This is a genomic window from Consotaella aegiceratis (genome assembly GCF_036541425.1).
Taxonomy (GTDB): domain Bacteria; phylum Pseudomonadota; class Alphaproteobacteria; order Rhizobiales; family Rhizobiaceae; genus Consotaella; species Consotaella aegiceratis.
Genome location: NZ_JAZHFT010000029.1, coordinates 1 through 52,811 on the forward strand (window position 1 = coordinate 1; position 52,811 = coordinate 52,811).

Sequence of the window (52,811 nt, forward strand, 5' to 3'; positions counted from 1 at the left end):
TGATCGCCCAATTCACGGCGCAACTCTCCATAAAGCCTTTTCATTCGGTATTTACTTGCAAATACGAGGTGATATTTGCAGTCCCACGTCGAGTGGGATAGATGGTTATCGTCCACTATGACCTCCGTTCTTGCCCACTTCGTGGCTCAAGCACGGAGGTTTCTTTTATACGGTGTCGAACCCATCTGCTCCTCCACCAGAGGTGGAGGTTTTTTTTCGATGAAAAAAAGCCCCGCCAGCCTTTCGGCCAGCGGGGCGCGCCTGTCTGGGATTAACATCACTCATCCCTGGGGCGGTCGGACCCAAATCGTCGTCGATAATCCCTCAATTCGTCACGTTCATCGTCGCGGCGGTCTTTGGCCTCTTGCTCCAGGATCGATCGAACCACGCCAACGTCGGTCCTCACCTCTTTGACGTCTTCTCTGACCTCGACGATGGCCCCCATGATCATGTCTTCAGAATATCGGCGCGCGGCCGGTTGGAAAGATGCGACCGCATTGGCCTGCTTTTCGGCTTCAGCCTTCCGCCCTCCCCGTTCATGTCCGATCTTCAGGAAGACCGCGACGGCCGCTCCGCATGCCGTGCCGATGCCGATCCAGATCGCATTCCAGTCGATGTCCCCCATCACATGACATTCTCCCGACGGGGACCGCCGTTGTCGTTGTAGCCGGCTTCGATGGATGCCCTGTAGGCAGAGACGATCTCGGCCAGCGCGCAGAGCGCATAGATGAGATCGCCCGGAACCCCGCTATGGGCCAGATGGTATCCGATCGACAGCAGCGTCCAGAGCGGAATGGTGCCGAGCGCTGCGGCAATGCGCAGATGTGGCGACTTGCGCCATGCGCCGTTGATGATCAGCAAGGCGAGACGAGCGAAGCCGACGATCAGGCAGGCCACCGCCCACGCCATCTCAGGCGCCCAGGTTTTGATGACCGCGAAGGACGAGAGCGCGAAGGTATCGCCCTCTCCTGCAAGCGTGATTCCCCAGGCGAGCGTAAACCCGGTCAGGAGCCAGTCGGTCAGTCGATCGCAGATGCTATGCCAGATCCGGCTGACCAGGCGAAGGAACCAGAGATGGACGTCGTGCCGTGCCCAAGACATCACCGCGCGGCCCGCACCAATGCCGCGAGGCCCGCATCCAGCGCCGCGCCACCGGCCGCGCCTGCAACGGTCTGTGTGATCGTCGGCGTCGTCTGCACAATGGCTTCCGCCTTCGGCCTCACCTTTTCCGCGATCGCATCGGCCGACAGGTCGAAGTGCTTCACCGCGTCGGGCGAGGCCCGTTTCACATAATCGACGGCCGTCTCCAGCGCGGCGCCGGAAACGGTGGTTGCAATAGCCGGACCGCCCATCTTCGACACCGCCACGAGGGCAGCGTTCTGGATCGCGGTCTGGAGCGCGTCGCGGTGCTTCTGGTCGACGTCGAGGCCGAGCTTGCCGAGCCACTTCCACAATGCGGCGACCGCCACCGGCACGACGACCGTGATCGCGATCGTCAACAGCAACTCGATGATCGGCTGCAGGATGGTCATGAGGGTGTCCATGGATCAGGCCTCCGTGAGCTGGCGCGCTGCCGTGATGCAGTGATCCGCGAGCTTGAGATATTCAGGCAGTGTGAGCGCCGGGATGAAGTCGGCCGGGTCGGCAGAAACCGCCGGCGCGCTCTGCGGCACGACCACGGGCACGGCGACCGGTTCGGTGACCACCACCGGCGCAACGGCCTCCTCGTCGTCCAGTCCAACGAGTGCCGCATGGAAGGCCTTGCGCGTGGCGGGGCCGACGATGTCGTCGGCGATCAGACCACTCTCGGCCTGAAACGTCTTCACCGCCCCGGCCTCGAGCTTCCGACCGAGGAGGACGAGCGCCGTCCTGGCGTAGAGCGCGATCCGATCGTCGAGGCCGTTCGTGCCGCCGTTGATCTTCCGGGTGATCATCTCAAGACCGTCGACCATGTCGGCATAGCGGTTGAGATTGCGCGTCGACCAGTACCAGATCGGCCCCAGCCCCTCCCACGGATCGGTGTTCATCAGGTCGGGGTTGGCGACGAAGTCCGGCGCCGGCAGCCCCTGGTCCCGGCACCAGTCGCGGAAAGCGGTCGTGTTCGCCTTGCCAGTGATCTGGATTCCGGTGCGACCCATGTAGAGCTTGCCGTCGCCGTCGGCCGCCGCGGTGTTGCCGAGATCGGTTCGGGTGTCGTAGCGCTTCTGCGCGGGCGTCGGTCCCCACACCTCCTTGTCGTAGACGAAGCGGCCGCTCTCATGGCCGGTCTGCGAGATGTAGTGGCAGAGCCGCTGCGGCTGATCGAGGCCGAGCGCATATCCCCTCGCCTCCAGTCCAGCGATAATGCTCGCGATATTCGCCTTGCGGGCAGCCGTCATCGTGCCGCCGGCGATCTTCGCCAGCGTGTCCGCTGTGATCTGCATCACAATGCTCCTGGGATTGCGGCCTGACGGCCCAAGAAAAAAGGGCGCCTAAGCGCCCATCAAAAGGCGCCCTTCAGGACGCCCGCGAAGCATATAAATTGCCGCTCTTGTGGGGAGCTAGGCGGCGTTCCTAGTTGCTGGATTTGGCGATCTGCAACCACGCGCTCTGCGAGGCGCTATAGATCCACATCGAGACATCGCCACTGTTCGCCTGATACTCGACCCCGCCCTCAGGCCTTAGGTTGCCGGTCGTGCGCACCAGTTGCGCTCCCTCGTGCACCAGCGTGATGACGCGACGATCCCACCAGCCGTTGATCGTCTGGAGTGCGTTGGTGCCGGTAATGATGAAACGATCCTGGAGCGCGGGCACTTTGAACGTCGCGAAGGATGCGATGGTCGCACTCTTGTCGGTCATCGCAGCGTCGGCACCGTACAGCGTGCGGCCATCCGGATTGTTGATGTCGCCCGCCAGGTTCCCATAACAGCACAAGCCCGCAACATTCAGCCGCGAACCCTTGAGCCAGTTGATACCGTAGGCCGTGCAAGCCTTGATGATCCCCGAGATCTTGATGTCGCTCAGATTGGCGATGTTGAGCCGAACGCCGGAACCGGCTGCGCCGCTCAGGATGCCCCGAATCTCAATGGCGCGGCACGTGCCGGTCATGTAGCCGTCGCTGGGCTCGGTGAATTCAACGATGTTGTCCGTGGTTGACGGGACGACTTCCTCGTCAATGACCCGCCGACCTGGGCCGCCGTCCTTGAAGCCGTCGAGAATAATATTGGTGAGGACGGCCTCAGGCGCCGACGGGATGAAGCGAAAGTCCGCGACTTTCGCCAATCCGACATAGCTCGACACGTCGGACCAAAACCCATCCATATCTCGGATGAGAATACCAACCTCCATGTTCTTTCGTGTGGCATCATTGGCCGTCACTTCAGACCCAGGATGGCGCATGTTGGCGGCGGGACGCCGGGTTCCGTCGTTGAAGACATAGCCGTCATGGCAGATGAACCAGGAGCCTTTAACCGCCTTATTCTTCGGCCACAGAGTATTGCCGTACACCTCGCAATTGCCGGTATCCCAACGGGTGCATCCATATGTCGTGTAGTGGCGAAAAAAGTCGTCGGTGCGGATCTTGAACTTCGCGTTGATGACACGCGTCGCGATCATGAACTGGGAGCCGGAATAATCATCCTCATTGTTGGGCATGACCGAAGCGTAAGCGCGACGAATCTTCCATTCCGGTGCGATGAGTGCTGACTGCTCAGGATCAGACGGCGCAAGGTCGAAGAAGACGCCGGTCGAGGACGTCCATTCCAGGAAGGCATCACACTCCCACGTCGACATCTGATGTCGCACGGCGATCGCTGCGCCGCGTGCCGTCAAGGTACCGCTCCCGTCGAACTCCAGGGGCACGGATGTCCGCGGCGTCCAAAGCTTGAAGCCGACCAGCGCCTGCATATCGAAAGCGGCCTGCAGAAACGGAGAATTTTTGCCCCCGGCTGTCGAGTTGTTGGCGACCGCAACGCCGAACCACTCCGTATTCAGGACGCCGTCGTGCTCACGTGCCCACATCTTCGTGGCATCATCAGAAGACTGGACACTGAGCGCTTGCTGGGTATCGGCAGCAGCAAGTGTTGCGTTGTAGGTGACGAGATCCCACTCACTGCCATCAAACCAAGCATGGGTGTAGATCGAAGTGTCGAGTGTCGCCATTTCGGCGCGGTCATCAGGGAAAGCGTACTCTGGCATCTGTGTTTCTCCAAATTGAAATGGCTCGTTTATAAGTCTTGCGAAAAGTCGGCATTTTTTGCGCTTCGCATCGGAAGCTTTTGCAGCGGCCGTGCAAAGCCGCCCCAAATGACGGCTGCCACGTTTCAATCTCAACCGGCGCGAGGGCTTCCGTTGGACTGCGCCATGGCATAGGAATTCCGCCACTCATCGGCGGCTTATGGCCCTTCAGCCGCCGATGACAGGTGGCAAGGAGGATGCCAATTCGCCTACCGCCAAGGTGGCCACGGAGCGCTCGGCCCTTCAAGCACAGCTCCGTGGTCGCTCTGATTGAGCGATCTGGTCGCATGAGTGGCGGAGCGTCTCCCCAAAAGCCACCTCAGAGGGCAGGTTCGGATGCTGGAAACCGCGCCGTGACTGCTGAATCGGACCTATTCCATCCAACGGTGGCGAACCAGATCGAGACTGGGGTGGCATCTGGGTTCCATCGACAAGCCGGCCCGCGGAAGTATCCAAATTCGATTATGATGTCTTCATCGAAAGGGACGCGGCTCGCGGACAAGAAAGAAGCTGTCTCGGAGTGCGGCGCGGTTCTGGGTTGGGGTCAGCCGATCAGGCGGCGTCCGGCCACTCGAAGGGGCAAGCTACCTGAACTTCGGTGATGAAGTCGCTCACATTCGGCTGCGAACGCTCGCCGGCCTGCACCGCTGCAAGCTGCGCCGTGGCATACTGCCAGACGGCCGAGCGCCATTCGAACAGCGCCCGTGCCTCGGTCGCGTACTGCTCATTTGGGTCGTCGCGATAGCTGACGGCCGTCTGGATCGAATCGTACTGACGCTCCCGCGCCTTGGCGTCGAGCATGGCTTGGACCGCCTCGGCATAGCCGGCCGCGACCGCGTCGGCGGAAGGCTCGCAATCGACGACCTGGCCGTCCCGCCAACAACACTGGCCGGCGAGCAACGCCCTCCAGTCGGCCTCGGAGATTTCGACGGCTTCGGCGGGGATGGTTTCGTGGATCGACGGGTCGTAGAAGGCCGACGGCAGGCCGTCGGCATCGAAGACTGCTTTCATGGCGTCAGTTCCCGATTGCGATAAAGTTGACTCTTGTGATCACGGCGCCCGGGTTTGGCCGGACGCCGTAGGACCCCTGCGATGTCGAATAGGCCGGCGCCGACACATGGAATGCCTGCCCGGCCACCGGCGATCCGCCATTGGCCACCAGCAGGACTATGCATTTGGTCGGAAAGGTCGTCGGATAGGCAAAAACCCCGTTGCCGCTGCTGTCCAGTGTCGCCGTCGTCGTGCCCCACTGCAAGATCAGGCCCGATGGGAGCTTTTGATAGCCGCTGTAGGCGGCGCCGAGTGCCGTCGTCGCCTGCTGGTCGATCCAGACCTTGCCGAGGTCCGTCGCGTCGACCTGCGCCTTGAGACCATTGCCCGACGTCCATCCCAGATAGATTTTGTTCGCCAGTTGATCCGCGCCGCCGCCCTGCTGGACTGGTGTATAGCCGAGGGGAGCAGCGGCGCCGAGCGTGGCGCGCGCCGTCGCTGCGTTGGTATCGTCCAAAAGCGTCTTGGCGTAGGGCGAGACGAGCGAGTTGAGCGTGTTCGCGAGATCGGCCAGCAGGGCGTTGGTGGTGATCGCGCTTGCCGCCTCGGCCCGGCCGAGGTCGATGGCATAAGCACCGGTGCCCGTGGTCCCTGGCCAGGCATAGGCCAGCGTCAAGCTGGTATTGCTTTCGACCGATACGATCGGCACGGCAATGCCGGATCGGGTGAACAGCCCGCCGTTGACAAGGCTCAGAGCCCAGCTGGTCCCGGTGCCGGTGACAATAGCCGACCCCGCCGTCACCGTCGCGGTGCCGGTCGTGTAAGGTGCCTGGATGGCCATGGCGTTCCTGCCTATCTAGTCTGCGCGATTGTGGAAGATGATATATTTGACGTAGAGATCGTAATTCTCGATCGGGTTGTAGATCTTGAACTTGGACTTGTCGGCGGTCGGCCAGATCGATGGGCCGCCGGCATCCTGAGTGATCTCGGGATAGTAGAGTGTGGTTGCCCCGTCGTTGGCTATCTCGGCATCGGACGGAAGGGCATCGCGGAACCACGCCAAGGCAAAATAGAGACCCGGTGTCGACAGAGTGATGCTGACCGTATCGTCGGCATCGACCAGGACTTCGCCCGAAAGCCAGGGCTTCAGCGTGGTGATGCCTTCCGAGATGATCAAATTGTCTGCTGCGGCCGTCGCGGCGTCATAGCCCGGCAAACTGATCCGGAAGACGCCTGGCCCTATGTAGACCCGCCGTGCCATGGCCTACCCCAGCACGAAATAATATCCGTCACCGCTCTCGGGCAACGGAGGATTGAACGGATCGCGTACATCCCCGCTGTCATAGGAGATCGACGAGCCGTCATAGGCGAATGAGATCGGAGGCAGGTAGTCCCTTTTTGACTGCCCCTTCACTTTCATCGACACGAAGACATGCATGTTGGGCAGCGATATCGAACCGGGCATTGGTGCGGACCACCGATATCGAAAGTAGGCTTCGTAGTAGGTGCCACCAGCCCCGTCATCGTACTGCTCTTCATGGGCATAATCGACGACGACACTGAACGTCCCGGCCGCGATCACTCGGGTGATCTTGTCCTGCGCCGTCAACAGCAGGCTGCCGGAGCTGGCCGTTTCGACATCGTATCCGGGTTTGGCGATCGCAGCACCGAATACCCCGTCGACCTGCCCCAAGGCGATGCGCCGCGTCATGACGAGTAGACCCAATAGAACACGTGACGGCGATACCGCTTGCTTGACCCGGCCGACGTCCTCCGGCGGCCGATAACGAACTGGTTGGCGTTGACGGACTTGACGAAGCGCCCGTTGTTCGCCGTCACGAAGTCGGTCTGCGATACGTAGTCCGAAGGGATCACGAGAAGCAGCCGGACCTTCGGAATCTGATCGAAAGTCATGGGCAAAGCGACGGTCTGATCGGCGGAGCTGCTGGTCGTGTTGTCATCATCGTCCGGCGACGATGGATCGAGCAAAAAGCCGGAGGCTACCACCCGGCCGCTGAACAGCCAGTCGCTGTCGAACACCTTGTGCGCGTCGGCCAGCGATGGACCTGCGGCATAGCCGGCCTCGGAAACGATGAGCCGGCCCGCGCTGATGTAGGATCGAAGCGCCATCAGTCGTAGATCGAGATCGTGCCGTTGACGCCGTCGATCACCAGCTTGCCGTTGCCGGAAACGAGCTGGTTGAACCGGGCGATGTTGAGCTTGGCCACGCTGTCCTCGTAGACGAACGGGGTGGCGCCATTGGAAAAGATGATCTGGTCCGCCACCTGCACGATGCGGCTCGTGCCGTCGGACAGCACGTCGAGATAAAGCCCCGCGTTGGTATAGCCGCCGCCGGCGGTCGCCCGCACCTGGATCGACAGTCGCGCGCTGACCCCGCTCGGGGCGGCGACCGCTTCGAAACGGATCAATCCCTCGGCGGTAGCCTCGTCGACCTGCGCCTGGACGCCGATAAGTGCGCTGGCATTGGCCTCGATGTCGGTGCCTTGCTGAGTGACCGTGGTCTGCAAGCTGTTGAGCGCCGTCGCCTGGTTGTTCGCTGTCGTTTGCAGGCCGCCGATCGACGACTGAGCCGACTGGATATTCGAGGCGTTGGTTGCGATGCCGCTGGCATTCTGCTGTGTCGCGCTGGTCAGCTGCGAGACGGACTGCGAAACCCCGCTGATGTTGCTTTGGGCGTTCGACAGTCCCGTTTCGACCACTGTCGTTCGCGAAGCCAGGGCCGCCGTCTCGCTGGCTCGCGTCGTCTCTTCGGTTGCGACCCTGGCCGTCACCTTCCAAACCAGGTCGTTTTGGCCCGCCGCGTCGATCAGCGCTTGCGCCGTGCTCACGGCGCTGTCGCCCGCGATCTTTTCCAGCACCGATTCCACGCCGGAGAGCGACGAGGACGTGACCACCACGCCCACCGTGGTCTGCTGTGCTTCGGTCCTGTACTGGTCGAGGGCCGTGGCCTGACCCGACACCTGACCCTCGACATCGCCGAGGCTCGACTGAACGGCCGTGATCGCCTGCCCTTGCGTGTCGACCAGCCCTTCCACCGTTGCCGTGCGGCTTTCGAGTAGCTGCTGGGCGGCCGACTGGGCGACGACGTCGTCTTCGAGGCCGCCGATCCGCGTCACCGCGCCCTCGATCTGGGAGGCGGCCAGATCGTCGGCCGTCTGCCGCGTCTGCTGTTCCGCGATCAGCGCCGCGCCGGTCTCGTCCAGGCCGCCCGACAGGTCGAAAGCCACACCGTTCAGCCGGTTGACCTCGCTCAGGCTGTGGCCTGCGCTGAGCGCGACCGAACTGGACAAACTCTCGATCAGAGCCCGGAAGGCATCGAAGTCCTCCTGGCCTTGAGCGAGAACCTCCTGCACGTCCTCCTCCAGATCCACGAGCCGAACCGTCAGATCCTCGTCGCCCGTGGTGACCGTGACCGGACCCGCCCATGTCGTGCCGCGCGGAGGATTGGCGACCACCGTTCCCTCGATCTCATACTGCGTTCGCGGCAGCACGCCTTCGGCGAGGATCGCATCCGTCTGAGGAGCGGCATGGTCGAGCTGGATCACCTTCGTGATCTTTTGGCTGTCGTCGGCGGCGTTCCAGTAGCGCAGAACGACGGAGTCGACCGTCACGTCGTCGATCAGGGTCCAGTAGGCATAGAGGGCCGGATAGGTCCGCCCGTCCTCGCTGGTGACCGTGGTCGGCAGCACGCCGAACCCGGGCAGGGTCGAGGTGTAGACCGGCGCCGCCTGCCCCACCCGCACCGTGCGCTCCGGAATGGTCACGCTCGAATCGTAGACGCCGTTGCCGATCTCCTGCAGCGACAGGTTCACGTTGCGGGCGCCCTGCCCGTTCATCGGCGCCAGCGAGCGCCCGACGACGCGATAGGTGCGGTTGCCGTAGCGCGCCGAGGTCCAGGTGATCCAGTCGCCGACCTCCAGCCTGACCCAGCGCGGCCGTACGGTGATCGTGGCGCTCGCCTGATAGCGGTTCTCGCGGATCGCGATGTCGGCCAGACGGATCGCCTGCCCCTCGTTGTCGACCGCCTCGAAGTCGAGAGGTACGGCGTGCCGCTCGCGATCGGCCGCCTGTGCCGTCTCGTTGATCTGCGGCTCATAGGACGTGCTCGACCAAAGATCGTCCGGCTTGTTGAAGGAGCCGAACACCGCGTTGACGAGTTCGGTGCGCGAGCGCTTGGCCTGGAAGGTTCGCGACGCATCGACGATCAGGTCGTCATCCGTCAGGGTGGCGACCACCGGCTGGTTGGCGCCGACGATCGGATAGTCGCCGTCGACCTTCTCGACCAGCATGGCGGCGGCCGCGTTCAGCACCGGCTCCAGATTGTCCGTATGCGTCACGCCGTCGCCGGCAGAAAAGATGAAACCGGAGCGATAGCGCGCCGCATCGTCCACGGCCTCGTCGCAAACGTTCATGGCGGACATCCAGGCCGCCGGCGGCAGATCGCTCGCCGGCATCCCCTTGCCCATGATCAGCTCGTCACCGATGAAGAACCCGCGCTCGTAGTTGTAGGACTGGACGATCGGGTTCTCGGAATATTCCCACGTCGTCGGATCGTCCCAGCGGTGCGAGCCGGCCCCGCCGACCGTGTCGTCCTTGCGCAGGTCGTAGAGCGGCGCGCCCTGGAACTCGAACAGGAACTGCGGAAACGACGACATGTCCTCGTCGTCCCATTCGGCAGTCACCACCACGTAGGAGATGCCGATGCCGACATGGTTCTCGGTCCAGCGCCCTGATGGGTTGGCCTCCTCGATCAGGTTCGGGTCCGCCGCCGTCTGCGTTCCGTCGTAGATCTTGAAGCGAATGTGCCCCTGTGCGCTGTCGTTGTCGGAATCGGTCCCGATCACTGCATAGCCGCGATCGGCATCCTCGTCGGAGAGGTCGAGGCTGTACCAGTAGCCGTTGATGGCGATACGCGTGACGGCCGTGATGCGGCTGTCCGACAGCTCGAACACCTTCTGGATCTTCTTGTTCGACCCGCCATAGGTGTTGGTGTAGATGTCGTGCCCGGCCACGGCCACCAGGCCGACGGCGATCTGCCGCTCGACATCGGCGCCGTATTGCACCTCGAGCTTGGTGCCGCTCGTCGTCTCAGTCTCCGGCGTCTTCTTCAGCGCCTGCGCGGCGACGCTGAGACCGATGCCGATGGCTGCGGCGCCGATCTGGCCGATCGTCGCGGCCAGCCCGGCGCCGGCGCCCAGCGCGCCGGCAACCGCCGCTATGGCAGGAGCAAGAAACGGCATGGTCTATCGGACCTTGAAAGCTCGCGTGACCGCCGTGATCGGCTCGTAGGACACGCCGCAATCCGACTTCACCGCGACGCCGAAGGACGTGAACACGCAGCCGGCCAACTGCCCGCCCCGTTCGATCACGCCGATGTCGCCGCGCTGGGCGAGTGTCGGCGGCGTGTCTTCGAGGACCGAAGCGAACAGGTCCTCGACCGTCTCGAAGCCCGCACGACGCAGTTTGCGGGCCGCGCCGAGTTCGGTCGTGTAGCTGCGAAAGTCGGCGAACGGATCCGCGCCGGTGACCGCCTCGATGCAGTCGAACGCCAGATATCCGCAGTCGCTCTTGCCCCAGGCGAACGGCATCGCCGCGTGACGCTCGATCGCGCGCACAAGCGCCTGCTCCCAGCCGGTCACACGCATGGATTGCTCCTGATCAAGTCCGGTGATCAACTGTCGAGCCGTGCACACTGCAGGAGGACAGAATGACGAATGGCCTGAAGCACATCGGCGACGTGCAAGGTCCCATGGATCTTTTCGAGGCTCGCGTGATGATTATCGCGCTCTTCGGCGCACTCGATGCTACATCCGAGGCCTTAGCTGCAAAGAGCGGCGGCTATGACGAAGACTGGATCAGCGCGCTGGAAGCGGAGATCATGACGAGTGCGAAAGGTACCATTACGCCCGCTACTGAAGAAGCCGAGGCTGAAGCTACTCGGAAGACGCTGGAGGCATTGAAGTGCCATTTTGCCCGGCTGCGCAACCGGGTCGATCGAGCTTAATTCCCCGATCGGAACACCATGCTTCGCCGGCCTGCCTCTCGGCAAAGAAGTGCATGGCGCCACTCTTCTCATCGATGACGAGCGTGCGCCCGCCGCTGATGATGTATCCTGCCTGATCGCTCATTACGGCTTCTCCCGCCCCCAATAGTAATCCTGCTTGCCGGCCACCTCGGCGTGCTCGAAGAACAGATCGCCGGCGTGGATCAGCTGCTGGTCGGCGTTGGAGCGCGTGCGATAGCCCTCCCGCTGATTGTCGAGCGCCCGGCTTTCGCAACGGACGACCAGCTTGGCGTCCGGCCCGTCCTGATGCTCGATCACGTCGACGGTGCCGCGATAGACCGGCTCGCGGAACAGGATCTGACGCGTCTCGGGATCGATGTAGAGGTCGGAGATGGTGACCGGCCGCTGGTGGTAATCCTCCGCTTCGATCGTCGCCAGCACCTCGGGGGTCAGTCCGTCCTCGGGTGCGGCCGCCAGGCTGATCTCCAGCCCCTCGGCATCCATGCCCCACGAGCCGGGAATGGCCGCCACCTCGAGGATGCCGCCCGGCAGATAGGTCACCCCCTCGTAGGTCAGCGGCTGCGTCCCGTTCCAGAAAGGATAGGTGCCGGTGCCGAACTGAAAGAGGATCGTGCCGCGAATGGCGATCCCGCCGGCATCGAGCTTGGCGAGCACGGTCTCGGGCAGCGTTCTCATGTTGAGTTATCCTCTGACTCGACTCCCGGTTGTCGGGGTGCGAGGGTGAGCGATCGGAGGAGGGAATCGTCATGGCGAGACAAGTAAAATTGCCGCTCGGGAAGCCAGCCGACGGCGAGGATTTTGCTGAAATCCACGGTGGAGGCGGCTTTTTGGAAGGCGGCGGCGATCTCGACATCACCTGCGGGCAGTGCGGAGAAACGATCATTCCCGGCTATAGCAATGACGGGTCATTCGTGAGCGACGGCTACCTGGTCTGCCAGCACTGTGGCGCCTGGAATCGTCTCCGAACCCAAGACATCAACCCGTAGTGCGCCCTTGCCAACTGCGGTGATGCGGATGGCCCCCGACTTGCCAGCCTGAACCAGATCGATCCGATCCGGGCCGATTCGGGAGACGCGCACAGGGTCGCACAAGACGATTCCGCCGATGCGGTCGCCATCACTCTTCTGCTGCTTGTCCATCACGTCTTTCCTTTCCGCATTCAGCACCATCCAATCGTAAGGCGAAAGGCACTCGACTCTGTGCAAGTCTTGAACCTCGTGGTTGAGCGTCCTCATGACGCGCTCTCGACAAGCTGAAACGTGATCACCTTGAGACCACCGGTCACCGACACGTTGAACGATCCCGAAACCGGCCGCATCAGCAACTCGGCCCGATCGAAGCGCGCCACGGCGCCGGCCAGGTCGAGCCCGATCGGCGCCGGCGGTTCGAACGCCACCGTCCGACTAGTGCCGCTGCCGGCGGCGTCCGACACGCGGCCGAGGTGACGCACGCCATTCACGGCGGTGAATGACACATAATCCCCTTCGTCGAGGACGAGGCCTGCATCAACTCCACTGATCGCGGCCTCGTTGCCGTTGGTGATGCTGGAGACCGTGCCGGGCGTCAGCTCGGGGCCTCGGTTTCCGATCTGACCTATCGGAGATGAATAGCTAGGTTCGCGGAACAGAACCGTACGCAGGCCGCCGCGTAGAGAATCCCACCAAGCGCTCACGGCCCGACAATCCTCAGGATAGAGCGGCTGCGTCTCCATGCTCGCCATCCATACCGGATCTGCGAACTCGACAATGTTGGTTAGGCGATTGCCAGATCGCGCTTGCGAAACGCTCAGGACAAGATCGAGTTGGCTTTCGACATCAAACTCGATGCTCGGCAGTGGACGGGGAAAAGTGATCGCCATCAACGCACCTTCCCGCGCCGCTTGGCTTCGCGGTAGTACCCACCGAAGTTCTGCTGAACGGCTGAGAGGGTATCCTTCTGGTTCTGCGCCAGGAGCGTCCGCATGTCCTCGACAGTCGCCGCATCGGCATTGCCATTGACCACTATGGACGTGCCACCGAGGGTGATGTTGGGGGACTCCTGGTTGGCTGGCGCCTGCATCCGCGGCGACACTGGCGCGACGTATCCGCCGCCCGCATATCCCTTGGCTGCCCCGTGCAGAGCGTCCAGATTGCGCACGCCTATGGCGCGGGTTGCCGCAGCCGAGAAGACGTACTCCTGGCCATGGACGATGCCCGCAGCAGCATTTGTGGCCCCGTTTCCGGTGTAACCGCCGCTGGCGTATAGCCCCCCCGTGTTCCCGCCTCCGAATAGCCCAAGCAACGATCCGAGGAGACCACCGCCACCTCCACTAGCTCCGACAGTGTTCACCTGGAAGAGCGCATCGAGGACATTGTTCAGGAGCTTGTCGACGATCTTGTCGAGGACGCCGAGCGCCGCATTGCCGAAAGACTTCCAGAAACCCTCGCCATTCTGAAGACCCTGGCGGAGATCCTGCACAAAGCCCCCGACAAGATCGCGGGCAAAACTGAAAGCCTCCTTGGCCGCCTTCGTCGCGGCCTCCGTTGCCGACATCTGCAGCGCCAGGCCGGCCAGTTCATCCCGCTGCGCCGCCGTCAACGTGATGTTGTCGTTAGCCGCCTTGTTCAGCATCTCCTGTTCGTAGCGCAGCGCGTTCGCGGCCCGGTCGGTCATCCCAAGCGTTTCGGCTTCAAGTTGCTGAGACGCGATGAACTGCTGCGCACCCTGAACGATGTCGGCGTAGGATTCGGCGGCTTTCTCGGCTGCCGTCTTCGTCTTCTTCCCCGCCTTGTCGCCGGCATCGCCCAAGAGGCCCAGCGAGCCGGTGGCTTCGTCGGCAGCCTTCTTGATCTTGGCGAGGCTATCTTCTGCCGTCCCTGCATCGCCGGTTATGCTGGCACCGGCTGCACCGGTGTAGTCACGATAAAATGCCTCGTTGAAGGTCGCGGTGGCGTCAGCACGAGAGGCCTTTTCCTCGTCGGTCAACTTCGCCTTCATGCCCGACATGTCGAGGCCAGAGATCCACGTCTTTCCATTGACGGAAAGCCAAGGCTTTTCGAACTCAGAGATCAGGTTGTTCCATGCTTCCTTGCCCAGTGCACTGAAGAGAGTCGGGAGATTTTCCCACTGCCGCTTTACGACATCGTAGCCGCCAACAAAGGCGCCAATAATCCGATTAGCGGCATCCTCAGCTTCGCCAATGACATCGACCCCGAATACCCGCTCGATATCGTCTCTGAAGACATAAAGGGCGGTGATGATCGTCGTGATGGCCACCAGGAGAGCACCGAGTGGATTGGCTGCGATTGCAACAGTGATAGCCGATATGGCAGCGACACCAGCGGCACCGATAGCGGTTAGCCCGGTCGCCATAGCTGCAAGGATGGCCGGAGCGAAGGCTGCGAGAAGGCCCGCCCCCACTACCTCAACCAAGCCGACGATGACGTGCATATTGTCTGCGACGGCCTTCAGCGCAGTCACGAAAGCACCAGACATGGTGCTGCCGACCCCTGTAATCTCAGCCTGAAGAGCCGACCAAACGCGCCCCGCCTGAAATCCCGGCGAGTTCGCCATCTTGGAGAAGGCATCTTCCGTGGCGCCGGCCTTGTCCGCCATCTGCTCCAGGATCGCCGTGAAGTCTTCGCCCGCCTGCCCCGACAGGGCGAGGATTGGAACCAGCGCCTCGACGCCACCGAACAACTGCGCGAGCGCATCGGTGTTGCCGTGCGTCCTGGTCACGAGGTCGGACAGAAATCCTTCGAAGCCCTTCGCTTGAAGCCCGACGATGCTGAAATCGATACCCAGTTGCTTCGCGAGCTTCGAAGCCTCCGACGTTGGCTTCGCCACAGCGGCGAGGATCGCGCGAACGCCTGTCACGCTTTCGGCTGTCGAGATGCCTCCCTTGGTCAGAGCCGCTACAGATGCGACCAGCTCATCGAATTGGACGCCCGTCTGCGCGGCCAGAGGCGCGACGCGACCAAGGGCGCCGGACAGTTCGCCGATCGTAGTCTTGCCAGCCCGCATGCCCACGAACAGCGCATCCGAGACCGACGCGGCGCCGTCGACCTGGTCGCCATAGGCATTAAGCACCGAGGTCAGACCGTCTGCCGCCGTCGCAACGTCCGTCACGCCGCCAACCGCGAGCTTATTCGCCGCTGTCAGGATATCGGTCGCTTCGGCCGCGCTGGACGCACCCGCCGAAATGATCTGGTAGTATGCCTTGACCTGCTGCGCCGGAGAGCCGCCGAATGCCGTCGACTGCTCAAGAGCCGCATCGGCAAGCCCGCGCATGTCGAACTTCGTCGTATCGACCAGCGTCGAGACCTCGGCAAGTGCATCCTGAAACGCAAAAACAGGCCCGACAGTGAACGCCGCAGCGATCGAAGCCACCGCCGCTGCGCCGAGCGCGACCATCTTGCCACGCAACACGTCATAGACGCGGCTGAGACGCTCTGCTGAGCGAGCCGCATTGTCGTTGGCCGCCGCAGCTTTCTTGCCAGCGGCATTCGCCTTGGAACCGAAGCTGTCGGCTGCACCCTCAGCCTTCTTCGCCGCTTCCTTGATCCGGTCCAAATCTTTGGACGCCCCGACCACCTCGCTGCTGTCGACGCCGAGTGCAAGCATGGCAAGATCAGCAGCCATTATCTTTGCCTTTCGTCCAGGTGCGCGCTAGCGTCTCCGCCCCAAAGAGGAGGTGAATATGCGGGCTTTCGCGATTTCGATGCTGTTGTTTCTGTCGGCGTGTGTGCCGGCGCCATCTGGTCCTGCGAATCAGCCCGTGCTTGATAATTCGACCCGATCGATCGAAGACGGGTTGTCTGTGTCGGTATTTCCCGATGGAAGTGGATCGGTACGAACTGGCCCTTCGGTCCTTTCCGCAGGGTGGGATATCAACTGTACAAGGGATGCCATGGATGATCGGCGGAAATGCCAAATATCCGGCGGCATCGGCGGCCCGTTTGTATATTACGGTCCTTCAATAAAACCAGTGTCAGTCTGCATCCTAGGGCATGATTTCCCTGGTAGAACCGGAAAGATCCGCGTAGACGCCAACTCCGCGATATCGACAGATCGTGACGGATGCGTAACTGCGTCGCGCGTACTTGAACAAATGAAGTCCGGCGAAAAATTTACCGCGAGATATTATGGTTGGCCGAATGATTATCCCAAGGACGTGGCGACCGACCTCCGGGGCTTTAATAAAGCTCTTGAGGTAGTAGCGCGCATCCAGAGCGGGACTTTCCAATAGAAAGGCCATCCGGAGGCGGTGGCTACCTATCGTCCTGACGCCTTCTCACGCTCTTGCCGACGGCTCGCGGTGCCTCTCGCGTGGCAGCCTTGTCGATTTCGGCCATGATCGCCTTCACACCATCAGGCGCATCCAGGAAGATGCCGTCCAGGTCCTCGATCAGGCCGACCGCCCAAGGTGGCAGCCATGTCCTGGTCAGCCTGGCAAAGGCGTCGATGTCCGGCCACCCGATCGGATCAAGCCCGTTGATGCCAGATGCCTTGCGCGCCCTGATGCGGCTGTAGGCGGACCAGACGAAAGCAAGCGGATCGGGAAATGGCGGGGTTTCGAGCGCATTGGCATAGACCGCTGCGCGATCCGCCTGTCCCTTTTTCTCGGCCTTCTCAGTGCGCTTCTCAAGACGATCACGAAGGCTCTTCCCGCTCTCATCACGGATCGAAAGCGGAAACGCTCGCTCGGCGTATGCCCTCAGGCCTTCTCCGAGCGCGTCGTAAAAGACCGCTCGTCGCCAAGGAATTCCAGGGCCTGGATCAGAAGGGCAGATTTCCGCCGATCCATCAGCAACGCTCGGGCGTTCTCCGGCGAGTACGGATAGGGCTCGCCACCCATGGTGATGGGAGACCAACCGAGCAACCGATCCGTCACGACGCGCACGTTGCGTTCCAGCGCCTCGTCGGGACTTTCCTCTGGCGCCTTCCACTTGCGGCCGTTGACCTGGGCCTGCTCCTGCTGGCGCTCGCGCTGCAAACGTTCCCGGGCCAAGCGGTTGGATTGCTCGATAGCTTTGGGATGGCCCGGGCCGGCGAACCGCCACTTCCAACCGGTCTGGTTGCCGTTCGAATAGACCTCCATCTCGTCTTCGTCTGACGCATCGAGGTCGGCAAGGTCGAAGGCCGGCGAAGCGGCTTGTTCTTTCGTCGTCATAGTTCACCTGTCGGGGATGATTGTCGGGAAAGCGTCGGGGCGGGCCGCCAGCGTCCCGACAACGCCAGCGGCCCTTCGCGCAGCGCGATAGAGGTCAGGGAATGACTGCCGGCAGCACTTCGTAGATCGCGGTATTGACGCCGATCGCGAAGGTGCGGCGCGTCACGTTGGAAACGTTGCCCTGGTTGACGGCTTTCGACATGACCATGCCGCCGAAATACTCGATCGAGCTGGAATAGGTGTCATCGGGCGCGTCGGCGTGGATGGTCTTGAACGCATAGTTGAACTTGGTGCCTTCAGCCGCCGCCATGTCCTGCTGACCCGGATCGAGAGGATCGCGGCCGACGACGACGGTCTTGGTGCCGGCGTTGCGCGGCCCCTTCAGCTTGCGGACGCGCGCGTTCTTGACCGCAGTGAAGGTCACCTCTTCCGAGGTATCGCCGTGTTCGCCGAAGTCCTCGACTTCCTCGACCTCCGTCCAGTCGTTGTCGGCGATGGCCTCGAACGCGGTGATGGCGTCTTCTGCCGTCATGTCGAGATAGTCGTCGGAGTTGATGACCGGCCCGATGAAGAAGCGGGATTCGGCCGTCGTGTTGATCGCCATGGTGGGGGCTCCTTGTCAGGCGCGTGGATGAGTCAGATGAAGCATTCGTAGGAGATGCTGACGGGGATGCTCTTGCGCGGGTTCTCATCCACCGGTGCTGCGATGTCGGGGGCGCGCGTGACCTTTACGGTGAGCCCTCCGCTGCGCATCGGCAGACCAGCGGGGAAGTGAGACGCGACCTGCCCGGCGAGTTCTGTGGCGTCGATCTGCCTCGTCTCGATCGGCACGATGACGTCGATCTGCAGGATGCCGACCCGCTGATGGGGATCGGTGCCCTTGTTGAACAGGCGCCGGTTGGTGTTTGGCAGATGATTGACTCGTAGCCACCGGTTCGACGCCGGCTGCGCGAAATCTTCGCCGGGCCACTCGATCGTTAGAGCGGGTGTCAGCGTAAGGGTGCTGACCCGGTAGAATAGCGCGCCCTCGATCGTGGCCGGGATCGTCGGCATGTGCTATCCCTTGCTGATGCCTGAACCGCTGAGCGATGATGAAGTCTACGAGCTGCTGCACGCCGCGCTTCTGCTGTTCCACGGCAAGCGCGCCGCCACGCCGCTCGGGCAGGACGTGATTTCCACGATCATTCGGCAGATTGGATTGCTTCAGCAGGCCACGATCATCGTGCGCGAGGGCGTCAGCGAGATTCCACGCGAGACTGAATAGTCCGGGCCGCTTCGTCGACGATGGCCTGCCACCGCTGCACTGCGAGCCGCACAAAGCCGTTGCCAGCCTGATTGTACGTCCTGCCGAGGCTGTCCTGTCCCTTGAACCCGTATTCCATCCGACGTGCATAGGCGGCCTGGAAGCCGAGATAGATCGTCTCGCCGAGGGTCGCCCCCGCGATGGTCAAGGTGATCTGCTTATCGTTCTCGGAGAAGTCTTCCGCGCCCGGCTTCAGCGTCGGGATTTCGGAGGTGGAGGCCAACAAAGATCGCCGCAGGTTGCCCGTGACGATGGGCATGTGGCCGCCCTCGCTCTTCGGCTTCCTCACCTCGTTGGACAGAGATTGCGTCGCCTCTCGAAACACGGCCGTCATGCGCCTTTCGGACTTGGCCGCCCATGCCGAAACAGCGGCCTCGAAATTGCCCGCCATCAGTCCAGCCCCTCGCTGAAGTCGATGTCGATCTCTTCGTCGCACCGGCAGCCGACGATGTGGTTAGCCCCAGCGCCGAGAGACATGTCCAGCGGGTGCATCATGCGGGTGCCGTCCGGCATGACGAACGGCTGCGTCATGCCCTTCACCGTCACGTTGTTCATGGCGATGTGCTGCGGGCGAGAATCTTCCCCATGCAGTCCAGAGTGACGCCACCTGCGGGTCACGGCTTGTTCAGTGTACCCGGTTTTTTCCAGCCCCTGCTTGAAAGACTCATGCTTGGCTCTGTGGACGGCTTGCCCGACCTCGGTCCTGGCGAGCATTTCGCCGCGAAGCTGTGTCAGCCGATCGGCATAGCGCCCCGCCATTCGGTCGATCATGTCTTGCGGGACCGGCTTCCCTTCCTTGATGTACTTCGCGATAGTCCGGTCAAAACGCTTGTCCCGGCGCTTCATGGCGAGCACCTTGCGCATCTTGGCCGGATCACCGGATGCCAGTCGCTGGCGCATCGATAGGACATATTCGGTCTGGTTGTTCGTGAGCCCGACCGTGCCACCTTCCAATCGCCCCGTGACACGGTTCACCCGCCCGACCAGGTCACGGCCAATGTCTTTTGGCCCGCGGCCTTGCAAATATCCCGCCTCGATGATCGTTCTCGCCGACTGCCGCATGTCCGGCAGGACATCAGCCGCGACCTTCTGAAGGCCGAACTCGCTTATCTGCGCCTGGGCTCGCGGATTGGTCAGATCGAACCGGATTACCGTCTTTGCGCCCTGTCGGCTGAACAAATCACTGACGGCTTCGGCCGTTATCCCGCCGCCGCCTTCGTAGGCCTGCTCAATGGCCCGTGAAAATGGCCTGAGAGCCGATGGCTCCAGGTTCAGCGCGCGGATAGCCGCATCGATGTCGCGCGCCTCAAGGGCCTCCACAAGCGCCTTAAGGTCTGCCCCGGCGCGTAGATCGGCAATGCTCTCAAAGAAGGCCTTCTGGGCTTGCGGCTCCATCTCAGCAACAAGAGATTCCAGCCGTTTGCGCAAGGAAGGTCGATGGGCCATCAGGAAACCAGGTCGATCTCGTAGAGGACGGCAACGCCAGCCGGCGCCAACGGCCGCACGGCCAGGATCGCCGCGAACGGCGTGTCGGCGGTGACGTCGGCCGCAGCGAAGCCAACCGCCACCGTGTCGGACTTCAGCGGCTTGACGCCGGCGGCCGAAACCGTGAGCGTATGCCGCGTCTGTCCGATCAAGCTCCCGGTCGCATCGCGGACCTCTTCAAAGCCCTCAACGACTGCCAGCTCGTGATAGGTCGTTGTGGTCGTGCCGCCGCCCGGCTCCCACGGATTGCCGCCGCCCGACGACACCATGCGGCGCAGCGTGGCGATGTGACCGTCGGACTGCGAGACATCCGCGATCTCAAGCAGCGCCGCGTCCACTTCGGCCGCGATCGAGGACCAGTCCTCTGCCATGGCTCACACCACCAGGATTGAGGGAATGTTGCGGAGCAGAAGCAGAGGCGCCAGCATCCCCTCGATCGTCGTCGAGACGACCACAGGCGGCGCGCCGGCATCCGACCCGACGACTTCCCACTTGATGCCCTTGACCTCAGTCAGCACCTTCCGCTCGCCAGGTGTGAAGGTCTTCGTCAGGATGCCTGGCGTCGTCATCTGCAACATGGCGGCCTCGTAAGAGGCATTCACAACGCGCGAGGGGATGACATCGCCGGCAAGCGTCGAACCGTCGATCGTGGCGCCAGTACGCGGCCAGGCACGTTCCTGCTCGATGCCGCCGGTGGGCTCTCCGGGGAACCTGTCTCCATAGAGCCCATCGACGTAATCGCTGCCGAGTTGGCGAGCCACGGCAAGGGTGGCGCCGTCCGGGATCGTATAGCCGACCGTCGCGGCGTAATCCGTCAGGCCCTGGTCTGTGCCGTAGCCCGCCATGGGTCAGTCCTCAGCCTTGTTCGCATCGACGAAGGCGGCTTTCTCGGCATCGGTCTTGGCGTCGAAGCCCTCGACGTCGGTCTGGCGTAGCCCCTTGGTGAGCTGCGTCTCGCCCTCGAAGATTGCGTACCAGCCAGGCGACGTCTGCTTGACCTCGTAGACCGGCACGGCCTTCGGCGCTTCGTTCGTAGCGGAGCCGTCATTCGCCTTCAAAGCGTCGATCTTGCCCGACAAATCGGAAATCGACTGCTGCAGGGCTTCGATCGCCGCCCCCTGCTCCTGCAGGACCGTGGAGAAATGCCCGAGCACCTCCACCGTCTGCGGATTATCGTCGGAGGTCGCCTCAGCCTCCGTATCCGCGTCAGAGACCGGATCCCCGGAGAGGGCAAGGAACGACAGCCGCCTTGCCCTCTCCGCCTGCGATTCCGTCATGTCGACGGTCTTGGTCTCGCCCGGCCTCAGGAACACCATCCCCTTGACGGTCTGGATACCCTGGAGCCCCTTGGCGTTGTTCGTGACCTTCATGACTCGACCCCTCCTTATGCCGGCACGTCGGCGATCTCGTCACCGTAAGCGACCGCACCGGGAAGTCGAATTTCCGTCCCGCCGGTGCGCGCAATCACACCTTGCTCGAAGGCCATGATTGACTTTTGCCGCGGCTGAAGAACGCGACGTGGCATCGGAAGATGGAAGCGCAGGACTTCCGGGTCACGCCGATAAGCGACCATTCGCCCGCCACCATCATTGGAAGCGCTTGCCAGTTCTCGCAGCGGCTGAATGTCGAGTGGCTGTCCCGTCTCCGCAGTGTAGACGTTGTTCTTGCGGAGATAGTCCAGAAGGTTCAGTACGCCGTCGCCGGCGCCGAGACGGCGATTGTTAAGCAGCCGGAAGGCTTCCGGCGGCAGGCGAAGGCTGTCCGCCCATTCAATCTCTTCCGAATTGTCGCGGATGCTGCCAAGCAGATCATTGATGTCGCGGAGGATCTGGTCGTTGGTCTTGTCCGCCCAGAACGTCGAAGAGCCGGTGCCGTCCGCAACAACGTCGACGCGGGTCACACTGGCGTTGTTGACGAAGCCCGTCCAGTTCTTCTCGGTCGATCCGGTCATCGCGATCGAATTGAGCAGCCGTTCGATGCTCTGCGACGACGCCATCGCCTTGGTGTCGCTGATCGGGATGCCATAGAGGGCGGCCTGATTGACCTCCTCCATGTTCCAATCCCAACCAGCGCCGATCATGGCATAGTCGTGCGCCTCCTGGCCGCGCGTCGCTGCGCTGAACGGGATATCGTTGGCGGCGCCGGAGATGAACTTCGCCTCGCCGGCGATGTCGACCGTGAAGAACATGGTGCCGATGGCCCATTCGTTCCCCTCGGTCACGACCGGTACATGCGTGCCGTAATTGAAGGTTGGATAGCGCTTCTGGTAGATGCGCGTCTCGATGTTGCGCCCTTGCGAGATGACGAAGGGGAACGCGGCCTGGGCATCCGCGAAAGGCCGCGGGGTCATGATGTTCATGGGTGCTGATCCTTTCTCGGATTAGGCCTGATGACGCAGACCGAGACTGATCTCGACCACGCCTCCATCGGCGCCAGCCTCCTCGAAGAAGGCGTCGGGGATGACCGGATTGGCGCTTGAATTGTCGGTATTAGTGTATCGGCCCGTCCCGGTGACGTAGTAGACGGGATCGCCCGCCGCGACTGTTGCGTCTGCCGTGACGAAGATCGTGCCCATCGTCATGAAAGCGCCAGTAAAGTACTGCGGATAGGCATCCGGGTTGCTATCATTGGCGGGAACCGCAGGATGAAGCACCGCAATGCCGAGGAAATCACCGGTCGATAGGATTGCCGCTCCGTGATCGCCGGAGCCGCGCTGCGCCGGAGCGCCGAACTTGATGCCGGCAGCCGTCTCCACAGTGCGGGACACTTCGTTGCACTTCTCCTCGCTGGAGATCTGGCCGGGAAGGCCCTTGGCCGGTGCCGCGCTGTAGGTGGTCTGATAGGGGGCCATGGTAACGTCTCCTTACGCGGCCGCCGGACGATGCGCCGACTGCATGTCCGAGATCATCTTGGCGTAGGCGTCCGTCGCGGCCTTGTCGGCCGTGTCGCTGGTCTGGAGCCTGCCGGCGACGGTCTGGGCGAAGCTGTCGGAGGGCTTCGCATCCTTGGCGAGCGCCTTGAACATGCCGGCGATCTCGACCTCCGCGGCGTCCTTGATGAAGTCCTCGCCGAACTTGGCGACCACGACTGCCTTCTTAATATCGGCGTCGGCGACGCCATCCACCTTCACGCTGTCGATGATGGCACGGGCCGTGGTGACGAGTGCGACGCGATCCGCCACCATCTTGTCTAGGTCAGAGGGCTTTGGAGCGCTGTCCTGCGCTTTCTTTAGGTCGGCCTTGAGCGTGCCGATTTCCTCGTCGCGCTTGGCGATCTCCGCATCCTTGGCCTTCAGCTCATCGGCATGCTTGGCGCCGGCCGCGGCGAGATCGGCGTCCTTGTCGGCCAGCGCTTTGGCATAGACCTTCTCAGCATCGGCCAAAGCTTTACGGACGGCCTCACGTTCGGTGGTCAGCTTGTCGATGGCCTGAGCGCCCTGGTCGGTCGTCTGGACCGAGAGGTTGTCGACCATCACAGTGCGCAGATTGTCCGGCATCTCCGGTCCTTTCGTGTCTGCTACGGTGATCGGGGCGGCGCCCCAAGTGATGCGGCCCTCGCCGCTCGCCTCCGCACTGTCACCAATGCGGACCTGTGAACCGGCCCTGCCCCGCTGCACGATGGCAACGTGGTTAAGCCGGATATCCTTCTGAATGGCGTCGAAGGGCTCGCCATCGGGTGTCGTGCCGGGCGTCCAGTCGAGAGCGCAGACATAGCCGGCGGAAAGTTCCCGCTTGCCGCCCTCGATGTCCTTGATGGCTGCGGCGTCGCTGACCATCATTGGGACGCGTATGAATTTACCTTCGCCCTTAATCTCGTCGCCGGTGTGCCCGACCGCGTGCTGGCGCCAGTTGTTGGCGTTGACCATCTCGGCGGGATGGTCGTTCGTTACCGGGCGATGGGCTGCCGACTTCATGGTGTCATCGCTGAACACCTCGGAACCCGGTCGATAGACGCGCACCGTCGTCATGTCCGGCCGCTCGACCTCGCTGCCGAGATAGACCTGGACGCCGGTCCTCGCGATCCTCGCATCGGCCACAAGGGAGCCGTCCTCGCGCCGCCGCGTTCCCGCGATCGCCACGATATCTGTGAATTGCATGGGATTATCCCTCACTTCGCTCGACTACAGCGTGTGCACGTGCATCAACTCAATCCGTCATGACTAGGAGATGAGTAGATGGCGAATGTGAAAGGACCACGGGATCACTCACCCGAGATCGAAAAGCTGGCTGCGCAGAAGTTGCGGGATCCCAAAGCCGGGAAAGATACCAAGCGGCTTGCTGGCGCCGTGCTGGCGCATGGCGATGGCAAGCCGAAGCCGAAGCCGAAAGGCAAAAAGTAGAAGCACCAAGCGGTGTTGTGCTCTGCTGCGGCTGTGTCAGGTCTCCTTGATGCCCGCGGACCAGTCTTCATTGACCTCAGCGAATACTTCAGATCCGAGCACGATTTCGCCTTGGTAGGGCTGGACCTTCGAAAGGTCGCCCTTGAACCCATAGCTGATCGTGATGTGCGGCTGGTACTCGGGATGATCCCATGACGCGCCAGCCCTCTCGATCTCCTCGTGCCGCCATTCCAGCTCGCGCGCTGAGATCAACAGGACCGTCGCGTCGCCGAACTGCTCCATCATGCGTGGGCCGCCAGCGGCGATCTTGATCTCGGATGACCAGCTCTCGCCGACCTTCATCCAGTCGACGGGCGCCCGGCTGAACGCGATGGTCACATGCAGATCATCGGCTGGGAGCGTCGTTTCGAACCCCTGCGATTTCGCCCACCGAAGGATGCTGGCAGCGTTCAGCACCTTCCGGCTCACATACAGCGTCCGGGGCGCCGCATCGTTCGCAGTGGCCTGCATGCGGCTGACGGAGGCGCTCTGCTGTTGAGCAACCACCGCCGCCTCAACATCGGCCGGATCCGGCTCTTCCTCGATCGTCCCGCCATAGGTGTCGATCGCGTTGTCGAGGCCAGGCATCACGCCCATCTCGACGATGGTGTTGACCAGCGCCTCGCTGAACGGCTCCAGGGCGATGATAGACGGCTGGCCAGCCCCGCCCCCGATGATCGAACGCGCCGCAGCAGCAACCTTGGAGAAGACGTCGGCCCTCTCCTTTTCGTTGAGAGACCAAAGCGGCGCCCACTCGTAATAGATCTCCGGAGGGCGATCCCCGAGCGCCGAACGGATGGTCACTTCGTCCAGCCGGTGCATCTGCGGCGTCAGTTCCGTCCGCTGCCGAGCACCGATGTTGTCGTAATAGCTGATCAGTGCGGATTCGCCGTTCGAACCGAGGCCTGAAGGTGCCTCGCCGAGAAGGCGAATGGCTGTGATGTCGGCCGCGCCGCAGGCTATCTGAAGATACTGCTGCATCAGCTCGGGAAGCTGGGCGAAGCTGATCTGTTTCTGCTCCCATCGCTCGCCCTGGGCTTGGTCTCCGGTCCCGCCCGTCCCTTCCAACAAAGTCAGCGAAAACAGGTTCTTGAGCGAAGCCGCATAGCTGAACCGCTTGATCAGCAGCTCTTCACCACCGGACCTTGCCAGCGTGGCCGAGAGCCCCGGCATGTAGATGATGTCCTGCTTGGCTTCCGGGATCAGTGAGGCCGTGTGCGCCTGGACCGAAGTCGCGTTCTTGATCGCGTCGTAGACCGCCTGCAGGACGCTATCTCCCCAGCCCTGCTGCGACTCTCGCGTCTGATCGTCGAGGATTTCCATCCCGACGAACCGGACGATGCGGGACGGATGAACTCGAACCGATCCGCCCTGCCGGCTGCGGACCTCGTACCACTCTGGCTCACTATATAGCGGGCTGATCACGTCAAGAATGGGCTGGCCGACCGTCACCTCGTCTCGACCAAGAACATGCAGATACTCGAGCCCATCCTTCCCGACGGTCTCCGGTTTAAGTTCCTGGCCGTGATCGGCGCCGCGGATACCGATGAAGATTGCCGCACCGCCCTTGAGCCGCGCCTTGCGCAGGGCGCGGTTGACCTTTCGCACCACGTCGAGGCGCTTCTCGGTCTCCTCGATCGCCTCGATCTGCGGTTTCTCAGCCTGCCAGTCGCGCCATTCCCGCGTCATGTCGTTCGGGATGATGTCGACGATTTTCCGCGACAGCCAGTCCGAGCGATACATCGCCTCCAGTTCTTGGGGCGTGACGAGCTGAAGACCGAAGCCGAGGGCAGCCGACTTATCCCGTTCGGAGCCGAGACCCATCCGGGTGGCCATGCCCACGGCAAAGCTCTTGAGGCCGTCAACGATCATCAGTCCAGAACCTCAAGCATGCCGTAGACAAAGCCGAGCTTGGGCTCAGCGAACGTCAGCATCAGCGCATCCGCATGGTCGGGCGATGCAATGCCTCGCCTTGCCAACGCCTCTTTCTTCTCAATCACGATCTTGCCGCGGTCGTTCTTGCCCCACTTCACCAGGGAGAGCTGAAAGCAGAGCGTGTCTGATTCCTTATCGCCGCTCGGGAGTGCCATCAGTTCGGTGACGGGATGCTCCTTGCCGTCTTCCTTGTTCCCCAGGAACAACACGTGCTCGTGCGTGCGCTGGAGCGCCGTTCGGCACCGCCACCAGATTTCGGCCTTCTGGTTGGCGAACATCTCGTCCGACGTTCGTCCGTCCGGCCAGAGCTTTTCCGATGGCGGGTTGCCCGTGTTGATGGCGTTCACCTGCAAGCCGTCGTCCGGGTTGTGCATCAGCGTTGACGAGACGCCGGCGCCAACGCCAGGAGCGTCGAAGTTCAGCCGGGAGGCACCGCAGTCCTTCGAGATATCGAGCGCCCAAAAGGCAGTGTCGGTCGTGTCAGGTTGACCGCGCGACTGCGGCGGCAGGACGATTGCTCCTCGCCTTGGGACCGCAACCGACTTCGCCTTGCCGGCGCCCACGTCGAGGCCGATCACAGCCTCATTCGAAGCTCTTAGCCGAGGCTCCAGCGCGCGAAGGCGTTTCGCACTCTCCACCCATAGCGCAGGGATGCAGATGCCCTCGACCGAGGCGCTGTAGTCGATGTCGTACTCGCTCGCCCATGTTGTCGGATCGGAGAAGCTGGCCTGCTTCGACGCGGCCCATTCATCCGTCTTCCGCGGATCATCTCGCCAGTGTAACCGGGCGATCTGGTGGGGCTTCAGGATCGAATGACGCTTCCGGGCGAACAGGTTGCCCATGCCATTGACCGAGGAAACCCAGATCACGCAGTCAGTGTTGCCCGACAGCGCCTTCTCGACCGTCTCGGCATTCGGCACGAAGGCAGCCTCGTCCACCACATAGAGCGAGGACCGGCCACCACGGCCCATGTCCTCGCCACCCTCGCCAGAGATGACCGCCCCCGTCTCCGGGTTGACGATCCGCATGTAGTTGTCGTGCTGCGCCCAGTTGAAACCCTCAGGCAGCATTTCCGTCGGCAGACGCCGGAGCATGATCCGCAGCTTCGCGAAGATGGCGTCCGGATTATCCCTCTTGTCGACGTAGTCGACCTTGCGAGACCCGAATGTCGCCTTGAAGCCGGGCTCAAACAGCCATTGGTGAAGCGCGAAGCCCGCAGTCAGATAGGTTGCGCCGGTGTCGCGGCTCTTCTCGATCAATCCCTCTTCCAAGGCTGCTAGCCGATCGCGCATCCACAGGATGACGTCGCGCTGCTTCGGCCAGAGCTTGAACGGGACATAGGGGCTCTTGCGTGTGCCGTCCGGGTTCTTCTGGCCCACCAGGCGAGGATCGTACGTGTAGACCCACCGATCGAACCAGTAGACGATATCGGCCGCACAGCGTTCTTTCTCGCGCTTCCAGCCGCCTTCCTGTGCCTTAGCCTTCCGCCTCGCGATCTCCTGCTGGACGATCTGCCTCATCTCCGCTGGAGACATCGGCAGCGCCACCGAGCGCGGCGTTGAGGGCTGCAAGCTGCTCATCGGTCAGATGCGAAACGTCCATGGTTTGGATCGGGCCGCCGTCGGCTCCGGAGTGCTGATGGACAGACGTTTCCTTCCATCCTGCCCTCGTCTTCATCCAGAAGATGGCCGCCGTCACCGATCCCGCACCGTTTCCGATGGCCTTCTTGTAAAGGCTTTCGGCAACGCGGCTGTTGGCCTTCACATGGCCGGTTTCGAGTTCGTCGCGGCAGTGCTTACGGAGCGTCTTGGGATCAATGCCGACCACGCGGGCGATGTCGGTCTCGGGCACGCCGTAGCCCGCCATCGCTTCCACCAGCTTGCGCTGATCTGCCGACGGTTCGAAGGGTCGGCGACCGCCCTTCCCCTTTGAGCCTTCCTTAGGTGTCTTGGAGCGCGCGGGTCGGTGCTGCCCCGCCGCCGTCCGGGTGGTCCCCGTCCGTCGCCTGCTTCGCGCGCTTTGGGTAGGGTTTTGCGAGTCGCCGGATGTCGTCACGAATGTCTCCGTCCAGCGGCATCAGATACTTATGCCGAACCAGGTCGGCGATTTTTCGGGCGTACGGATCGACGTTCTGCTGAAGCCAATCGAGGCTCGATGAACCGTATTTCGAGACCAGCGACCGCGCGTGAGACGGCTTGCCCTTCACGATGTAGCTGTGGCTTTCCATCGGACCTTCGTAGATCCAGCCACCAGCCTGATAGATGCCGCCATGATGCCCTTGCTCGTGGGCGGCATAGGAGACGATCAGCCTCAGGCCCGGTGCCGCCTTCCGCAGCAGGCGAATGGCGATCGCGACGATGCGGCTGACCGGCGCCTTATGCTCTCGCAACGCAACTCGCGTCAGCTCGCACACCTCGCTTTGCGACAAGCCATAGGGCGAGCCGATCAGCGGCGTCGATCCACGACTGAAAATCACCACGCCCTTGAAGACACCGGCCTCCCAGACACCCACCGCCATTTTCCGTCCCGCCGGGACCGATCGCGAATAGTGCCAGTGTTCGCAGGCGTAGGTGACCGCGTCGTTGCCGACCCAGTCCAACCGCAGGCCGCTCACAGGGGCCGTCCGCAGGCCGGGCACTTCTCGACGTCGATCCTGTCGAGCGGCTTCACCTCGCCGGCATCGATCGGAGCGAAGGCATCGCCAGACGACAGGTCGACCGGATCGAAGCCCGCGAGCGACAGATCGAAGTCCGCTGCGGACAATGCCCCAAGCTCGAGGTGGAGCTTCGCTTCGTCCCACCCTGTTTCTTCGGCCAACCGGTTGTCGGCCAGCCGATAGGCGCGGGCCTGTTCTGCCGAAAGATCGGCGATATGGACCGGCACCCGATCAAGACCGAGCTGCTGCGCCGCCCGAAACCGAGTGTGCCCAACGATGATGACGCCAGCGGGATCGACCACGATGGGCTGGCGCCACCCGAATGCCTCGATCGATGCTGCGACCTTGTCGACCGCCTGTTCGGAAATCCTTCTCGGATTGCCCTCGTAGGGGAAAACTTCCGCGATCGGCCGCCACTCGACGGCCAGCTCCTTGCTTTGTTGCACGACTCGCAATCCCTATGGCCCCGCCGCGTGCGCGGTGGCGGGATGGCCGATGTTCGGCCGACTTAGGTCATGCGAGGTTCTGTCTCGCGGCTTGGGCGCTGCAACGCCCTTGCCCCCGCCTCTCTTTTATAGGCGGGAATTTTCTACCCTGCGGGTTGCTCGCAGTCGGCGAAAGCCGATCGTTGATGAGCGGAATTCAGCTCCAAAAGCGGCAGGTTTTAATAGTGCACATCTTGCACTAGTGCACAAAATGCATTATATTCCTTCGTGTCAGCAGGAAGGAAGTCATGCCCACGGTCGTCATCCTCGGAAGCATCAAGATCACGGTCTATGCTGACGACCACAACCCTCCGCATTTCCACGTGCTGACTGCCGACGGCGACGTGCTGGTTCGCCTTTCTACCATGCAGGTCATGGCCGGTTCGATCCGCGCCAAGGACCTTCGTAAAGCCCTCGAATGGGCAACCGCCAACCGGAAGGTGATCGAAGATGTCTGGAACCGCCTCAATGGATGACGAGATGGTCGTGGTGGGCAAGCCACTGCCCCGCATTGCTTCCGTTGTGCCGCTGGACGGCTTTCGCGTGCGTATCGAGTGGAGCGGCGGCGGCACGGAGGAAATCGACCTCGCGCCGGCTCTGTTCAATCATCGCCATTTCGTGCCGCTTCGCTCCGACCCGGACTTGTTCCGACAGGTGCAAGTCGAAGACTGGGGCAGCGCCCTTGGCTGGCCTGGCGATATCGCTCTGTCCGCTGAGTGGATCGAGCGCCTGCCCCGAGACATGACCAATGCAGATTTCCGGCAAACCATGGATGATCTGGCCATGACCCTCGATGGCATGGCTGCAACGCTTGGCGTAGCTCGCCGTCAGATCGCCTCGTACCGGAAGGACAAGCCCGTTCCAAAGCACATCGCTCTCGCGATGGAGGCGCTCAGAGAGAGGCGGCCAAGCGCGATCGTTTGATCATGCAGGTTCATTTCAGACCGAGAGTAACAGGCCGACTACGTAAGGCAGGCTAACTTGCCGTGGCATCTCTTGCTCGCAGCACCATGTCTCCTTGTTCAGTGCACCAATTGGGTGGCCGTTGGTTTCGTTGCCAATCTCCACAACTGGTGATTTACTTCTCGCTGGTGATAGATGGAGGAACATGTGGTTGGGGAACTCGCTGCAGGTATTGGTGCGCTCAAAGGCGCGTTCGACATCGCGAAAAGCATCAAAGATCTCAATGACCGCGCCGCGGTTAACGCTGCTGTTATCGAGTTGCAAGCAAAGATCCTAGAAGCTCAGCAAGCCGCATCGGACGCTAGAGATCAAATGCAGGAAATGCGGCACCTGCTAGATTTATACGATCAATGGGATGCGATTGCTTCCCGCTACGCGCTCAGGGATTTCGGCGGTGACACATTTGCTTATGAAGCGAAGCAAGAAAAACTGAACGGTGATCCACCGCACCTTGCTTGCCCGAATTGCTTCCGCAAGAAACAGCTCTCAATTCTGCAGTTCCACGGCACATACTCCGGCCGTCGTCGGTTCGAATGCCAAGCTTGCGAGAAGCACGTTGACCTTGGCGTTATTGCAGAACGACATTACTCGAAAGCCGCCCGCACTCCTGGCTGGTAATGTTATCGGAAGCTCGTCATTCCGTTAGCTAAAGGCTTCACGACTTAAGTTCTCGTAGGCCGCCGCTCCCACTGCAGCCGCGCGTCCGTGTGGGGCCTGTCGGAGAGTGTGTTGAGAGACGCGAACGTCACACCGCCGCAACCGGCACTCTCCTGTAAGGCACCCTGCCACTGCAGTCGCACGGACGAGATCTTGGCAAGCCCGGTTGGGCATGTTTTTCTGAGATGCAATTCTTAGTTGGTAGCAGGCCTATGCCCGACGGACGGACACACATTCTCGATTCGGTTGTAAGCATCATGGCGCTCGCGACAGGCGTAGTCGGGCTAGCTTGGTATGTCTTCGACTTGCAGAATAAATTAGACACTGCTCGAAATGATATCGCTGAACTCCAAACCCAGCTCAAGGGCTTATCGGCTGCTGGAACCGGCGTTTTACGCGGAGAGAAGGGGGAGCCAGGCCCCAGAGGTCCAAAAGGAGAACCCGGTCCTCAAGGTCCTAGAGGTGAACCAGGGCCTCCCGGAGAAGACGGCCTATCAACGAGTGCCTCAGAATTGCGCGCTCTGATATCCGACGTTCTATCAAGTACAAAACCCAACAGCCAAGCGATATCAGACATCGAGACTTGGCCGTCGGATAAATGCAAAATTGAACCGACCATACCAACCGGCACGATTTACAGAATATATTCTCGCCTTGATTTATGTCTTTCTGGAGGCCGCTTCGCGGCATCCATCGAGATAATACCAGAAAAAGGCGTCGCTATTATATATAAGTACGATAACACCTATGATTTATGCTATAAATCTAATTTCACATGCCATCTTAATTGGAACGATCGGCCCTTATCAATATATTCAACGGGCGCCATAAAAAAAGATGAACCGTATGTCGATATCAAATTTATGTAGGTTATGATATTTGTCGCGCATCGCTTGCCCGATCATCATCGCTGCACTGATGACGCCAACAATGCGCCCAACAGCATTCAGATGCCCGGCCAACGGCGAGGCATCTTGCCGATATTCAACGATCCCCCTCGGCACATACTCTCGTCAACTAAGCGGCCTTTCGCCGCTTCAGTTCGCTAGCATATTTCGAGACATAGGGCCACGTGTATTCGCGTCGCCACCAGTTCGGTGTCCCCGAAGGGTGCCCTGTCGCGCGCTCGGGGTATCGAGCACCAAAACGCGCCCTGGTTGCATGCAATTTCTCAGATGCTAACATCGTTTGATTAAAGTCAGCGGCTTTGGAGGAGATCATGTACCGGACGGCAATGTTCTATGCGATGGCCGCAGTAGCGTCGGTCGCGGCCCAGACAACCGCCCTCGCCGATCCCCTTGATCCCAGCGATATACCGACAGTCACTGAGGGCATCATTTCCCTCTGTCGCGGCGGAACTCTCAGCGGCTCCAATGAACTCTACAGCCTTGACGCGAGCGCCGGAGTACAAACGGTTATATTCAAAAAGCTCGCTGAAGCCGGCGCTGAAGCCGAGGCGAAGCTGAAGAATGAGGAATGGGAAGGAATTCAATCCCTTGCCGACGCAAACCAATTCCACAAATGCGTCGAGTACGCCTTACCAATTTTCTTGTCTTCCATGGAGGCGCTGGGCGGCTCCCAGCCGCTTGCGGTCATAGATGATACCCGCGATGAAAAGAACAAGGTCTTTTTCAAGCCAGGATTTGAGCCCAAGTTCACCAACGCCTATCTCGCGTCTCGGCTGATCGGATTTGAAGTCGTTGACGACAACCTCAATATCGTAGTTGGCGTTACAAATATAAATAAAATCCCAATTCGGATCCAGCTCGACCAAGACAGAGCAACATCCGTCATCGGTATGAGAGGAGGCCTTTGCTCAGATACATACAAAGCCATGAAAGTTAGAGGAATCAGGGCTCACTATAATTGCTGTCAACATCTCACCCGGATAGATCCACAGAAAGAAATTGTATTTTCGATTTCGAATTTGCCGTGCGAACAGCCGATAACGGCGCAATCTGTCAACTTTAGCTTTCCCTATCGCATACTGGAGGATATCGACCACGGCTTGGACGACGAGGCATCTATAGTGTTTATCGATGTCGCCGCCAAGAATGAATAATAGAAATTTCTATTGAAAAAGAGAGAAAGCTCTTTCCCTACGGCGAGTGATCTCTATGCGGCTTTGCTCCGCTTCAACTCGCCTGCCTCCGCAGCCTTCTTCGCAGCCAGTTGCCGGCGCCGCGCGTTTCGCTTGGCCGCCCATGAAAAATCGCGGAATTCGGGATCATTGACGAGCTTCATGGAGGGATCGTCGCGCCATGTCAGCCCATGGGCTGGCTGCTCGCGCTCGTCTTCGATGTTGGCTGAAATGTACCCGTTTTCTGGACTGTCGAGCAACACCCCCGAAACCCGCATTTCGTTATTCTGCAATGTCCTGCCGCGAAGTTCTCGATTGATACGCGAGAGTGCCCGATCTTTTCGGCGCCTTCCGGTCTCTGGGTGAATGCCCTCGACCTTGAAGCACCACCTCTTGAAGGTCATGCCGCCGGCCTTTGACCGAGCCCACGCGAGCAGGCAGCGGCGCTCGCCGGCGTCCTTCACGGCGAGAAGCCAGGCCCGAAGGATCTCGACCTCCGACAGTTCGGCCGAGGACGGCATCAAACCCAACCGCTCCCAGAACTCCCTGCGCTCTTCCTCAAGTCGCTTGGTGCCCCACCCGAGCTTGTCGAGCCAGTCATGAACATAGGGGAGCGCCAAAGACCGAGGCTGCTGCGGCCCCACATGCTCGGGGATGGCCCGATCGATCTCGGCCGCGCGGATGAACATCTCTGCGATATCGCCTTCGTTCATGGCGTTCTCCTGTCGTCTAGCAAGTCGAGCTGATCCGATCCGAAGCGACGCACAACCCGTTCATAGATAGCACCGTCGAGGGCGAAGCGCTGCGGCACGACCCCGGCGAGATCCTGCATCATGGCCTGCAGCGGGCCGATCGGCATCGCGTCCCAGAGTTCTAGCCAGGCCGTCGCATCACGATCGATGATTGGCCGGCAGGCGCGGATCATGTCGGACGCTGTCCAGAACCCCACCTCGTCGAGGCAGAGCCCGTTGTTGGCTGTTTCGGCCAGCGTCGAGAGCACGAGGCGCACATGTTCTTCGCCGTGCTTCCTGGCGATCCTGGCGACAGTCTCCGGCGCCCGTGTCTGCCCTGGCTCGGGATACCGGCTCTTGCCGATGACCTGGATGCCGTATTCGGCCAGGAGGGCGATGATCCGGTCTTCGGTCATTTGCCCTCCAGCCGGCGCTTGCGGCGCGCCTCGGCATAGTCGCGACCGAGCATGGCCACGCCGCTCTTGAAGTCCTCTGGGAAGAGCCCCTGACCACAGGCAGGGCAGCACGGGACCATAGTGCGGGACCGCCACGCCTTGTCGATTTCCTTGGCCGCGATGGATCTGGCCTGGAAAGCCTCAGCCTCTTTCAGCCGCTGTTCCCGGCTATCCAGGCGTGCCTTCTCGCGATCGAAATACTCCACCAGCAAAAGGAAGGCGTCGAAGGCATCGACGTCCCTCTCGCAGTCCTTGCACCAGATGCGGCGCTCTCTGGAATCGTAGTTGACCCGATGATGCTTGCAGGACGAAGCCGGGCGCCGTGTCAGACCGCGAGCAACGCGGATATCGCCAATGTCGACGACCTTCACGCCACCAACGAAGTCCGGTTCTTCTATCGGTTCGTCGCTCATATCGACACCTCAGAAATTTCCCGGCGCGACCTGGCAACAGACGATGCCGTGCGAGCGCCACATCTCGACCATCCGCGCCCTGTCTTCGAAGACCAGATCGGGCTTCCGGTCCAGCTCCTCCATCCACTCCTGCTTGAGCACCGTGTCGTGGCGATGGTCTCCGGATTTCCGCGTGCGGATGGTGAGATGGCCAAGACCGTGCTTCTGGAGCCATGCCGTCGTCTTCTCGGCGACTTCATCGGATCGGCCGGACCAAATCTCGACCTGTTCGCCGATCGCATCGAAGGCGAGCGCGGTGCGGATGATCGGCGCGCACGGTTCGTCCTTGTCGCAGGCGGCGTAAAAGCCTCGCCAGTCCTTCTCGGCATATGGCCGGCGTAGGAAGTGCTCCCGGTGTCCAGTGAGCGCCAGCGTGCCGTCGAGGTCGAAGATGATCAGCATCGGCTTGGTTCTCCATGTCAGTGCATAGGTCATGCCGCGCTCGCTTTCTCGCGTTCATCGGTGTCGATCACCGCCTTGAGGATCGCGACCAGCATGGAGAGCCCACCCGTCGCTGCATGGCTGTCGTAGGATCGCATCGACCGTCCATCGTCCCTGTCGTCGGTCAGGCCGCAAAGCCATCCTTGGCAGCCGTTCCAGAGCACCGTTTTGCTCCAGTCCGGGAACAGTCGCTCGGCGATCTTGAGGGCGGCGTCGATCGACCCGCACGTTGCTTCGCGGAGGTCACCCTGGTCGGCGAAGCTCCAGCCCGATCCGAAGACGCGCCGGGTTAGGTGATCGAGGCCATCGACGCCGCCAATCGGCTCCAACGTCGAGAAATCCTGCGCCGTCTCCAACTCGAAAATCAGCATGTCGTCATCGATAGTCATCCGATCCTCGCTTTCCGAACCTCAATGCTGCGCTTGCCGAGCCCTCGGAACAGCGTCTCTCGCTCTTGGAGTGCGGTATTGGCTCGGCTCTTCCGCCAACCCTCGACGTCGAGCACCTTCGCGACCTGTTTTTCGTCCGGCATCCGATCGGCTCTGATCTTGCCGAAGAGCTGACGGTTGACCTCGGCCATAGCAGCCCGCGTTGCCTCCTGGGCGCTGTCGAAATAGAGCCGCTCCTTGTTCTTCCCGAGAAGCTGGCGCCATTTGCCATGCGGCCGACGATAGATGCCGTAATACCGGTCGCCGATGCAGCCGAAAGAGGCGTCGGGCTGGTCGATGGGGATGTCGATCGTATCCATCAGAACGGCAACTCCTGCTCCTGCCGGCGCATCGACCGGTATCGGGTAAACCGCGCCTCGAATTCGACGATGGCCATTTTCATTCCGCCGTACCGGCCCTTGATGGTGCCGATCTCGGCCTTGCCTTCCGGGTCCATCGGCGTGGCGTCGAAGCTCTCCTTGAGCCGAAACCTGTTCCTGATCTGCTCGGCCTCCTTCTCATCCTTGGCGATGCGGAGCTGTTCGTCTCGCCAGCGTTCTGGGCGGTAGACGTAGAGCACGCTGTCGTAGTCCTGCCGGGCCGCCTCGCCTCCGTAGAGGTCCGCCGCGATCGGGCGGGGAACGAAGCGCCGGCTGCCTTCGCCGTTGCGCTGGTTCAGAAACCAGCAGGCGGCGCCGAGTTCTTCAGCGAGCGCCTTACCCTGCCGGTTGATGTTCGATGCCTTCGAGCCGGCGTCCGCCCTGGGATCGTCCGGCGTCACCGCGCTGACATGGTCGAGGATGATCAGCGGAGCCCCCCACTCGCGGCCGTCGGCGCGGCGCGTCTTTCTGGTCTTGTCGACCCATCGCCGGGCGATGCCGCAGAGCGTGCCCATCTTCTGGTTTGTCATGCGTCGCATCTTCAGAGGCAGCACGCGGATCCGCTCTGCCGAGGTCGACAGCAATCCGGCTTCGTGCTCGTTGAGTGATGCCCGAAGGATCTGTGGGACCGAGATGCTGGTCTCCTGCGTCATCATCTGACGGGCGATCTGCTCCGGCGTCTGGTCGTAGGAGAGGATCAGGCAGGGGTGACCAAGCTCGCAGACATGCCGCGCGATCTGGAGTGTCAGAGACGTCTTGCCTTCGCTTGACGCGCCGAGCAGCCCATAGAGGTTTCCCGGCCGCAGGCCGTCGTCATCCAGAAGGTCGGCAAGCTCCGGAATGGGCACCGGAATGACCTGCCCTGCCCGATTGGCTCCCGGCGACAGCTCGTGCAGGACGGCGTCCACAGCGCTGCCGGCATCGTCCTTGTCCTGAACCGTCGGAGCCAACGACCGGACCTTGCCGATGGCGTCTTCGACGGAAGAACAGAGCCCGGATATGCTGTCGGCCGGATCGCGGCGAAGGAACCGCTTGGCATGGTCCTCCAGCTCGGCCGCCGCGAAGCGGGAGGCATGATCCTCGATCACCCCGAGCGCGTAATCGCGCACGAGACCCGGCATTCCAGCCTCAGCCGCGAGTCTGGAGAGATATTGGCCAATCGAGATTTCACCGACCTTCGTTTCTGGGTCGAAGAAGGTGCGTAGGATCATCGGGTCGGCCCGCCGGCCCTTCGCGACCAAGCTGCGGATCAGCCGAAAGATGTCCTGATGCACCTGGTCATAGAAGTGCTCGGGCTCAAGGAACGGGACCGCATCCAGCGCACCATTATCCATCAGGAAGGCGCCAAGAAGCACCTGCTCAAGCTCGGCAACAGCATCGGCGGAAAAATCGTGCGTCATGTCATTCATGCCGCCTTCTCCATGTTGTGCTTGAGCATCCGGTAGAGGTCCGTGTTCTTCGCCGCGATGGCGATCGCGACGGCATCGGCCATATCGTCGTTGGTGACAGCGATGCGCTCTCGGGCGCACTGCTCACGGACGGCCTTCTTCCAGTCCTTCCGCTGCCATCCTGGTTTGCGGCCGAAACCCAGAAAGCTCCGTCGCCACGTCGAAGACGAGATCAGCACGAACGGAATGGCCTTGATCCCGGCCACCGCGACGATGGCCCCGGTGATCTGGTTCGACGAGATGATGGCGTTCAAGCCGCCGAAGTCGGTCGGGGCCTCTTCCTCGATATGCTCACCCATGAACTGCATCTTGCGCTTGATCGGCGCCTTCTGCCGAAGCGGGGCTTCAATGGCGATCAGATCCGGTCGCTTCTCGCGACACATCGCGATCAGCTTGCGAGCGATCGATGCCGACTTTTCCTCGTAGCAGTCACCCTCAGCGCGGATGACGCCGGCGGTGATCGCTGAGATGCTGCGCTCGTCCTCGTAGTAAGCGAAGCCGGTGGATTGTGCGGGATCGAGACCGAGCAGAATCATCAGGCGGCCCTCCCGAACATGTCGAGCTGACCATCGGCGGCCGCGTCGAACTGCTTCGCCTGTTCCGATGGACCGGGCGCTGGCTCTTCCTGGACTTCCCGCTCGTCGAACTGCGGTGCGGTGAACTCGATGCTCACAATTTCGCAGATCGGCGCCACGCCGTGCCACTGATCACGGAAAATAGTGGTGTCGACACCGACACCGGCCTCAAAATGGAGGCCGGTCAGCTTCTGGAACTCAACCGCCTTGCCGTCTTTGTGCCGGTCGTAGAAGGGTTGTCCGCTATACTTGAAGCCCGCGGACATCTGCGGAAGGATGAACACGCCGTAGCGCGCCAGATGAGCCGCAATGTCGATGACGTGAAACTCGAAATCAGCACCGGTGTACCGCGGAGCGCGCTTGCCATCCTGGCGCCGTACTCGGCCAAATGGCGGGTTGCTGACGGCACAGTCGAACCGGCCAAGATCCATGCCGAGCACATCGAACACGTCGGCCTGAATCCATGTTGCCTCAGGGACGATCTTGCGGCCGACCTCGATGTAGGACGGGTTGATCTCGATGCAGACGATCTCATTCCGGCGCCCGTACCTGTCCGCGTCGAGGATGGCGCGCGACAGCGTGCCGATGCCGGCGCAAAGATCGATCACGCGCCCCGGCCCGACATCAAGGGCGAAGTCGCCCGCCATGTCGTACGGAGTGAAGAACGCGCCGGCGGCCGAATTGACGTGGTTCGCGGATTCCTGCCAGTTCTCCAGAACGAACCGACGATCGTCTTCGCTGAGCACGTCTTTCTTCAGAAGCTCGACGGCCTGAGCATGAAGCTTCGCCTCGGCTTTGGTGAGCTTGGCCATCTATGCGGCCTCCTGATCGAATTTGCCGACCTCATTGCCCCAGGCCATCCATCCAGCGCGGCTTGCACGAGAGAACAGCTCGACGCGGCGGGCGCGAGGCATCAACCGTTCAGCTTCTCGGTAGGCTTCTTCGGGCTTGCGGCTGTGCTCGCGCACCGGCGCCATGATGAGCGACCGTACGGAACGAGTAGTCTTCGGCTCGCCACGGGTCGCGATCAGAAATGGCTCGTGCGAGCTGCGGAGGATGTATCCGGTGCCGAATGCCAATTTGCCGCCGCTTGTAGTTTTGCCCCACGCCCCGGCGGTCTTGAAGGTAAACCCCCAGGAAGCCACAGTCTCGATCGCCTGTGGCAACATCGGATTGGTTGCCCACAGCCAGAGAACGCAGTCGTCAGCCGCGAGATCGCAGACTGGCAACGCCTTGATCGCGTCGAGAGTCATGCACCGATAGTGTGCCTGGGCCGACTTCCCTTCGCCCTTTGTCGAGTAGAGCTCAAAGGACCAAGCCGGATCGGCCATGATCAGGTCGTGACCACGCGGCTCCAAGCCTTGAAAAGGCCAGTCGGGGAAGAGCGGCCCGGCAAACATCACGCCGCCTCACTCTCGTCATCGAGGTCTTCGTCGTGACCTGGGCCCTCGATCAGCTCGTCTGCTTCCATGGCGAGGATCGCATTGCGATCGGCTGTGCCCTGGTGGAAGCCCTGCATCCACTTCTCGTAGGCCTCAGTGCCGGCAGCGTGCGGGTTCTCCTCGGTGCCCATGCCGAGACGCCCTGCCCTGAGCCCGTCTTCATAGGCGCGTTCGTCCAACGGCGTTCTGGCGCCGGGAGCGACGCGGAACAGATCGCGCTGTTCGGGATCGAGCCCGTGGCCGAGGATCGCCAGATAGTCGAGCGTATCCTTCTGCTCCTGGATGAACTCCTCGGCTTTACCGCCGTTGGCGACCTGGATCGCCTTCTTCGCCGCCTTGGTGTTGATGCCCTTGGCGTCCGCGTTCTTGATCGCATTGCGATAGGTGCCGTTCGCGCTGTCGAGGTCTTCCTTGGCGCGGCGGATCTTCGAGAGCTGGAGCGCCTTGAAGGCGTCGCTCTCGGGTGTGTTGACTGGCGCCGTCTCTTCCGGCGTCGGGATAGGCTTTGCTTTCGCCATGGCTCTAGGCGCTCCTGTTGCTCGTGGTGGTGATCAAGCCGCCCTCTTGGCGGCACGGATGGCGTCTCGCTCGCCCCGAGTGCCCTCGCCCTCCGAAAGGCGTTGATGGACGGCGCAATATGAGAGCTTCGGAGACGCGACGCGGCAGCCGCAGAAGCGGGTGAAGGTCTCCGCCATGGGATCACCCTCGCCCACCGGCCAATGGCACTGGAAAGCACCGATCTCCCAAAGGAGAACGGGTTCGCTGCCCGGCAGCGGCTTGAACGCATCAGCGGTCGCGACAGCAGCGGGCAATGGTTCTTCCGGCCGCGGCCTCGGTTGAGGTGCCGGCTTCGGCTGCGGCCTCATCGGTACGACTTGGGCGGACTTACGAGGCGACTTGCTCGCGGTCTTCGTCTTGCTGCCCTTGCCGCGCTTCGGAAACATCTCCCGGCGCTTCGCAGCGATGCCGCTGATCTGATTGGGCGTCATGCCGAGCGCGTCGCCGATGGCGCGAGCGCTCTTGCCTTCGACCCACATCTTCGCGGCTTGGCGAATAACGTCCTCGCCGCCCGCGTATTCCGTCTCCGGCTTAGGCTGGCCGCGTTTCGGAAAGAGCCGCCGGTTCCGCGCCATGATGGCGAGCGTGCCCGACCTGGACCGTCCCAATGTCCTTCCGATCTCTTCCCCTGAGTGTCCATCGGCCCACATCTCGGCCGCTCGGCGGATCTCTTCCTCGGTCCAAGGTTCGCCTGACGAGCGCGTCATGCCGTCCTCCTGATGTTGGGGCTGCGATGGTTGGTGCGGACGGCTGGGTAGACCCTGCCCTCGACGTTGGCCTGGGCGTCATGGTCCTTGCCGGTGACGATGCGGACCGCGCGCTCGACGACATCCCGCGCCGGTACGCCGACGTGGATGAAGGGCTCGACGGAGTCCGTGTTGTTGGCGGGCTTGGGGATGGTCACTCTGCGGCCTCCCGAAACTCAACAGGAAGCGAACTCGCCTCGGGCGCCGCGTCAGCCATGATGGCTCGAACGCATGCCTTCATCTTCGCGACGGAGACGGCGTTGCCGATCTGCTTGATCTGATCGGTCTTGGTGCCGGCGAATTCGTAGCTGACCTCAGTCGTGTTAAAGCCCATCGCCGCCGCTAGTTCGTGTGGCTCCAACATCCGAAAGAGGATGTCGAACTTCGGCCCGGGCTCGACGAGATCGACGTGTCCGCTCGCGGCAATGGTCGGCAAAGGATTGTCGAGGCCATGCTTACGTGGCGCCTGATCCTGACGCTCGCCGTGCTGTGCCGTGATGAAGGCGAGTTCGCCGCGGTTGGCGCCGGTGATGGTCGGCAGGCCTTCCGTCTCAATGTCACGGGCGCGATGGCCGCCGGCACCATGGGTGACCGGTACGATCATGCCGAACCGGCCCTTCGCCGTGACGGTAGGCAATGGCTCATCAGTCGACGTGCACGTCTCGCCAGAGCCTGAGCCGTAATAAGGTGAGATCAGCGCATGCGCGCCGCCCGCTCCGCCGGTCGTCGCCGTCGGCAGCGGGGCGCTGACTGGACGCGGCGAACCGCCAGAGGCTTGAGACAGCACGAATGGCTCGACGACGCCGAAGTTGCCTCCCCCGGCATGGATGGTGCCAAGCGGCTCGTCGACGCTCCGGCATCGGCGGGTATGAGGGGCGACCTCGTCGGCGCCGACGCCGTGTGCAGCAGAGAGAACGAACGGCTCAACCAGCATCGGCCGGGCGCAACCCTCGCGCTTGTCAGATCCAGCGCCGCCGGTGGTGATCGTCGGCAATGGATCGTTTGCAGGGCGCGCCGCTCCGCTATTGTGCTGCGACAGCACCATCGGTTCGGCCAGCCAGACGCCCCCCTTGGTGTCGAGTGTGGGAATGGGCGACCCGGAAACCGGGAGAGGTTGGTTGCCCTTCCGTCCGTTCATGATGACGGGCTCGGCAATGCCGATGTGCGTTCCGTTCGCCGCGATGGTCGGAAGAGGCATATCGATCCCTTGCGCAGCCATGTGATTGCGCAGGATGACGATGAAGGGATCGGGCCAGTTCAGCTTGACGGCGCCGGCATAGATCCGCGCCAGGGTCTTCGGCGCCAGCGGCTTCTTACGGCTGAAGATGGACCGGCCCTTGATCGACCAGTCGATCACCTCGCGCGCCGGGCGCCACGGCTGCATGCCGCCGAACATGTCGGCGCTGCCGCGGCGGCGGTGTGTCGGCATCGGCCAGGAGACTTTCCGACCGTCCGACCGGCCCATCAGGATGAAGCGCGAGCGCGTGGTAGCGTCGCCATAGTCGGCAGCGTTCAGCTTCCGCCATTCCAGGTCGAAACCGAGCCGCTTCAGCGTCTCTATCCAGGCGTGGAAATACTCGCCCTTGCGGGACTTCACCGGCTTGCCGGTTCGCCGGTCGACCGGACCCCAGCCGATGAACTCCCAGACGTTTTCAATGATGATCCGCTTGACGCGAAGCTCGGTCAGCCATGTGACGATGTGCCAGGGATCGGAGCGCTGCTGGTCGCTGGTCGGCTTGCCGCCCCGCGCCACTGAATGATGTGTGCACGTCGGCGACGCCATCAGCAGATCGAGATAACCTTCCGGCACCAGGAGGTGCGGACGCACCGTCGCGATGTCTTGGACGTAGTGGCGCGCCTCGGGATGGTTGAGCCGGTGCGTGTCGATCGCCGTGGGCCAGTGATTGACGCAGACCAGCTCCATATCGAGGCCGAGTTCGTCGAGCGCTCGCTTGGCTCCGGTCGAAGATCCGCCGGCGCCGCAGAGAAGGTCGGCGACAAGCATCTTGCGTCGCTTCTTCGCCGGGATCGGCATCGCCAAATCGAACGGATGCGCGTTCACCGGCCCGCCTCGCTCTTGGCGCGGGCCGCCTCGATCAGCCGATTGACGTCGGCAATCACCGTCCGTCCCTCGGCCTCAATGCAGTTGAACTCGCGCGGCGTGATCTGATCATCGGCATCGGCCACCAGGACCGTCTGCAGGGCCTTCCCGCTTGCCGCCGCCACGCTACCCACCAGGGAGCAGATCGGCATGTCGGGATGGGAGACCTCGTCGCGCTGCAGCGTGTAGCCGCAGAGTGTCGCCAGGGCTTCCAGCATGACCGGATAGCCGGCGGCTGCGTCGATCTTCGGAAACAGCTCGGCTGGGAGTCGGTCGCCGTATTGGTCAGAGCGCCATTTCGAGACCTGCCCGTCGGTCGAGGCCAACAGCACGGCCACATCGGCCACAGTCCCGATCATCGGAATGGCCCGATGGAAGGCCCGCTTGATGACCTTCAGTTCATGGGAGATGGATCGGTCCAGCATGGCGATGTTCTCGAAAGGTTCGCTGTTCGCTTTTCGATGACGGCTTGCTGATCAGCCGGCACACTCGGCGCCATGGAAGACGACGCTGAAGACGGACTGATGAGCATCGGAGAGGCTGTGAGGCTTCTCCTGATGGAGCTTGGAATTGAGGCCGGCCCCGCGCTGGAGGAGGATGCAGCGGGACCGGCGGATGACGCCGGCAGTGGGGAAAGCAGCGTCATCATCGGCGCCGGAGAGGTGAGCGGCACCGAAGGAAATGGACGGGCGACGGGGAGTGATGCGGCGGGCCCCGTCGCCCTGCCAGCCTTGCCGTGGACCCAACGCAAGACTGGACCTCAGAATGGGTGCACCGAAGCGAGGTCCGCCGAACGCCGAACCTTGCCCGACGTTTTCGCCCCGGTGCTGTCGCGCTTGGGAGGTCGCGCGAATGAGATTGGATGCTGTCACGCACTCGCGCGGTTGCGGCGCGAGATGCTGGCGAAACTGGTCGAGGCGGGCCTCGTCCGTGGGACGGAAAGCAGTGCCCCACCACCACGGTTCTTGGGTCGGTCCATCAATGAACTCGACCGGCGGGTTAACAATCTCGACGACCCGCAAGTGGACGGTACCAGCGCGAGAAAGGCGAACGTCTCTGATTGTGTAGACGTGCCCTCGCTCCGGGCGGGTGACGCCCCAATGGGCGCACCACTTATCCCAGAACCCTTCCGGCATCGGAGTCCCGTTGCATCCGACGCACACGACCCGCTGCCCGACGTGGAAGTCCCAGCTCACCGCCCTGCCCTCCGCTGCCAGCGATTAAGCAGCGCGCGGACAATCCGATCGAGCGCGGCGCAAGAGCAGAGCACCGCCATGCCGAGAGAGATCGCAGCAGGAACGGTCATGCCGCTGCTCCCGTGTGGGCGAAAGCAGCATCGGCACGCAGTCGATCAACGCTGAGAAAGTCGCCGGGCTGGACGTCGATGCCTTTGGACTTCGCATCATCGAGAATTTTCGCGGCATCCATCGGCGGGATGAACCCACCCGTTCCGCCTCGCTCGCGCGAATACATCCAGCGGTAGACCCGCGAGATGTGCTTCCCGGTTATACCGGAGACGACTTCAGGTCCGCCCATACGGGCGATCACGGCTTTCGCGGGGTCGAGATGCTGAGTGCTCATAGACCGGATATTTGCGAATTTCGCGATATTGGTCAAGAGAAAATTTGCGATATTCGCGATGGAGATTTTTGCGCAATTCGCGAAAGTGCGCGCATGGACGATCCGCAGCACGACTTCAAGGAATGGCTAGCCAAGAAGGTTTCGCCTCATGGCGAGGCGACACGGCTATCGGAAGCGACCGGAATTAGCCGAGACAAGATCACCCGTTCGAAGGAACTTGTGTCGACTGACATCAAGAAACGGCGTTCCGTTCCCCTCAACGAGATCCGGGAGATAGCGCGATACTACCGTGAACTTCCGCCAGGTTTTGAAGGCATGGACTGGCTCGATGACCTACTGACAGACCGTGTGCCCTCAACTCAGGCCGTCCGCACCGGCGTGGCGATCCGGCAGGCTAGGCGTCAGCGCGGCTATGTCATCAAGCAGGTCGCCGATGCCCTCGAAACACAATCACCTGTCATAGGCGACTGGGAAGCTGGTCGTTCGACCCCATCGCCCGAGCAATTTGCCCAACTCGCGGGCTTTTTAGGTGTTGATCCCCAAGCCTTGAGCTACGGGGAGCCCGTTCCTGTTCGCGACGAGCTTCTAGGCGATGCTCAGTTTATTTCGGACCGCGAACCCCTACCATCGGGCCCCCGCGACGTGGAAAAGCTCGGCGTGGTGGCGGCCGGGAACGGCGAAGATGGCGACTTCGAATTCAACGGAGAGATCGCGGAACTTGTCCAGCGCCCGCGCGGTCTCACGGGGCGGCCCGGCGTCTTCGCGCTCGAGATCATCAGCGACAGCATGTATCCTGCCTATAGGAAGTCCGACATCGTCTTTTGCGATCGGGCAGAGCCTCAGGTCGGCGATGACGTGGTTATCGAGACCTTCCCCGAAGACGGCGCGAAGGTCGGTAAGGCCTTCGTTAAACGGCTCGTGAAACGGACACCTTCCACGCTGGTGGTGGAGCAGTTCACCCCCCCAAAAGAGCTGACATTCGACCCGTACGCGATCAAGCACCTTTGGCGCGTCGTTCCGAATAGAGAACTTCACGGCTATTGACCAGGAACGCCTCAGCGCGGAGACGATCAGCTTCCGCAGCGAATGCTGCCTGAACAGCTACATTGCGCCCCGGAAGTCCCTCTTCGCGGCAGCCGGCGCAGGTTAGCCGAGACGACACGTCTGATAGTTTCGTCTCTCCCGTAATCCCAAATCGCCGAAGTTCCCGGGGCCGCCGTATACGAGTTCGTCCGCAATCCGCGCATTCGATCGTCAGCGAAACCACTTGCGAAACAACCGCTTCTTTGCCCGGGAAGGCCATCAATCCACTCCAATAAACTCACCGATGTTCCGCATCTGTTCCTATAGATTCCAGAACCACGCCCACGAGTCGAGACGGAATTTCGATTGCAGTGCAAATTGCGGGTTGCGGGAATGACTCGCCCTTGGCGTGCGTCTGTGATTGTGTGTTCGGGGGAATTCAGGAGGGGATCTATGAACCGAATCGCCGCCGCTCTGGTGCCGCTGGTGCTGCTCGCCGGTTGCGCCATAACCGTTCCGGTTGCCGTAATCTCAGGAAATGGGGACGTCATGAGAGGAACGGCGACAGCTTCCATGTCGGGGGGCTCTTTCTCCGTCGCTGGGAACCTGGACGGAAAAGAGACAACTTGCTCCGGCAATTACAATTCTTGGGACACGTCGCTGACCATCTCGATGCCAGTCCTATGCTCCGATGGTCGGAAGGGCATCGTGATTGCGACGCGAGATGCATCGGGACTTTCCGGCTCCGGCCGTGTGCGACTTACGGATGGCACGGAAGGCGATTTCATCTTCGGGCAGTCGGCGGCGTCATTCTGAAGACTGACGCCGGGGTGGGGCTGTGCGGACGATGGTAGGGACGAGATGACAGCCGGAGGAACGATGTGACTGAGGGAGTATCCTGAATTTGTCAGAACTGCAGGATCATGAGTTCGGAAACGTCTCGACCGACCTAAAGCTCTCACTCGTCGAAGGATATCTCCAAGCTTTCACCACGGCTTTGCGCAATAGGTTCGACGAGCTTTGGTACGTCGATGCATTCGCCGGCACCGGGGAACGAACCGTAAAGACCGCCGGCGTACCCGCCGGGCTGCTTCCTGACCAAGCAGAAATGGTCGAACGTCGACGGGGCTCAGCTCGAATTGCCATCGAAACAGAGCCACGATTCGACAGACTCGTCTTCATGGACAAGAAGCGCAAGCACTGCCTCGCGCTGAAGGATCTTGCAGCAGAACATCCGAGTCGTCGCATCGATATAGTCCGTGCTGACGCAAACGCTGCAATCCTTGAGGAACTCCGATCTTGTCAGTGGCTCGGCAAAAGAGCCGTGATGTTTCTTGACCCGTACGGCATGAGCCTGCACTGGTCTACTCTCGTCGAAATCCAGAAAACTGAAGCAATCGACGTCTGGTACCTCGTTTCATTGGCCGGGATTTTTCGCCAAGCAACACGAGCACACCGCAGTATCAGCGCTGACAAACGGGCGGCACTAAATCGGATGCTAGGAACAGGCCAATGGGAAAGCGCTTGGTATGCTCCGCGCCATCTTGAGGCGGATCTGTTTGGTCATATAGATGAAACCATAGTCAGGACCGCCGACGTGGAGGCGATGGAGCGCTTCGTCGCGGCACGGCTCAAATCGGTATTTCCTGCTATTGTTGGGCCTAAACGGCTACGCAATGCTCAGAACGTGCCCATGTTTTCGCTGTTTCTTGCGATTTCAAATCCCAATTCCAAGGCTATCGGCCTAGCTACGCGCATCGGAAATCACATTCTCAAAGCATAACGTGGCCGGGCATCTCATCGTAGGTTCGCCCGTTAAGCATTCTACCTGCCTCCTTTTTATTGCGGCCACCCCACTGCTTGAAGAAAAACGCCGCTCCTGACCGACGGCAAAGACTTTCGATTTCATCGACCCACGCAGGGTCCATGTATCGAGCTTTGGGTCCAGATTCCCCTCCGACGATCGCCCAATGGATGTCTAGAAGGTTCGCCCCGGCCACCGTCCCGATCAAAGGCTCAAACGAGATGAAGCGCACGGCCGCAGGCACCCGGCGTAGATCATCAATCCGTCCAAGAACTCGGCCATCTTCCACACTTGTTCCCAGCCACACGTTCGGCAGAAGCTGGAAATCTTCCGATCGCAGAACATCGGCCATTCGACCTGGTCGCTTGGTGAGGATCTGATAGGTGTGGCGCGGTGTGGCGCGCATCACCGACCAGACTTCCGATATGAACTCCACAGGTACATCTTCGTGGAACAGATCGGACATGGAGTTCACGAAAACCATCTGCGGCTTTGACCATGTCATCGGTATGCGGAGCGAACCGTGATCGAGACGAACTTGGCCGGTCCAAACCTTTCGCCTACCGCTCGTGCGCGTCAGCCCGCGGTATTTTTCTTGCCCCATTGCCTCAAGGCGAGCTGCCATCCGCATGGCATAGCAGTTGGTGCAGCCAGCGGTGACGATCGTGCAGCCAGCAACAGGATTCCAGGTCTTGTCAGTCCACTCAATCGAGGTCTCTGCCATAGGCCTATGTTCCTAATCCGTTCTCATGACTAAAGATAGGCAGGCTTGCTTGACGGAGGCTGGACGCGAGAATTCAGTGTCTTGCCTGAACACACCTCTCCCAATCAAGACGGTCCTTCAGCCCGCCGGCACTCGGGAAGCGATGTTGAAGAGTTTGGCGCCGCGCGACGTGAGCCGGTCGATCCAGACCGCCTCGGCGATGTCCCACTGAGCGTTCTCCTGCAGCACGGTCATTAGCGGAAGGTCGCCCGTCGTGCTGCAGTCGAGAAGGTATCGCTGCAGCGGCGTGAGACGTTGGCGGCGGTTTTGTGCCTTGATCGCGGCTTTCAGGTGATTCCATAGCCTCGTTTCGAGACTGGTCCGCGTCTGACCGACGTAGACCTGAGATCCGTCCAGCACGTCGACCAGGCAGTAGACCGTGCATCGCTTTTTCAGATCGCGCTTGAGCGATTTGTCCTTCCGATGCCGCTGTCTGTTCGACAATCCCTGAAATGCCAACCCGATTGCTCCTGCCTGTTCATCGGCTACACCTCGGACCCTTTCCGCCTTGAAGGATGGGCACGGCCGCCGCCTTCAAGCCCCTGACGATGGGGAGGCCTTCCGGCCCGCGTACTTGGCTTCCCTTGCCCTCTTGCGAGAGCCCGAGGCGTTGTCCCCACCTCGCCGCTGGCAGATTTTCTCGGCCCTGCCACGATCAGGTCGGGCGGGTTGTCATCCCGCTGACGCGCCTGGTCGCGATCGACCGCCGGGGGTTGCCCGATCCTTCAAGGCCGCTCGTCCTATGGGTCACGGTTCCGAGCGATTTGTTTTTTCCGCCGATTCGGGGCAGCGGCACCCGTCAGTCCATCATCACCGTCGTGATCCGGGTGCGCGGGGCATGTCCTGAAAAGACCGCGCAGCTTCAGGCCTCAACCCTCGATCGTGCGGCGGGAACCTCCGCGCAGACCCGCAAGATTTCGAGAATTTTGACTCGCCGGACACTAGGGCTTGTGTTTTATGACCCCGTAAGATAACCGAGAAGCAGTTCAATCCTTCTCGACTTGTCCAGCGGCTCGGCTCCCATCACGGGGACCGGGCCGTTTCTTTATGCGTCGGCCCCAAACCCTTCGCAAGATTATTTTGCGATTTTCGCGATTTCCTGCTTGCAGTTTTTCGCGATATTCGCAAATATAGCTCCATCAACACCGATGGAGCGCAGCGATGACCGGCACCGACACCCTCCGCATTCGCACCGAAGCCGCAAAGGCTATTGAGACAATCAAGGGCATCGTCAAAACCTGCCAGCACCTCGATCCGGGGTGCGACCACCTCAACCTGTTCCGCCGGCAGGCCAACCTTCGCCGGATGAATGACGAGCTGGTTTCTGCCTTCGTCGATGTGCAGGAAGCGATTGGCTTGGCCGGGGCTGACGAAGGTCCGGGCGCCCATCGCAATGAGCTTCTGGACCGGCATGTCGATGCCTTTGACGACGTGTTCGCGGCAGCGTGGCAACACGTCGAGAACGTCGCCTTGGCCGAAGACGAGCCCGAGGCGAGCCACGCCGATCGTGCCTATCAACAGGCGCAAGAAAGGCGGGTGGCGTGATGGGCACCCTGCGCAATCGCAAATTCTGGATGGTTTGGAACCCGAGCGGTCGGGCGCCGACCTACAAGCACGAGACAAAAGCGTCTGCCGAGACGGAAGCGATGCGTCTGGCTGAAGTCTCTCCCGGTGACCGGTTTTTCGTTCTCAAGGCCGTCTCTGGCTTCGTCTGCACGGTCAGCGATCCAACCCCAATCAAGCTGGTGAAGACGTCCGACGACGAGCCGGCTCAAGACGGCGACATCCCGTTCTGACGCTCCGGTGACGGGCTTCGGCCCGCCATCCGAACGCCAGAGGAAGAAAACCATGCATCAGCAACAGCCGAAAATCCCCATGCCCGCCGACGTCGATATCGGCGCCCGTATTCGCTCACGCCGCACGGCTCTCGGAATGAGCCAGGAGAAGCTTGGCGACGCCTGCGGCATCACGTTCCAGCAGATCCAGAAATACGAGAAGGGCACGAACCGCGTCGGCGGCTCTCGGATCGTGCAGATCGCGGCCGCGCTGCAATGCTCGCCGTCCGACTTGATCGTTGGCAGCGATACCGAACCCGTGCCGTTCTTTCCGGCCGAGGTCCTGCGGCTGGCGCAGCGCCTTGCCGTGCTGGAGCCGGAGCGGCGACGGACGATCACCAAGAGCCTCAGCGACATCATGACGGCGATTGAAGCCGCTGCCACCAACACGAACCGAGAAGCTGCCTGACGCTCTCCCCATGGCCTTCGGGCCATGCAGCGAACGCCAGATGGAGACCGCTCCCATGAACGCCATCGACACCAAGATCACGGCGCTTTTCGACAAGCAGGCCGCGTCTTGCGCCCGACATGCCCGGCTGATGGGCTATCTCGGCACCCTGTTCGGCTTTGCCGCCGGCAATGCGATGTGGCTCGCTATCGCCCGTTGGAGCGGGTGGCTGTGATGGCGAGGATCTATGTTGCCAGTTCTTGGCGAAATCCACACCAGCCGTCTGTCGTCGAAGTGCTTCGGCAGGATGGTCACGCTGTCTACGACTTTCGCGCCCCGTTCAACGGAGTGCCGGGCTTCGCTTGGTCCGAAATCGATCCCGAATGGCAAGGCTGGTCAGCAGAGCGGTATCGCGACCTGTTGACCACGCATCCGATTGCGGCACGCGGGTTCGTCAGCGATCTGCGCGGGATGCAATGGGCCGATACCTGCGTCCTCGTCCTCCCATGCGGACGCTCGGCGCATCTCGAGGCCGGATGGTTTTGCGGTCAGGGCAAGCGCTGCATCATTCTGACCAGAGACGGCGAAGAGCCAGAGCTTATGGCGCTTCTGGCAACCGACATCTGCATCTCGGTCGAAGAGGTTCTGAGCGCCTTGAAGAGGGCGGACTGATGCCCGTCTTCCGCTGCCACCTCGCCCCGCGCGACGGCGAGCCTCAGCCGCCGTGCATCGTCACCGCTCCGACACCGCAGGCCGCCCGGCAGGAGGCAGCCAAGCGCCATCCAGGCGAGGCCATCCGCAAGGTCAAGCTCGACAGGGAGAGCAAGTCATGACCGGCCGCATCCTCCCTGCCCTGACCTCCAGCTTTGATCCGGACGCATTGGACGACGGCGTCGACCGCGCGACGGCGATCCACGCCGGAGCCCGCAATCAGTTCATCCGCTTCGTCCGCATCAACGGCGAACAGAGATGGGAGCGCCTGTCCGATCGCCGCCGACAGGCATGGATCGACGATTTCGAGGCCGGTCTCGACGCGGCTCTCGCAACTGGATGGAGACCTCAATGAGCGCTCCGATCATCCGCACCTATTCGAGCGCAGACGCTCCCGATGACGTTCGCTGGACGGCATTCATCATGGAGCCGGTGTCTCTCGTTGATGCCGACCGAAAGCCCACTGGCAAGCGCTCTGAGCGACCCCTGCCGATCTTCTGGATGGCGAGAACCGAGGAAGGCGCCCGCGGCCGCGCCGCCGACTGGTGGCAGGGCGAGCAGGACCGGAAGGAAGCGGCCATGGCGGCCCGTGAGGCGCGCGCCAAGAGCAGGAGGACAGCAGCATGATCGCAGAGCGCGCCTGGGATGGCGAGACCATCACCGAGCCCGGGGTCTACCGCGGCATTCCGCTGGCGACCTATCACGACAAGCCAGACTTGTTCGACCGGCCCTCAGTGTCGAAGAGCGCCTTGAAATGGCTGCTGCCGTCGCACGGCGGCTCGCCCAAGGCGTTCTGGGGCCGGTGGTCGTTCAATCGAATGCGGATCGAACCGGAGCCGTCGAAAGCGCTGGATTTCGGCAAGGCGACGCACGCCCTGCTTCTCGGCGACGAGGATTTCTCGACGGCCTATGCCGTCCATCCCTCCGAGTATCCGAACGAAAAGCCGAGGAAGGGTGAAGGCCCGACGAAGGCTTGGAACTGGAACGCAGGCTTCTGCCAGGAATGGCGAGAGCGCCAGGGCAAGAGGACGATCATTTCGCCCGACCAGTTCAATCGCATCCGGGCCATTCGTGACGACGCCGCGCGCTATCCGCTGGTTCAGCAAGGCATCCTGAACGGCCGCGTCGAAAGGACGATGGTCTACCGCGATCCCGAGACGAACGTCATCGTCAAGGTGCGCCCCGACGTCATACCTCATGCGGATGGGATCTACAGCGACCTCAAGACCGCATCGAAGTTCAGCGAGGACTTCCTGGAGCGCCAGGCGTTCGACTGCCTGTACTACCTCCAGGGAGCGATGGTCCGCATGGCCTGTCGCGAGCTTGGTCTGCCGTTTGAGACCTTCGTCCTTCTCTATGTGCTGAACGACGACGTGCCGGACACTGCGCATGTCGAACTATCCGAGCATGAGCTTGATCGCGGCGAACGCGAAATCCGCTGGGCACTGAAGACGATCCGCCAATGCCTCGACGCTGGCGAATGGCCCGGCGCGCGTCCGTTCCGCGCCGGTGAGCAACACCTTCAGCTCAAACCGTTCCACAAGACGAAGATCGACGAGTTCCTGGAACTCGAGGAGGTTGCGTGACCCTTTGCACGGAGCCGTT

The 52,811-nt window shown here is 61.8% G+C and carries 71 protein-coding genes and 1 pseudogene; 19 read left to right on the top strand and 53 right to left on the bottom strand.

The window, feature by feature from the left end:
- The 13 genes and pseudogenes from SMD10_RS17575 to SMD10_RS17635 all read right to left on the bottom strand — a co-directional run.
- Positions 1-116, bottom strand: a pseudogene (locus SMD10_RS17575) (IS200/IS605 family transposase); the annotation flags it as partial.
- Between the two features lie 161 nt (positions 117-277).
- The gene (locus tag SMD10_RS17580; protein ID WP_331687041.1) at positions 278-625 is read right to left on the bottom strand and encodes a hypothetical protein; all 348 of its coding nucleotides are present in this window, start codon (positions 623-625) and stop codon (positions 278-280) included.
- Positions 625-1,101: a hypothetical protein gene (locus tag SMD10_RS17585; protein WP_331687042.1), complete on the bottom strand. Its 477-nt coding sequence runs from the start codon at positions 1,099-1,101 to the stop codon at positions 625-627. Before SMD10_RS17585 ends, SMD10_RS17580 begins: the two co-directional genes overlap by 1 nt.
- Positions 1,101-1,544 (bottom strand): hypothetical protein, encoded by a 444-nt coding sequence (locus SMD10_RS17590; RefSeq protein ID WP_331687043.1) that lies wholly within the window; start codon positions 1,542-1,544, stop codon positions 1,101-1,103. Before SMD10_RS17590 ends, SMD10_RS17585 begins: the two co-directional genes overlap by 1 nt.
- 3 nt (positions 1,545-1,547) lie before the next feature.
- On the bottom strand, positions 1,548-2,423 hold the full coding sequence (locus SMD10_RS17595) for a glycoside hydrolase family 19 protein (protein WP_331687044.1): 876 nt from the start codon (positions 2,421-2,423) through the stop codon (positions 1,548-1,550).
- Positions 2,424-2,553: 130 nt separating this feature from the next.
- Entirely contained in the window at positions 2,554-4,176 is a 1,623-nt protein-coding gene (locus tag SMD10_RS17600; RefSeq protein ID WP_331687045.1) for a hypothetical protein, read from the bottom strand.
- Positions 4,177-4,767: 591 nt separating this feature from the next.
- Complete coding sequence (locus SMD10_RS17605; protein WP_331687118.1) at positions 4,768-5,115, bottom strand: hypothetical protein; 348 nt, start codon at positions 5,113-5,115, stop codon at positions 4,768-4,770.
- 115 nt (positions 5,116-5,230) lie between these two features.
- Positions 5,231-6,046, bottom strand: a complete 816-nt coding sequence (locus tag SMD10_RS17610; RefSeq protein ID WP_331687046.1) for a gp53-like domain-containing protein — start codon at positions 6,044-6,046, stop codon at positions 5,231-5,233.
- A gap of 15 nt (positions 6,047-6,061) precedes the next feature.
- Entirely contained in the window at positions 6,062-6,421 is a 360-nt protein-coding gene (locus SMD10_RS17615) for a hypothetical protein (RefSeq protein WP_331687047.1), read from the bottom strand.
- A 48-nt stretch (positions 6,422-6,469) separates the two neighbouring features.
- Positions 6,470-6,916: a hypothetical protein gene (locus SMD10_RS17620; protein ID WP_331687048.1), complete on the bottom strand. Its 447-nt coding sequence runs from the start codon at positions 6,914-6,916 to the stop codon at positions 6,470-6,472.
- Positions 6,913-7,335: a hypothetical protein gene (locus SMD10_RS17625; RefSeq protein ID WP_331687049.1), complete on the bottom strand. Its 423-nt coding sequence runs from the start codon at positions 7,333-7,335 to the stop codon at positions 6,913-6,915. The genes SMD10_RS17620 and SMD10_RS17625 overlap by 4 nt, the downstream gene beginning before the upstream one ends.
- The gene (locus tag SMD10_RS17630) at positions 7,335-10,466 is read right to left on the bottom strand and encodes a phage tail protein (protein WP_331687050.1); all 3,132 of its coding nucleotides are present in this window, start codon (positions 10,464-10,466) and stop codon (positions 7,335-7,337) included. The genes SMD10_RS17625 and SMD10_RS17630 overlap by 1 nt, the downstream gene beginning before the upstream one ends.
- Positions 10,467-10,469: 3 nt before the next feature.
- Positions 10,470-10,871: a DUF6950 family protein gene (locus tag SMD10_RS17635; protein WP_331687051.1), complete on the bottom strand. Its 402-nt coding sequence runs from the start codon at positions 10,869-10,871 to the stop codon at positions 10,470-10,472.
- 62 nt (positions 10,872-10,933) lie between these two features.
- Here SMD10_RS17635 and SMD10_RS17640 point away from each other — a divergent pair, with 62 nt between their 5' ends.
- The gene (locus tag SMD10_RS17640; RefSeq protein WP_331687052.1) at positions 10,934-11,230 is read left to right on the top strand and encodes a hypothetical protein; all 297 of its coding nucleotides are present in this window, start codon (positions 10,934-10,936) and stop codon (positions 11,228-11,230) included.
- 123 nt (positions 11,231-11,353) lie between these two features.
- Here the strand turns inward: SMD10_RS17640 and SMD10_RS17645 are convergent, their stop codons facing one another.
- The 8 genes from SMD10_RS17645 to SMD10_RS17675 form a co-directional block, all read right to left on the bottom strand.
- Entirely contained in the window at positions 11,354-11,926 is a 573-nt protein-coding gene (locus tag SMD10_RS17645) for a DUF2163 domain-containing protein (protein ID WP_331687053.1), read from the bottom strand.
- Positions 11,927-12,156: 230 nt separating this feature from the next.
- Entirely contained in the window at positions 12,157-12,390 is a 234-nt protein-coding gene (locus SMD10_RS17650; RefSeq protein ID WP_331687054.1) for a hypothetical protein, read from the bottom strand.
- A gap of 92 nt (positions 12,391-12,482) precedes the next feature.
- Positions 12,483-13,109 (bottom strand): hypothetical protein, encoded by a 627-nt coding sequence (locus SMD10_RS17655; protein WP_331687055.1) that lies wholly within the window; start codon positions 13,107-13,109, stop codon positions 12,483-12,485.
- Complete coding sequence (locus tag SMD10_RS17660) at positions 13,109-15,871, bottom strand: phage tail tape measure protein (RefSeq protein ID WP_331687056.1); 2,763 nt, start codon at positions 15,869-15,871, stop codon at positions 13,109-13,111. The genes SMD10_RS17655 and SMD10_RS17660 overlap by 1 nt, the downstream gene beginning before the upstream one ends.
- Positions 15,872-16,500: 629 nt before the next feature.
- The gene (locus tag SMD10_RS25620; RefSeq protein ID WP_432757266.1) at positions 16,501-17,022 is read right to left on the bottom strand and encodes a phage tail assembly chaperone; all 522 of its coding nucleotides are present in this window, start codon (positions 17,020-17,022) and stop codon (positions 16,501-16,503) included.
- The gene (locus SMD10_RS17665; RefSeq protein WP_331687057.1) at positions 16,947-17,402 is read right to left on the bottom strand and encodes a branched-chain amino acid ABC transporter; all 456 of its coding nucleotides are present in this window, start codon (positions 17,400-17,402) and stop codon (positions 16,947-16,949) included. Before SMD10_RS17665 ends, SMD10_RS25620 begins: the two co-directional genes overlap by 76 nt.
- 94 nt (positions 17,403-17,496) lie before the next feature.
- Positions 17,497-18,006, bottom strand: coding sequence for an iron ABC transporter substrate-binding protein (locus SMD10_RS17670; RefSeq protein WP_331687058.1), 510 nt, complete (start codon positions 18,004-18,006; stop codon positions 17,497-17,499).
- Positions 18,007-18,038: 32 nt separating this feature from the next.
- Positions 18,039-18,455, bottom strand: a complete 417-nt coding sequence (locus SMD10_RS17675) for a DUF4128 domain-containing protein (protein ID WP_331687059.1) — start codon at positions 18,453-18,455, stop codon at positions 18,039-18,041.
- On the opposite strand from SMD10_RS17675, the gene SMD10_RS17680 reads away from it, so the two are divergent.
- The gene (locus tag SMD10_RS17680; protein WP_331687060.1) at positions 18,454-18,666 is read left to right on the top strand and encodes a hypothetical protein; all 213 of its coding nucleotides are present in this window, start codon (positions 18,454-18,456) and stop codon (positions 18,664-18,666) included. The genes SMD10_RS17675 and SMD10_RS17680 overlap by 2 nt on opposite strands.
- Here the strand turns inward: SMD10_RS17680 and SMD10_RS17685 are convergent.
- From SMD10_RS17685 to SMD10_RS17720, 8 genes are read right to left on the bottom strand one after another with little or no spacing between them, the layout of a single operon-like run.
- Complete coding sequence (locus SMD10_RS17685) at positions 18,638-19,096, bottom strand: hypothetical protein (protein WP_331687061.1); 459 nt, start codon at positions 19,094-19,096, stop codon at positions 18,638-18,640. The two genes, SMD10_RS17680 and SMD10_RS17685, sit on opposite strands and share 29 nt — an antisense overlap.
- Entirely contained in the window at positions 19,096-20,133 is a 1,038-nt protein-coding gene (locus SMD10_RS17690) for a putative phage head morphogenesis protein (protein WP_331687062.1), read from the bottom strand. The genes SMD10_RS17685 and SMD10_RS17690 overlap by 1 nt, the downstream gene beginning before the upstream one ends.
- Before the next feature lie 17 nt (positions 20,134-20,150).
- The gene (locus tag SMD10_RS17695) at positions 20,151-20,561 is read right to left on the bottom strand and encodes a hypothetical protein (RefSeq protein WP_331687063.1); all 411 of its coding nucleotides are present in this window, start codon (positions 20,559-20,561) and stop codon (positions 20,151-20,153) included.
- 3 nt (positions 20,562-20,564) lie between these two features.
- The gene (locus tag SMD10_RS17700) at positions 20,565-21,035 is read right to left on the bottom strand and encodes a DnaT-like ssDNA-binding protein (protein WP_331687064.1); all 471 of its coding nucleotides are present in this window, start codon (positions 21,033-21,035) and stop codon (positions 20,565-20,567) included.
- Positions 21,036-21,038: 3 nt separating this feature from the next.
- Positions 21,039-21,560, bottom strand: coding sequence for a hypothetical protein (locus SMD10_RS17705; protein ID WP_331687065.1), 522 nt, complete (start codon positions 21,558-21,560; stop codon positions 21,039-21,041).
- Positions 21,561-21,574: 14 nt separating this feature from the next.
- Positions 21,575-22,549, bottom strand: coding sequence for a DUF2184 domain-containing protein (locus tag SMD10_RS17710; RefSeq protein ID WP_331687066.1), 975 nt, complete (start codon positions 22,547-22,549; stop codon positions 21,575-21,577).
- A gap of 21 nt (positions 22,550-22,570) precedes the next feature.
- On the bottom strand, positions 22,571-23,041 hold the full coding sequence (locus SMD10_RS17715) for a structural cement protein Gp24 (RefSeq protein ID WP_331687067.1): 471 nt from the start codon (positions 23,039-23,041) through the stop codon (positions 22,571-22,573).
- A 12-nt stretch (positions 23,042-23,053) separates the two neighbouring features.
- Complete coding sequence (locus SMD10_RS17720) at positions 23,054-24,286, bottom strand: DUF2213 domain-containing protein (protein WP_331687068.1); 1,233 nt, start codon at positions 24,284-24,286, stop codon at positions 23,054-23,056.
- A 78-nt stretch (positions 24,287-24,364) separates the two neighbouring features.
- Between SMD10_RS17720 and SMD10_RS17725 the strand changes: the two genes are divergently transcribed.
- A complete protein-coding gene (locus SMD10_RS17725) occupies positions 24,365-24,529 on the top strand; it encodes a hypothetical protein (RefSeq protein WP_331687069.1) in 165 nt (54 codons plus the stop codon).
- A gap of 36 nt (positions 24,530-24,565) precedes the next feature.
- Here SMD10_RS17725 and SMD10_RS17730 read toward each other — a convergent pair whose 3' ends face one another.
- The 5 genes from SMD10_RS17730 to SMD10_RS17750 all read right to left on the bottom strand — a co-directional run bounded on the left by SMD10_RS17730 (position 24,566) and on the right by SMD10_RS17750 (position 29,605).
- The gene (locus SMD10_RS17730; RefSeq protein WP_331687119.1) at positions 24,566-26,404 is read right to left on the bottom strand and encodes an anti-CBASS protein Acb1 family protein; all 1,839 of its coding nucleotides are present in this window, start codon (positions 26,402-26,404) and stop codon (positions 24,566-24,568) included.
- A 35-nt stretch (positions 26,405-26,439) separates the two neighbouring features.
- On the bottom strand, positions 26,440-28,050 hold the full coding sequence (locus SMD10_RS17735) for a terminase large subunit (RefSeq protein ID WP_331687070.1): 1,611 nt from the start codon (positions 28,048-28,050) through the stop codon (positions 26,440-26,442).
- Positions 27,980-28,369 carry a hypothetical protein gene (locus SMD10_RS17740; RefSeq protein ID WP_331687071.1) on the bottom strand — a complete coding sequence of 130 codons (390 nt, stop codon included), beginning with the start codon at positions 28,367-28,369 and terminating at the stop codon, positions 27,980-27,982. Before SMD10_RS17740 ends, SMD10_RS17735 begins: the two co-directional genes overlap by 71 nt.
- Before the next feature lie 73 nt (positions 28,370-28,442).
- Positions 28,443-29,117 carry a Mom family adenine methylcarbamoylation protein gene (locus SMD10_RS17745; protein WP_331687072.1) on the bottom strand — a complete coding sequence of 225 codons (675 nt, stop codon included), beginning with the start codon at positions 29,115-29,117 and terminating at the stop codon, positions 28,443-28,445.
- Positions 29,114-29,605, bottom strand: coding sequence for a ParB N-terminal domain-containing protein (locus tag SMD10_RS17750; RefSeq protein WP_331687073.1), 492 nt, complete (start codon positions 29,603-29,605; stop codon positions 29,114-29,116). The genes SMD10_RS17745 and SMD10_RS17750 overlap by 4 nt, the downstream gene beginning before the upstream one ends.
- Positions 29,606-29,892: 287 nt before the next feature.
- Here SMD10_RS17750 and SMD10_RS17755 point away from each other — a divergent pair, with 287 nt between their 5' ends.
- From SMD10_RS17755 to SMD10_RS17765, 3 genes are all read left to right on the top strand, one after another.
- A complete protein-coding gene (locus SMD10_RS17755; protein WP_331687074.1) occupies positions 29,893-30,120 on the top strand; it encodes a DUF4160 domain-containing protein in 228 nt (75 codons plus the stop codon).
- Complete coding sequence (locus tag SMD10_RS17760) at positions 30,113-30,568, top strand: DUF2442 domain-containing protein (protein WP_331687075.1); 456 nt, start codon at positions 30,113-30,115, stop codon at positions 30,566-30,568. The genes SMD10_RS17755 and SMD10_RS17760 overlap by 8 nt, the downstream gene beginning before the upstream one ends.
- Before the next feature lie 186 nt (positions 30,569-30,754).
- The gene (locus SMD10_RS17765; protein WP_331687076.1) at positions 30,755-31,225 is read left to right on the top strand and encodes a hypothetical protein; all 471 of its coding nucleotides are present in this window, start codon (positions 30,755-30,757) and stop codon (positions 31,223-31,225) included.
- Positions 31,226-32,079: 854 nt separating this feature from the next.
- Here SMD10_RS17765 and SMD10_RS17770 read toward each other — a convergent pair.
- Positions 32,080-32,268: a hypothetical protein gene (locus tag SMD10_RS17770; protein WP_331687077.1), complete on the bottom strand. Its 189-nt coding sequence runs from the start codon at positions 32,266-32,268 to the stop codon at positions 32,080-32,082.
- Positions 32,269-32,483: 215 nt separating this feature from the next.
- Between SMD10_RS17770 and SMD10_RS17775 the strand changes: the two genes are divergently transcribed.
- Complete coding sequence (locus tag SMD10_RS17775) at positions 32,484-33,326, top strand: hypothetical protein (protein WP_331687078.1); 843 nt, start codon at positions 32,484-32,486, stop codon at positions 33,324-33,326.
- A 53-nt stretch (positions 33,327-33,379) separates the two neighbouring features.
- Here the strand turns inward: SMD10_RS17775 and SMD10_RS17780 are convergent, their stop codons facing one another.
- From SMD10_RS17780 to SMD10_RS17855, 16 genes are read right to left on the bottom strand one after another with little or no spacing between them, the layout of a single operon-like run.
- A complete protein-coding gene (locus SMD10_RS17780; protein ID WP_331687079.1) occupies positions 33,380-34,057 on the bottom strand; it encodes a hypothetical protein in 678 nt (225 codons plus the stop codon).
- Positions 34,054-34,491, bottom strand: coding sequence for a hypothetical protein (locus SMD10_RS17785; protein ID WP_331687080.1), 438 nt, complete (start codon positions 34,489-34,491; stop codon positions 34,054-34,056). Before SMD10_RS17785 ends, SMD10_RS17780 begins: the two co-directional genes overlap by 4 nt.
- Positions 34,488-34,943: a hypothetical protein gene (locus tag SMD10_RS17790; RefSeq protein WP_331687081.1), complete on the bottom strand. Its 456-nt coding sequence runs from the start codon at positions 34,941-34,943 to the stop codon at positions 34,488-34,490. The genes SMD10_RS17785 and SMD10_RS17790 overlap by 4 nt, the downstream gene beginning before the upstream one ends.
- A gap of 9 nt (positions 34,944-34,952) precedes the next feature.
- On the bottom strand, positions 34,953-35,417 hold the full coding sequence (locus tag SMD10_RS17795) for a phosphatase domain-containing protein (RefSeq protein ID WP_331687082.1): 465 nt from the start codon (positions 35,415-35,417) through the stop codon (positions 34,953-34,955).
- Positions 35,414-35,812: a hypothetical protein gene (locus tag SMD10_RS17800; RefSeq protein WP_331687083.1), complete on the bottom strand. Its 399-nt coding sequence runs from the start codon at positions 35,810-35,812 to the stop codon at positions 35,414-35,416. Before SMD10_RS17800 ends, SMD10_RS17795 begins: the two co-directional genes overlap by 4 nt.
- A complete protein-coding gene (locus tag SMD10_RS17805) occupies positions 35,809-36,171 on the bottom strand; it encodes a hypothetical protein (protein WP_331687084.1) in 363 nt (120 codons plus the stop codon). The genes SMD10_RS17800 and SMD10_RS17805 overlap by 4 nt, the downstream gene beginning before the upstream one ends.
- Entirely contained in the window at positions 36,171-37,640 is a 1,470-nt protein-coding gene (locus tag SMD10_RS17810; RefSeq protein WP_331687085.1) for a DnaB-like helicase C-terminal domain-containing protein, read from the bottom strand. The genes SMD10_RS17805 and SMD10_RS17810 overlap by 1 nt, the downstream gene beginning before the upstream one ends.
- A complete protein-coding gene (locus SMD10_RS17815) occupies positions 37,637-38,215 on the bottom strand; it encodes a hypothetical protein (protein WP_331687086.1) in 579 nt (192 codons plus the stop codon). Before SMD10_RS17815 ends, SMD10_RS17810 begins: the two co-directional genes overlap by 4 nt.
- Positions 38,215-39,066, bottom strand: a complete 852-nt coding sequence (locus SMD10_RS17820) for a methyltransferase (RefSeq protein WP_331687087.1) — start codon at positions 39,064-39,066, stop codon at positions 38,215-38,217. The genes SMD10_RS17815 and SMD10_RS17820 overlap by 1 nt, the downstream gene beginning before the upstream one ends.
- Positions 39,067-39,654: an MT-A70 family methyltransferase gene (locus SMD10_RS17825; protein ID WP_331687088.1), complete on the bottom strand. Its 588-nt coding sequence runs from the start codon at positions 39,652-39,654 to the stop codon at positions 39,067-39,069. It lies immediately after the preceding gene.
- A complete protein-coding gene (locus tag SMD10_RS17830; RefSeq protein WP_331687089.1) occupies positions 39,654-40,214 on the bottom strand; it encodes a hypothetical protein in 561 nt (186 codons plus the stop codon). The genes SMD10_RS17825 and SMD10_RS17830 overlap by 1 nt, the downstream gene beginning before the upstream one ends.
- Before the next feature lie 33 nt (positions 40,215-40,247).
- Positions 40,248-40,961, bottom strand: coding sequence for a GcrA family cell cycle regulator (locus tag SMD10_RS17835; protein ID WP_331687090.1), 714 nt, complete (start codon positions 40,959-40,961; stop codon positions 40,248-40,250).
- On the bottom strand, positions 40,958-41,158 hold the full coding sequence (locus tag SMD10_RS17840) for a hypothetical protein (RefSeq protein ID WP_331687091.1): 201 nt from the start codon (positions 41,156-41,158) through the stop codon (positions 40,958-40,960). The genes SMD10_RS17835 and SMD10_RS17840 overlap by 4 nt, the downstream gene beginning before the upstream one ends.
- Complete coding sequence (locus tag SMD10_RS17845; RefSeq protein ID WP_331687120.1) at positions 41,155-43,005, bottom strand: DNA cytosine methyltransferase; 1,851 nt, start codon at positions 43,003-43,005, stop codon at positions 41,155-41,157. Before SMD10_RS17845 ends, SMD10_RS17840 begins: the two co-directional genes overlap by 4 nt.
- A 53-nt stretch (positions 43,006-43,058) precedes the next feature.
- Positions 43,059-43,526: a hypothetical protein gene (locus tag SMD10_RS17850; protein ID WP_331687092.1), complete on the bottom strand. Its 468-nt coding sequence runs from the start codon at positions 43,524-43,526 to the stop codon at positions 43,059-43,061.
- Positions 43,527-43,577: 51 nt separating this feature from the next.
- Entirely contained in the window at positions 43,578-44,237 is a 660-nt protein-coding gene (locus SMD10_RS17855; protein ID WP_331687093.1) for a hypothetical protein, read from the bottom strand.
- 184 nt (positions 44,238-44,421) lie between these two features.
- Between SMD10_RS17855 and SMD10_RS17860 the strand changes: the two genes are divergently transcribed.
- The 3 genes from SMD10_RS17860 (at position 44,422) to tcmP (ending at position 47,488) form a co-directional block, all read left to right on the top strand.
- Positions 44,422-45,726 (top strand): XRE family transcriptional regulator, encoded by a 1,305-nt coding sequence (locus SMD10_RS17860; RefSeq protein ID WP_331687094.1) that lies wholly within the window; start codon positions 44,422-44,424, stop codon positions 45,724-45,726.
- A 432-nt stretch (positions 45,727-46,158) separates the two neighbouring features.
- Positions 46,159-46,521: a hypothetical protein gene (locus tag SMD10_RS17865; protein ID WP_331687095.1), complete on the top strand. Its 363-nt coding sequence runs from the start codon at positions 46,159-46,161 to the stop codon at positions 46,519-46,521.
- An 88-nt stretch (positions 46,522-46,609) separates the two neighbouring features.
- Positions 46,610-47,488: a three-Cys-motif partner protein TcmP gene (tcmP, locus tag SMD10_RS17870; RefSeq protein WP_331687096.1), complete on the top strand. Its 879-nt coding sequence runs from the start codon at positions 46,610-46,612 to the stop codon at positions 47,486-47,488.
- Here the strand turns inward: tcmP and SMD10_RS17875 are convergent.
- Together SMD10_RS17875 and SMD10_RS17880 are read right to left on the bottom strand one after the other, a co-directional pair.
- Positions 47,478-48,233, bottom strand: a complete 756-nt coding sequence (locus SMD10_RS17875) for a DUF5131 family protein (RefSeq protein WP_331687097.1) — start codon at positions 48,231-48,233, stop codon at positions 47,478-47,480. The two genes, tcmP and SMD10_RS17875, sit on opposite strands and share 11 nt — an antisense overlap.
- Positions 48,234-48,350: 117 nt before the next feature.
- Positions 48,351-48,731, bottom strand: coding sequence for a GIY-YIG nuclease family protein (locus SMD10_RS17880; RefSeq protein ID WP_331687098.1), 381 nt, complete (start codon positions 48,729-48,731; stop codon positions 48,351-48,353).
- A 702-nt stretch (positions 48,732-49,433) separates the two neighbouring features.
- Between SMD10_RS17880 and SMD10_RS17885 the strand changes: the two genes are divergently transcribed.
- From SMD10_RS17885 to SMD10_RS17925, 9 genes are read left to right on the top strand one after another with little or no spacing between them, the layout of a single operon-like run.
- Positions 49,434-49,817, top strand: a complete 384-nt coding sequence (locus SMD10_RS17885) for a hypothetical protein (protein WP_331687099.1) — start codon at positions 49,434-49,436, stop codon at positions 49,815-49,817.
- Positions 49,817-50,068, top strand: coding sequence for a hypothetical protein (locus SMD10_RS17890; protein ID WP_331687100.1), 252 nt, complete (start codon positions 49,817-49,819; stop codon positions 50,066-50,068). The genes SMD10_RS17885 and SMD10_RS17890 overlap by 1 nt, the downstream gene beginning before the upstream one ends.
- A 7-nt stretch (positions 50,069-50,075) precedes the next feature.
- On the top strand, positions 50,076-50,516 hold the full coding sequence (locus SMD10_RS17895) for a helix-turn-helix domain-containing protein (RefSeq protein ID WP_432757265.1): 441 nt from the start codon (positions 50,076-50,078) through the stop codon (positions 50,514-50,516).
- A gap of 55 nt (positions 50,517-50,571) precedes the next feature.
- The gene (locus SMD10_RS17900; RefSeq protein WP_331687101.1) at positions 50,572-50,730 is read left to right on the top strand and encodes a hypothetical protein; all 159 of its coding nucleotides are present in this window, start codon (positions 50,572-50,574) and stop codon (positions 50,728-50,730) included.
- Entirely contained in the window at positions 50,727-51,167 is a 441-nt protein-coding gene (locus SMD10_RS17905) for a hypothetical protein (RefSeq protein ID WP_331687102.1), read from the top strand. Before SMD10_RS17900 ends, SMD10_RS17905 begins: the two co-directional genes overlap by 4 nt.
- Positions 51,167-51,328, top strand: coding sequence for a hypothetical protein (locus SMD10_RS17910; RefSeq protein WP_331687103.1), 162 nt, complete (start codon positions 51,167-51,169; stop codon positions 51,326-51,328). The genes SMD10_RS17905 and SMD10_RS17910 overlap by 1 nt, the downstream gene beginning before the upstream one ends.
- Positions 51,325-51,561, top strand: coding sequence for a hypothetical protein (locus SMD10_RS17915; protein ID WP_331687104.1), 237 nt, complete (start codon positions 51,325-51,327; stop codon positions 51,559-51,561). The genes SMD10_RS17910 and SMD10_RS17915 overlap by 4 nt, the downstream gene beginning before the upstream one ends.
- Positions 51,558-51,833, top strand: a complete 276-nt coding sequence (locus SMD10_RS17920) for a hypothetical protein (protein WP_331687105.1) — start codon at positions 51,558-51,560, stop codon at positions 51,831-51,833. Before SMD10_RS17915 ends, SMD10_RS17920 begins: the two co-directional genes overlap by 4 nt.
- Positions 51,830-52,792 carry a PD-(D/E)XK nuclease-like domain-containing protein gene (locus SMD10_RS17925; protein WP_331687106.1) on the top strand — a complete coding sequence of 321 codons (963 nt, stop codon included), beginning with the start codon at positions 51,830-51,832 and terminating at the stop codon, positions 52,790-52,792. Before SMD10_RS17920 ends, SMD10_RS17925 begins: the two co-directional genes overlap by 4 nt.
- The last annotated feature ends 19 nt before the right edge of the window (positions 52,793-52,811 follow it).

Coding starts and splice junctions, on each gene's coding strand:
- SMD10_RS17580 (WP_331687041.1), bottom strand. CDS start 625: ATGGGGGACATCGACTGGAATGCGATCTGGATCGGCATCGGCACGGCA.
- SMD10_RS17585 (WP_331687042.1), bottom strand. CDS start 1,101: ATGTCTTGGGCACGGCACGACGTCCATCTCTGGTTCCTTCGCCTGGTC.
- SMD10_RS17590 (WP_331687043.1), bottom strand. CDS start 1,544: ATGGACACCCTCATGACCATCCTGCAGCCGATCATCGAGTTGCTGTTG.
- SMD10_RS17595 (WP_331687044.1), bottom strand. CDS start 2,423: ATGCAGATCACAGCGGACACGCTGGCGAAGATCGCCGGCGGCACGATG.
- SMD10_RS17600 (WP_331687045.1), bottom strand. CDS start 4,176: ATGCCAGAGTACGCTTTCCCTGATGACCGCGCCGAAATGGCGACACTC.
- SMD10_RS17610 (WP_331687046.1), bottom strand. CDS start 6,046: ATGGCCATCCAGGCACCTTACACGACCGGCACCGCGACGGTGACGGCG.
- SMD10_RS17620 (WP_331687048.1), bottom strand. CDS start 6,916: ATGACGCGGCGCATCGCCTTGGGGCAGGTCGACGGGGTATTCGGTGCT.
- SMD10_RS17625 (WP_331687049.1), bottom strand. CDS start 7,335: ATGGCGCTTCGATCCTACATCAGCGCGGGCCGGCTCATCGTTTCCGAG.
- SMD10_RS17630 (WP_331687050.1), bottom strand. CDS start 10,466: ATGCCGTTTCTTGCTCCTGCCATAGCGGCGGTTGCCGGCGCGCTGGGC.
- SMD10_RS17635 (WP_331687051.1), bottom strand. CDS start 10,871: ATGCGTGTGACCGGCTGGGAGCAGGCGCTTGTGCGCGCGATCGAGCGT.
- SMD10_RS17640 (WP_331687052.1), top strand. CDS start 10,934: ATGACGAATGGCCTGAAGCACATCGGCGACGTGCAAGGTCCCATGGAT.
- SMD10_RS17645 (WP_331687053.1), bottom strand. CDS start 11,926: ATGAGAACGCTGCCCGAGACCGTGCTCGCCAAGCTCGATGCCGGCGGG.
- SMD10_RS17650 (WP_331687054.1), bottom strand. CDS start 12,390: ATGGACAAGCAGCAGAAGAGTGATGGCGACCGCATCGGCGGAATCGTC.
- SMD10_RS17655 (WP_331687055.1), bottom strand. CDS start 13,109: ATGGCGATCACTTTTCCCCGTCCACTGCCGAGCATCGAGTTTGATGTC.
- SMD10_RS17660 (WP_331687056.1), bottom strand. CDS start 15,871: ATGGCTGCTGATCTTGCCATGCTTGCACTCGGCGTCGACAGCAGCGAG.
- SMD10_RS17665 (WP_331687057.1), bottom strand. CDS start 17,402: ATGACGACGAAAGAACAAGCCGCTTCGCCGGCCTTCGACCTTGCCGAC.
- SMD10_RS17670 (WP_331687058.1), bottom strand. CDS start 18,006: ATGGCGATCAACACGACGGCCGAATCCCGCTTCTTCATCGGGCCGGTC.
- SMD10_RS17680 (WP_331687060.1), top strand. CDS start 18,454: ATGTGCTATCCCTTGCTGATGCCTGAACCGCTGAGCGATGATGAAGTC.
- SMD10_RS17675 (WP_331687059.1), bottom strand. CDS start 18,455: ATGCCGACGATCCCGGCCACGATCGAGGGCGCGCTATTCTACCGGGTC.
- SMD10_RS17685 (WP_331687061.1), bottom strand. CDS start 19,096: ATGGCGGGCAATTTCGAGGCCGCTGTTTCGGCATGGGCGGCCAAGTCC.
- SMD10_RS17695 (WP_331687063.1), bottom strand. CDS start 20,561: ATGGCAGAGGACTGGTCCTCGATCGCGGCCGAAGTGGACGCGGCGCTG.
- SMD10_RS17700 (WP_331687064.1), bottom strand. CDS start 21,035: ATGGCGGGCTACGGCACAGACCAGGGCCTGACGGATTACGCCGCGACG.
- SMD10_RS17705 (WP_331687065.1), bottom strand. CDS start 21,560: ATGAAGGTCACGAACAACGCCAAGGGGCTCCAGGGTATCCAGACCGTC.
- SMD10_RS17710 (WP_331687066.1), bottom strand. CDS start 22,549: ATGAACATCATGACCCCGCGGCCTTTCGCGGATGCCCAGGCCGCGTTC.
- SMD10_RS17715 (WP_331687067.1), bottom strand. CDS start 23,041: ATGGCCCCCTATCAGACCACCTACAGCGCGGCACCGGCCAAGGGCCTT.
- SMD10_RS17720 (WP_331687068.1), bottom strand. CDS start 24,286: ATGCAATTCACAGATATCGTGGCGATCGCGGGAACGCGGCGGCGCGAG.
- SMD10_RS17725 (WP_331687069.1), top strand. CDS start 24,365: ATGGCGAATGTGAAAGGACCACGGGATCACTCACCCGAGATCGAAAAG.
- SMD10_RS17730 (WP_331687119.1), bottom strand. CDS start 26,404: ATGGCCACCCGGATGGGTCTCGGCTCCGAACGGGATAAGTCGGCTGCC.
- SMD10_RS17740 (WP_331687071.1), bottom strand. CDS start 28,369: ATGGCGGGCTACGGCGTGCCCGAGACCGACATCGCCCGCGTGGTCGGC.
- SMD10_RS17755 (WP_331687074.1), top strand. CDS start 29,893: ATGCCCACGGTCGTCATCCTCGGAAGCATCAAGATCACGGTCTATGCT.
- SMD10_RS17760 (WP_331687075.1), top strand. CDS start 30,113: ATGGATGACGAGATGGTCGTGGTGGGCAAGCCACTGCCCCGCATTGCT.
- SMD10_RS17775 (WP_331687078.1), top strand. CDS start 32,484: ATGTACCGGACGGCAATGTTCTATGCGATGGCCGCAGTAGCGTCGGTC.
- SMD10_RS17780 (WP_331687079.1), bottom strand. CDS start 34,057: ATGAACGAAGGCGATATCGCAGAGATGTTCATCCGCGCGGCCGAGATC.
- SMD10_RS17785 (WP_331687080.1), bottom strand. CDS start 34,491: ATGACCGAAGACCGGATCATCGCCCTCCTGGCCGAATACGGCATCCAG.
- SMD10_RS17790 (WP_331687081.1), bottom strand. CDS start 34,943: ATGAGCGACGAACCGATAGAAGAACCGGACTTCGTTGGTGGCGTGAAG.
- SMD10_RS17795 (WP_331687082.1), bottom strand. CDS start 35,417: ATGACCTATGCACTGACATGGAGAACCAAGCCGATGCTGATCATCTTC.
- SMD10_RS17800 (WP_331687083.1), bottom strand. CDS start 35,812: ATGACTATCGATGACGACATGCTGATTTTCGAGTTGGAGACGGCGCAG.
- SMD10_RS17805 (WP_331687084.1), bottom strand. CDS start 36,171: ATGGATACGATCGACATCCCCATCGACCAGCCCGACGCCTCTTTCGGC.
- SMD10_RS17810 (WP_331687085.1), bottom strand. CDS start 37,640: ATGAATGACATGACGCACGATTTTTCCGCCGATGCTGTTGCCGAGCTT.
- SMD10_RS17815 (WP_331687086.1), bottom strand. CDS start 38,215: ATGATTCTGCTCGGTCTCGATCCCGCACAATCCACCGGCTTCGCTTAC.
- SMD10_RS17820 (WP_331687087.1), bottom strand. CDS start 39,066: ATGGCCAAGCTCACCAAAGCCGAGGCGAAGCTTCATGCTCAGGCCGTC.
- SMD10_RS17825 (WP_331687088.1), bottom strand. CDS start 39,654: ATGTTTGCCGGGCCGCTCTTCCCCGACTGGCCTTTTCAAGGCTTGGAG.
- SMD10_RS17830 (WP_331687089.1), bottom strand. CDS start 40,214: ATGGCGAAAGCAAAGCCTATCCCGACGCCGGAAGAGACGGCGCCAGTC.
- SMD10_RS17835 (WP_331687090.1), bottom strand. CDS start 40,961: ATGACGCGCTCGTCAGGCGAACCTTGGACCGAGGAAGAGATCCGCCGA.
- SMD10_RS17845 (WP_331687120.1), bottom strand. CDS start 43,005: ATGCTTGTCGCCGACCTTCTCTGCGGCGCCGGCGGATCTTCGACCGGA.
- SMD10_RS17850 (WP_331687092.1), bottom strand. CDS start 43,526: ATGCTGGACCGATCCATCTCCCATGAACTGAAGGTCATCAAGCGGGCC.
- SMD10_RS17855 (WP_331687093.1), bottom strand. CDS start 44,237: ATGCCGGAAGGGTTCTGGGATAAGTGGTGCGCCCATTGGGGCGTCACC.
- SMD10_RS17865 (WP_331687095.1), top strand. CDS start 46,159: ATGAACCGAATCGCCGCCGCTCTGGTGCCGCTGGTGCTGCTCGCCGGT.
- SMD10_RS17875 (WP_331687097.1), bottom strand. CDS start 48,233: ATGGCAGAGACCTCGATTGAGTGGACTGACAAGACCTGGAATCCTGTT.
- SMD10_RS17885 (WP_331687099.1), top strand. CDS start 49,434: ATGACCGGCACCGACACCCTCCGCATTCGCACCGAAGCCGCAAAGGCT.
- SMD10_RS17890 (WP_331687100.1), top strand. CDS start 49,817: ATGGGCACCCTGCGCAATCGCAAATTCTGGATGGTTTGGAACCCGAGC.
- SMD10_RS17900 (WP_331687101.1), top strand. CDS start 50,572: ATGAACGCCATCGACACCAAGATCACGGCGCTTTTCGACAAGCAGGCC.
- SMD10_RS17910 (WP_331687103.1), top strand. CDS start 51,167: ATGCCCGTCTTCCGCTGCCACCTCGCCCCGCGCGACGGCGAGCCTCAG.
- SMD10_RS17915 (WP_331687104.1), top strand. CDS start 51,325: ATGACCGGCCGCATCCTCCCTGCCCTGACCTCCAGCTTTGATCCGGAC.
- SMD10_RS17920 (WP_331687105.1), top strand. CDS start 51,558: ATGAGCGCTCCGATCATCCGCACCTATTCGAGCGCAGACGCTCCCGAT.
- SMD10_RS17925 (WP_331687106.1), top strand. CDS start 51,830: ATGATCGCAGAGCGCGCCTGGGATGGCGAGACCATCACCGAGCCCGGG.